The 55,692-nt window shown below is 62.9% G+C and carries 54 protein-coding genes and 2 pseudogenes (1 of these 56 only partly in view); 35 read left to right on the plus strand and 21 right to left on the minus strand.

Annotated features, from left to right (window positions below; genetic code table 11):
* Nucleotides 1-136: 136 nt before the first annotated feature.
* The gene (gene serA / locus WBK23_RS19420) at nt 137-1,366 is read right to left on the minus strand and encodes a phosphoglycerate dehydrogenase (protein WP_424485571.1); all 1,230 of its coding nucleotides are present in this window, start codon (nt 1,364-1,366) and stop codon (nt 137-139) included.
* Between the two features lie 185 nt (nt 1,367-1,551).
* Here serA and WBK23_RS19425 point away from each other — a divergent pair, with 185 nt between their 5' ends.
* The 5 genes from WBK23_RS19425 (at nt 1,552) to WBK23_RS19445 (ending at nt 6,212) form a co-directional block, all read left to right on the plus strand.
* Nucleotides 1,552-2,946, plus strand: a complete 1,395-nt coding sequence (locus tag WBK23_RS19425) for an FAD-binding oxidoreductase (protein ID WP_424485572.1) — start codon at nt 1,552-1,554, stop codon at nt 2,944-2,946.
* Nucleotides 2,947-3,090: 144 nt separating this feature from the next.
* Nucleotides 3,091-3,756, plus strand: a complete 666-nt coding sequence (locus WBK23_RS19430) for a fumarylacetoacetate hydrolase family protein (protein WP_424485573.1) — start codon at nt 3,091-3,093, stop codon at nt 3,754-3,756.
* Nucleotides 3,757-3,850: 94 nt separating this feature from the next.
* Nucleotides 3,851-4,774, plus strand: coding sequence for an SdiA-regulated domain-containing protein (locus WBK23_RS19435; RefSeq protein WP_424485574.1), 924 nt, complete (start codon nt 3,851-3,853; stop codon nt 4,772-4,774).
* Nucleotides 4,775-4,858: 84 nt separating this feature from the next.
* A complete protein-coding gene (locus WBK23_RS19440) occupies nt 4,859-5,206 on the plus strand; it encodes a NirD/YgiW/YdeI family stress tolerance protein (RefSeq protein WP_424485575.1) in 348 nt (115 codons plus the stop codon).
* Between the two features lie 85 nt (nt 5,207-5,291).
* Complete coding sequence (locus WBK23_RS19445; RefSeq protein WP_424485576.1) at nt 5,292-6,212, plus strand: SdiA-regulated domain-containing protein; 921 nt, start codon at nt 5,292-5,294, stop codon at nt 6,210-6,212.
* Nucleotides 6,213-6,221: 9 nt separating this feature from the next.
* Here the strand turns inward: WBK23_RS19445 and WBK23_RS19450 are convergent, their stop codons facing one another.
* Complete coding sequence (locus tag WBK23_RS19450; RefSeq protein ID WP_424485577.1) at nt 6,222-7,607, minus strand: NorM family multidrug efflux MATE transporter; 1,386 nt, start codon at nt 7,605-7,607, stop codon at nt 6,222-6,224.
* Nucleotides 7,608-7,744: 137 nt separating this feature from the next.
* Here WBK23_RS19450 and WBK23_RS19455 point away from each other — a divergent pair, with 137 nt between their 5' ends.
* The gene (locus WBK23_RS19455; RefSeq protein WP_424485578.1) at nt 7,745-8,677 is read left to right on the plus strand and encodes a LysR substrate-binding domain-containing protein; all 933 of its coding nucleotides are present in this window, start codon (nt 7,745-7,747) and stop codon (nt 8,675-8,677) included.
* A gap of 351 nt (nt 8,678-9,028) precedes the next feature.
* Nucleotides 9,029-9,817, plus strand: coding sequence for a gamma-glutamyl-gamma-aminobutyrate hydrolase family protein (locus WBK23_RS19460; RefSeq protein ID WP_424485579.1), 789 nt, complete (start codon nt 9,029-9,031; stop codon nt 9,815-9,817).
* Between the two features lie 49 nt (nt 9,818-9,866).
* On the opposite strand, the gene WBK23_RS19465 is transcribed toward WBK23_RS19460, so the two are convergent.
* Together WBK23_RS19465 and WBK23_RS19470 are read right to left on the minus strand one after the other, a co-directional pair.
* Nucleotides 9,867-11,366 carry a YifB family Mg chelatase-like AAA ATPase gene (locus WBK23_RS19465; RefSeq protein WP_424485580.1) on the minus strand — a complete coding sequence of 500 codons (1,500 nt, stop codon included), beginning with the start codon at nt 11,364-11,366 and terminating at the stop codon, nt 9,867-9,869.
* Between the two features lie 32 nt (nt 11,367-11,398).
* Entirely contained in the window at nt 11,399-11,674 is a 276-nt protein-coding gene (locus WBK23_RS19470) for an accessory factor UbiK family protein (protein WP_424485581.1), read from the minus strand.
* Nucleotides 11,675-12,100: 426 nt separating this feature from the next.
* On the opposite strand from WBK23_RS19470, the gene glnK reads away from it, so the two are divergent.
* The 4 genes from glnK (at nt 12,101) to sutA (ending at nt 15,808) form a co-directional block, all read left to right on the plus strand.
* Nucleotides 12,101-12,439, plus strand: a complete 339-nt coding sequence (gene glnK / locus WBK23_RS19475; protein ID WP_021700071.1) for a P-II family nitrogen regulator — start codon at nt 12,101-12,103, stop codon at nt 12,437-12,439.
* 36 nt (nt 12,440-12,475) lie between these two features.
* On the plus strand, nt 12,476-13,792 hold the full coding sequence (locus WBK23_RS19480) for an ammonium transporter (RefSeq protein ID WP_424485582.1): 1,317 nt from the start codon (nt 12,476-12,478) through the stop codon (nt 13,790-13,792).
* Nucleotides 13,793-14,033: 241 nt separating this feature from the next.
* Entirely contained in the window at nt 14,034-15,284 is a 1,251-nt protein-coding gene (locus WBK23_RS19485) for an ammonium transporter (protein WP_424485583.1), read from the plus strand.
* 191 nt (nt 15,285-15,475) lie between these two features.
* Complete coding sequence (gene sutA, locus WBK23_RS19490) at nt 15,476-15,808, plus strand: transcriptional regulator SutA (protein WP_424485584.1); 333 nt, start codon at nt 15,476-15,478, stop codon at nt 15,806-15,808.
* Between the two features lie 109 nt (nt 15,809-15,917).
* Here sutA and WBK23_RS19495 read toward each other — a convergent pair whose 3' ends face one another.
* The 6 genes from WBK23_RS19495 to lptM are packed head-to-tail and all read right to left on the minus strand — an operon-like array spanning nt 15,918 to nt 20,513.
* Nucleotides 15,918-16,613, minus strand: a complete 696-nt coding sequence (locus WBK23_RS19495) for an HAD family hydrolase (protein WP_424485585.1) — start codon at nt 16,611-16,613, stop codon at nt 15,918-15,920.
* Nucleotides 16,610-17,506: a tyrosine recombinase XerC gene (xerC, locus tag WBK23_RS19500; RefSeq protein WP_424485586.1), complete on the minus strand. Its 897-nt coding sequence runs from the start codon at nt 17,504-17,506 to the stop codon at nt 16,610-16,612. Before xerC ends, WBK23_RS19495 begins: the two co-directional genes overlap by 4 nt.
* Before the next feature lie 41 nt (nt 17,507-17,547).
* Nucleotides 17,548-18,246, minus strand: a complete 699-nt coding sequence (locus WBK23_RS19505) for a DUF484 family protein (RefSeq protein ID WP_424485587.1) — start codon at nt 18,244-18,246, stop codon at nt 17,548-17,550.
* A complete protein-coding gene (gene dapF / locus WBK23_RS19510) occupies nt 18,243-19,073 on the minus strand; it encodes a diaminopimelate epimerase (RefSeq protein WP_424485588.1) in 831 nt (276 codons plus the stop codon). The genes WBK23_RS19505 and dapF overlap by 4 nt, the downstream gene beginning before the upstream one ends.
* Nucleotides 19,074-19,085: 12 nt before the next feature.
* Nucleotides 19,086-20,339 carry a diaminopimelate decarboxylase gene (lysA, locus tag WBK23_RS19515; protein ID WP_424485589.1) on the minus strand — a complete coding sequence of 418 codons (1,254 nt, stop codon included), beginning with the start codon at nt 20,337-20,339 and terminating at the stop codon, nt 19,086-19,088.
* Nucleotides 20,340-20,348: 9 nt separating this feature from the next.
* Nucleotides 20,349-20,513 carry an LPS translocon maturation chaperone LptM gene (gene lptM / locus WBK23_RS19520; RefSeq protein WP_424485590.1) on the minus strand — a complete coding sequence of 55 codons (165 nt, stop codon included), beginning with the start codon at nt 20,511-20,513 and terminating at the stop codon, nt 20,349-20,351.
* 147 nt (nt 20,514-20,660) lie between these two features.
* On the opposite strand from lptM, the gene WBK23_RS19525 reads away from it, so the two are divergent.
* From WBK23_RS19525 to WBK23_RS19545, 5 genes are all read left to right on the plus strand, one after another.
* A complete protein-coding gene (locus WBK23_RS19525) occupies nt 20,661-21,701 on the plus strand; it encodes an AraC family transcriptional regulator (RefSeq protein ID WP_424485591.1) in 1,041 nt (346 codons plus the stop codon).
* A gap of 52 nt (nt 21,702-21,753) precedes the next feature.
* A complete protein-coding gene (cyaY, locus tag WBK23_RS19530) occupies nt 21,754-22,086 on the plus strand; it encodes an iron donor protein CyaY (protein WP_339525249.1) in 333 nt (110 codons plus the stop codon).
* On the plus strand, nt 22,067-22,273 hold the full coding sequence (locus WBK23_RS19535; protein ID WP_424485592.1) for a DUF1289 domain-containing protein: 207 nt from the start codon (nt 22,067-22,069) through the stop codon (nt 22,271-22,273). Before cyaY ends, WBK23_RS19535 begins: the two co-directional genes overlap by 20 nt.
* A 114-nt stretch (nt 22,274-22,387) precedes the next feature.
* Nucleotides 22,388-22,798 (plus strand): nucleoside diphosphate kinase regulator, encoded by a 411-nt coding sequence (gene rnk / locus WBK23_RS19540; RefSeq protein WP_424485593.1) that lies wholly within the window; start codon nt 22,388-22,390, stop codon nt 22,796-22,798.
* A gap of 68 nt (nt 22,799-22,866) precedes the next feature.
* Nucleotides 22,867-23,667, plus strand: coding sequence for a lipase family protein (locus WBK23_RS19545; RefSeq protein WP_424485594.1), 801 nt, complete (start codon nt 22,867-22,869; stop codon nt 23,665-23,667).
* Here the strand turns inward: WBK23_RS19545 and WBK23_RS19550 are convergent, their stop codons facing one another.
* The 5 genes from WBK23_RS19550 to argH all read right to left on the minus strand — a co-directional run bounded on the left by WBK23_RS19550 (nt 23,668) and on the right by argH (nt 29,305).
* Complete coding sequence (locus WBK23_RS19550; protein WP_424485595.1) at nt 23,668-26,523, minus strand: class I adenylate cyclase; 2,856 nt, start codon at nt 26,521-26,523, stop codon at nt 23,668-23,670. It lies immediately after the preceding gene.
* A gap of 142 nt (nt 26,524-26,665) precedes the next feature.
* Complete coding sequence (locus tag WBK23_RS19555) at nt 26,666-26,911, minus strand: TIGR02647 family protein (protein WP_424485596.1); 246 nt, start codon at nt 26,909-26,911, stop codon at nt 26,666-26,668.
* 180 nt (nt 26,912-27,091) lie between these two features.
* Nucleotides 27,092-27,358, minus strand: coding sequence for a hypothetical protein (locus tag WBK23_RS19560; protein WP_424485597.1), 267 nt, complete (start codon nt 27,356-27,358; stop codon nt 27,092-27,094).
* 23 nt (nt 27,359-27,381) lie between these two features.
* The gene (locus WBK23_RS19565; RefSeq protein ID WP_424485598.1) at nt 27,382-27,861 is read right to left on the minus strand and encodes an N-acetyltransferase family protein; all 480 of its coding nucleotides are present in this window, start codon (nt 27,859-27,861) and stop codon (nt 27,382-27,384) included.
* 49 nt (nt 27,862-27,910) lie between these two features.
* Nucleotides 27,911-29,305 (minus strand): argininosuccinate lyase, encoded by a 1,395-nt coding sequence (argH, locus tag WBK23_RS19570; RefSeq protein WP_424485599.1) that lies wholly within the window; start codon nt 29,303-29,305, stop codon nt 27,911-27,913.
* Nucleotides 29,306-29,558: 253 nt separating this feature from the next.
* Here argH and WBK23_RS19575 point away from each other — a divergent pair, with 253 nt between their 5' ends.
* The 7 genes from WBK23_RS19575 to rsd all read left to right on the plus strand — a co-directional run bounded on the left by WBK23_RS19575 (nt 29,559) and on the right by rsd (nt 36,327).
* Nucleotides 29,559-30,641: a sensor histidine kinase gene (locus WBK23_RS19575; protein ID WP_424485600.1), complete on the plus strand. Its 1,083-nt coding sequence runs from the start codon at nt 29,559-29,561 to the stop codon at nt 30,639-30,641.
* Nucleotides 30,638-31,384 (plus strand): LytR/AlgR family response regulator transcription factor, encoded by a 747-nt coding sequence (locus WBK23_RS19580; protein WP_424485601.1) that lies wholly within the window; start codon nt 30,638-30,640, stop codon nt 31,382-31,384. The genes WBK23_RS19575 and WBK23_RS19580 overlap by 4 nt, the downstream gene beginning before the upstream one ends.
* 93 nt (nt 31,385-31,477) lie before the next feature.
* Nucleotides 31,478-32,416 carry a hydroxymethylbilane synthase gene (hemC, locus tag WBK23_RS19585; protein WP_424485602.1) on the plus strand — a complete coding sequence of 313 codons (939 nt, stop codon included), beginning with the start codon at nt 31,478-31,480 and terminating at the stop codon, nt 32,414-32,416.
* Nucleotides 32,413-33,186, plus strand: coding sequence for a uroporphyrinogen-III synthase (locus tag WBK23_RS19590; protein WP_424485603.1), 774 nt, complete (start codon nt 32,413-32,415; stop codon nt 33,184-33,186). Before hemC ends, WBK23_RS19590 begins: the two co-directional genes overlap by 4 nt.
* A 16-nt stretch (nt 33,187-33,202) precedes the next feature.
* Nucleotides 33,203-34,351, plus strand: coding sequence for a uroporphyrinogen-III C-methyltransferase (locus WBK23_RS19595; RefSeq protein WP_424485604.1), 1,149 nt, complete (start codon nt 33,203-33,205; stop codon nt 34,349-34,351).
* Nucleotides 34,348-35,628 (plus strand): heme biosynthesis HemY N-terminal domain-containing protein, encoded by a 1,281-nt coding sequence (locus WBK23_RS19600; protein WP_424485605.1) that lies wholly within the window; start codon nt 34,348-34,350, stop codon nt 35,626-35,628. Before WBK23_RS19595 ends, WBK23_RS19600 begins: the two co-directional genes overlap by 4 nt.
* A 225-nt stretch (nt 35,629-35,853) precedes the next feature.
* Complete coding sequence (gene rsd, locus WBK23_RS19605) at nt 35,854-36,327, plus strand: sigma D regulator (RefSeq protein ID WP_424485606.1); 474 nt, start codon at nt 35,854-35,856, stop codon at nt 36,325-36,327.
* A gap of 10 nt (nt 36,328-36,337) precedes the next feature.
* On the opposite strand, the gene WBK23_RS19610 is transcribed toward rsd, so the two are convergent.
* Nucleotides 36,338-36,982, minus strand: a complete 645-nt coding sequence (locus WBK23_RS19610; protein WP_424485607.1) for an FKBP-type peptidyl-prolyl cis-trans isomerase — start codon at nt 36,980-36,982, stop codon at nt 36,338-36,340.
* A gap of 126 nt (nt 36,983-37,108) precedes the next feature.
* Here WBK23_RS19610 and WBK23_RS19615 point away from each other — a divergent pair.
* Nucleotides 37,109-37,756 (plus strand): annotated as a pseudogene (locus WBK23_RS19615) (AlgP family protein); the annotation flags it as partial.
* A gap of 11 nt (nt 37,757-37,767) precedes the next feature.
* Here WBK23_RS19615 and WBK23_RS19620 read toward each other — a convergent pair.
* Nucleotides 37,768-38,235, minus strand: coding sequence for a TIGR02444 family protein (locus tag WBK23_RS19620; protein WP_424485608.1), 468 nt, complete (start codon nt 38,233-38,235; stop codon nt 37,768-37,770).
* A 50-nt stretch (nt 38,236-38,285) separates the two neighbouring features.
* Between WBK23_RS19620 and WBK23_RS19625 the strand changes: the two genes are divergently transcribed.
* From WBK23_RS19625 to WBK23_RS19650, 6 genes and pseudogenes are all read left to right on the plus strand, one after another.
* Nucleotides 38,286-40,196, plus strand: coding sequence for an ATP-binding cassette domain-containing protein (locus WBK23_RS19625; protein ID WP_424485609.1), 1,911 nt, complete (start codon nt 38,286-38,288; stop codon nt 40,194-40,196).
* 20 nt (nt 40,197-40,216) lie between these two features.
* Nucleotides 40,217-40,427, plus strand: a pseudogene (locus tag WBK23_RS19630) (hypothetical protein); the annotation flags it as partial.
* Complete coding sequence (locus WBK23_RS19635) at nt 40,385-41,152, plus strand: TerC family protein (protein WP_424485610.1); 768 nt, start codon at nt 40,385-40,387, stop codon at nt 41,150-41,152. The pseudogene WBK23_RS19630 and the gene WBK23_RS19635, both read left to right, overlap by 43 nt.
* 87 nt (nt 41,153-41,239) lie before the next feature.
* Nucleotides 41,240-41,866: a homoserine/homoserine lactone efflux protein gene (gene rhtB / locus WBK23_RS19640; RefSeq protein ID WP_424485611.1), complete on the plus strand. Its 627-nt coding sequence runs from the start codon at nt 41,240-41,242 to the stop codon at nt 41,864-41,866.
* A gap of 128 nt (nt 41,867-41,994) precedes the next feature.
* On the plus strand, nt 41,995-43,887 hold the full coding sequence (locus WBK23_RS19645) for an FTR1 family protein (protein ID WP_424485612.1): 1,893 nt from the start codon (nt 41,995-41,997) through the stop codon (nt 43,885-43,887).
* Between the two features lie 63 nt (nt 43,888-43,950).
* A complete protein-coding gene (locus WBK23_RS19650; RefSeq protein ID WP_424485613.1) occupies nt 43,951-44,412 on the plus strand; it encodes a YaiI/YqxD family protein in 462 nt (153 codons plus the stop codon).
* Here the strand turns inward: WBK23_RS19650 and WBK23_RS19655 are convergent.
* From WBK23_RS19655 to elbB, 3 genes are all read right to left on the minus strand, one after another.
* A complete protein-coding gene (locus WBK23_RS19655; protein ID WP_424485614.1) occupies nt 44,397-46,520 on the minus strand; it encodes a putative bifunctional diguanylate cyclase/phosphodiesterase in 2,124 nt (707 codons plus the stop codon). The two genes, WBK23_RS19650 and WBK23_RS19655, sit on opposite strands and share 16 nt — an antisense overlap.
* A gap of 126 nt (nt 46,521-46,646) precedes the next feature.
* Nucleotides 46,647-47,117: a thioesterase family protein gene (locus tag WBK23_RS19660; protein ID WP_424485615.1), complete on the minus strand. Its 471-nt coding sequence runs from the start codon at nt 47,115-47,117 to the stop codon at nt 46,647-46,649.
* A 270-nt stretch (nt 47,118-47,387) separates the two neighbouring features.
* Nucleotides 47,388-48,050 (minus strand): isoprenoid biosynthesis glyoxalase ElbB, encoded by a 663-nt coding sequence (gene elbB / locus WBK23_RS19665; protein WP_424485616.1) that lies wholly within the window; start codon nt 48,048-48,050, stop codon nt 47,388-47,390.
* 176 nt (nt 48,051-48,226) lie between these two features.
* On the opposite strand from elbB, the gene WBK23_RS19670 reads away from it, so the two are divergent.
* From WBK23_RS19670 to ppk1, 3 genes are all read left to right on the plus strand, one after another.
* The gene (locus WBK23_RS19670) at nt 48,227-49,462 is read left to right on the plus strand and encodes a sterol desaturase family protein (protein WP_424485617.1); all 1,236 of its coding nucleotides are present in this window, start codon (nt 48,227-48,229) and stop codon (nt 49,460-49,462) included.
* Between the two features lie 255 nt (nt 49,463-49,717).
* Entirely contained in the window at nt 49,718-50,731 is a 1,014-nt protein-coding gene (gene hemB / locus WBK23_RS19675; RefSeq protein WP_424485618.1) for a porphobilinogen synthase, read from the plus strand.
* A gap of 18 nt (nt 50,732-50,749) precedes the next feature.
* Nucleotides 50,750-52,966: a polyphosphate kinase 1 gene (gene ppk1 / locus WBK23_RS19680; RefSeq protein WP_424485619.1), complete on the plus strand. Its 2,217-nt coding sequence runs from the start codon at nt 50,750-50,752 to the stop codon at nt 52,964-52,966.
* Here ppk1 and ppx read toward each other — a convergent pair.
* Nucleotides 52,953-54,455: an exopolyphosphatase gene (ppx, locus tag WBK23_RS19685; protein ID WP_424485620.1), complete on the minus strand. Its 1,503-nt coding sequence runs from the start codon at nt 54,453-54,455 to the stop codon at nt 52,953-52,955. The genes ppk1 and ppx overlap by 14 nt on opposite strands.
* A gap of 233 nt (nt 54,456-54,688) precedes the next feature.
* On the opposite strand from ppx, the gene trxA reads away from it, so the two are divergent.
* Entirely contained in the window at nt 54,689-55,015 is a 327-nt protein-coding gene (trxA, locus tag WBK23_RS19690) for a thioredoxin TrxA (RefSeq protein ID WP_424485621.1), read from the plus strand.
* A 249-nt stretch (nt 55,016-55,264) separates the two neighbouring features.
* Nucleotides 55,265-55,692, plus strand: partial view of a transcription termination factor Rho gene (rho, locus tag WBK23_RS19695; RefSeq protein WP_424485622.1) — the 5' end (the start) only. It continues 832 nt past the right edge of the window; only the first 428 of its 1,260 coding nucleotides appear in the window; its start codon is at nt 55,265-55,267; its stop codon lies off the right edge, out of view.

Here is a 55,692-nt window from a genome sequence, read left to right on the forward strand (position 1 = left end):
CTGTTTCGGATCTCGCGAGCTAGAGCGAGACAAGGCAGAAATGGCCGAGGGCGCGGAGTTTACTGGCTGTAAATGAGCAGCCCGAGGCCATTTCTAACGCCGTATCGCCGACGCGCAGCAGATCCGATACAGGTTCTTAGAACAGGACGCGGCTACGGATAGTCCCACGCACGTGCTGCAGCTTCTCCAGCGCCAGGTCGGAGTAGTCGGCGTCGACGTCGATCACCACGTAGCCAACCTTGTCGTTGGTCTGCAGGAACTGGCCGGAGATGTTGATGCCGTTCTCCGCGAACACCTTGTTGATCTCGCTCATCACGCCCGGGATGTTGGCGTGGATGTGCAGCAGGCGGTGCTTGCCAGGGTGCGCCGGCAGGGCCACTTCGGGGAAGTTGACCGAGGACACCGAGGTGCCGTTGTCGCTGTACTTGACCAGCTTCTCGGCCACTTCCAGGCCGATGTTGGCCTGAGCTTCGGCAGTCGAACCGCCGATATGCGGGGTGAGGATCACGCGATCCAGGCCGCGCAGCGGGCTTTCGAACTCTTCGTCGTTGGACTTCGGTTCGACCGGGAACACGTCGATAGCCGCGCCGATCAGGTGCTCGTCCTTGATCGCAGCGGCCAGATGCTCCAGCTCGACCACGGTGCCGCGTGCGGCGTTGATCAGAATGCCGCCCTTCTTCATCGCGCGGATTTCCTTCTCGCCGATCATCCACTGGGTGGATGGCAGCTCAGGCACGTGCAGCGACACGATGTCACACATGCCCAGCAGGTCGTGCAGCTTGGCGATCTGGGTGGCGTTGCCCAGCGGCAGCTTGGTCACGGTGTCGTAGAAGAACACCTGCATGCCCATGGCTTCGGCGAGTACCGAAAGCTGGGTGCCGATCGAGCCGTAACCGACGATACCCAGCTTTTTGCCGCGGATTTCGAAGGAGTTGGCCGCCGATTTGATCCAGCCGCCACGGTGGCAGGAGGCGTTCTTCTCGGGGATGCCGCGCAGCAGCAGGATGGCCTGGGCCAGCACCAGTTCGGCCACCGAGCGGGTGTTCGAATAGGGTGCGTTGAACACGGCGATACCGCGCTCGCGGGCGGCGTCGAGGTCGACCTGGTTGGTGCCGATGCAGAAGCAACCCACGGCCACCAGGCGCTTGGCGCAGTCGAAGACCTCGGCGGTCAGCTGGGTGCGCGAGCGGATGCCGATAAAGTGCGCGTCGGCGATCTTTTCTTTCAGCTCGTCGTCGGAGAGTGCGCCCTTGAGGTACTCGATGTTGGTGTAACCAGCGGCCTTCAGGGTGTCCACTGCATTCTGGTGGACGCCTTCAAGAAGAAGGAACTTGATCTTGCTCTTGTCGAGAGAGGTCTTGCTCATCGGAGTACCTGTTGTCCCACAAATAGTGTCAGGGAAGAGGCCGAGCGCCGCCGGCCGCAGCCCGCAGATCGGCGCGGGGGCACGATTCACGGGGGGCGTATGCTAGCATACGAGCCCCGCGAAGCACCTACCCTGGCAGATGAAGCGTGCTCAGGGTGACCATGAATCGTATGAGAGTTCCGTAGATGACCAACCCTGCGCTGATCGAAGAGCTGAAGACCCTGGTGGAGCCCGGCAAGCTGCTCACCGATGCCGATTCCCTCAATGCCTATGGCAAAGACTGGACCAAGCATTTCGCCCCGGCCCCCCTGGCGATCGTCTTCCCCAAGAGCATCGAGCAGGTGCAGGCCATCGTCCGCTGGGCGAATCAGCACAAGGTCGCCCTGGTGCCGTCCGGTGGCCGTACCGGTCTCTCCGCCGGTGCCGTGGCCGCCAATGGCGAAGTGGTCGTCGCCTTCGACTATATGAATCAGATTCTCGACTTCAACGAATTCGATCGCACCGCCGTGTGTCAGCCGGGCGTGGTGACCAAGCAGCTGCAGATGTTCGCCGAGGACAAAGGCCTGTACTACCCGGTGGATTTCGCTTCGGCCGGTTCCAGCCAGATTGGCGGCAATATCGGCACCAATGCCGGCGGGATCAAGGTGATTCGCTATGGTATGACCCGCAACTGGGTGGCTGGGCTGAAGGTTGTAACTGGCACCGGCGAGCTGTTGGAGCTGAACAAGGACCTGATCAAGAACGCCACCGGCTACGACATGCGCCAGCTGTTTATCGGCGCCGAAGGCACCCTGGGCTTCGTCGTCGAGGCCACCATGCGCCTGGACCGTGCGCCGAAGAACCTCACCGCAATGGTCCTTGGCACCCCGGACTTCGATTCGATCATGCCGGTGCTGCACGCCTTCCAGAACAAGCTGGATCTGACCGCCTTCGAGTTCTTCTCCGACAAGGCCCTTGCCAAAATCATGGCCCGTGGCGACGTGCCGGCGGCCTTTGAAACCGATTGCCCGTTCTACGCCCTGCTGGAATTCGAAGCCACCACCGAGGAAGTCGCCGAAGCGGCCCTGGCCACCTTCGAGCATTGCGTCGAGCAGGGCTGGGTGCTGGATGGCGTGATGAGCCAGAGCGAGCAGCAACTGCAGAACCTGTGGAAGCTGCGTGAGTACATCTCGGAAACCATCAGCCACTGGACGCCGTACAAGAACGACATCTCGGTCACCGTGTCGAAAGTGCCGGCGTTTTTGCACGATATCGACGCTATCGTCGGCGAACACTACCCGGATTTTGAAATCGTCTGGTTCGGCCATATCGGCGACGGCAACCTGCATCTGAATATCTTGAAGCCGGAGAACCTGTCCAAGGACGAGTTCTTCGCCAAGTGCGCCACGGTCAACAAGTGGGTGTTCGAGACCGTGCAGAAGTACAACGGCTCGATCAGCGCCGAGCACGGCGTGGGCATGACCAAGCGCGATTACCTGACCTACAGCCGTTCCGAGGCCGAGATTGGCTATATGAAGGCGATCAAGGCGGTGTTCGATCCCAACGGCATTATGAACCCAGGCAAAATCTTCGCCGTCTGAAGCTACTGCGCTCGGCCATGCTGCGTTGGCGCAGCCGGGAAAAATGCTCATTGGCACTAGCCAACTGCGCTTTTCCCCGACTCCGCCGCCTTGCCTGACCTTCGCTCGTGACGCTTCATAAGCATTTGATTCGGAGAAAAGCGGATGAGCTACCAGCATCAGTATATCGATGGCACCCATATCCACTTTCCCATGGGCAAGGTGGTGTGCATCGGGCGTAATTACGCCGAGCATGCCAAGGAGCTGAACAACCCGGTGCCCAGCGAGCCGCTGCTGTTTATCAAGCCGGGCAGCTGCGTGGTGCCGCTGGATCAAGGCTTTACCCTGGTCGAAGGCCGTGGTGACGTGCATTTCGAGGCGGAAATCGCCGTGCTGATCGGCAAGCCGCTGTCGCGCACACCGAATGCCGAGGAAGTGCTCGACGCCATTTCCGGCTTCGCCCCGGCGCTGGATCTGACCCTGCGTGATCTGCAGGCCAAGCTCAAGGAAAAGGGCTATCCCTGGGAAACCGCCAAGAGCTTCGACGGTGCCTGTGTACTGGCTCCTTTCGTCCCCGGCGATGCCGTGGAAGACCTGAGCGATATCGGCATCCGCCTGGCGATCAACGGTGAAGTGCGCCAGGATGGCAACAGCCGCGATATGCTCAACCCGATTTTGCCGATGATCCAGCATATCTGCGGGCATTTCAGCCTGCAGCCGGGCGATGTCATCCTCACCGGCACCCCCGCCGGCGTCGGCCCGCTGCACAAGGGCGACGAGCTGGTGCTGGAATTGCTTGGACACAGCCGTTTCGTCAGTCGCGCGCTCTGATTTTCAGGCACATGGAAGTGCCTGTTGAGCGGGTAATCGAACCTTAAGCGTTGCGCTCTAGTCTGATAGCCATCGTTCTTCTGAGTAGTGTGCGATGTCTGGTTGGCTTTCCCGTTTGTTGCGTCCGCGCCTGGCGCTGTTGCTTGTGTTGATAGCGGTGATGCTGGTGGCGAATTATCGTCATTGGGATGATCGCCTGTCGTTCTGGTTCAAGGAGCAGCAGGTCAGCACCGCTGAGCAGCAGCAGAGCGTCTGGCTGCCTGGTTATCGAGCCGTGCTGCAGGGCAAGCCGTTGCAGGGCTTAGGCGATGAGGAGGTGTCTGGGCTGACTTATAGCCATGAAAGCGACACCCTGTTCACTGTGACCGGTAAGGACCCTCAGCTGATCGAGCTGACCCTGGATGGCCAGGTGATGCGCCGTATCGATTTGCACGGGTTTGCCAATCCGGAAGGTGTGGAAATGCTCTCAGGCGGTCGCCTGGCGATTGTCGATGAGCGTAAGCGCACCCTTACCACGTTCAAGCTACATGCCCTAACCCGCAGCCTGGAGTTTGCCGACTATCCCTCCTTCGATCTGGGCTTCGCCGGCGCAGGCAACAAGGGTTTCGAGGGCATTGCCTGGGATTCGCGCAATGAGCGCGTGCTGCTCGGCAAGGAACGTGGCCCCTTGGGGCTGTTCAGCCTGCCGTTCCCTGGTGAAGACGGGGCGACGGGGGCCTTGCAGCCGCTGTCGTCCGGGCATCTGTTTCTGCGCGATATTTCGTCCCTGACCTACGACGCCCGCACTGGGCACTCCCTGGTGCTTTCGGATGAGTCGGGCCTGCTGCTGGAGGTGGATGCCCAGGGCGAACCGGTCAGCTTTATCAGCTTGAGCGGTGGCATGAATGGTTTGCGCGGCGGCATTAAGCAGGCCGAGGGGGTGACCATGGATGGCCAGGGCAATATCTATATCGTCAGTGAGCCCAATCTGTTCTATGTGTTGCGCAAAGAGCCGGCCAGCCAGCCCGACAGTGATTAAGTTTGGCTTAAGCGGCGATTAAGCCTGGCTTCAGCTACGCCCTCTAATCTGGCCCCATCACTTAACTGATTAGAGGTTCACCCCATGAAACGTTTCGCCCTTGCCCTGTTGCTGGCTCCCCTGTTTTCCACTGCGGCCCTGGCCGCCGGTTACACCGGCCCCGGCGCGACAACCCAGGTCACTACGGTGGCGGCCGCGCTGGATGCCGCCGATGACACCCCGGTGGTGTTGCAGGGGCAGATCGTCAAGCGCCTGCAGGATGAGCTCTACGAGTTCAAGGATGCCAGCGGCACCATCCACGTTGAGATCGACGATGAGCATTGGCCCGCCCAGGCCATCTCCGATACAGCGACCGTCAAGTTGAGCGGTGAAGTCGACCGCGACCTGATGAGCCGTGAGATCGATGTCGAGTACCTCGAATTGGTCAACTGATTGACTTAACCTGTTTCCCACGCCCGCCCGCAGCTTGTCTGTCGGGCGGGCGCTGCTATGCCGTCCTGTAGTCGCCGAGAGTGATATGCGCATTCATTTGACCCTGAAACACCTGCTGTTGAGCATTGTGCTGCTCGCGTTGCTGCTGCTTGGGCTGGTTGCCCAGGAGTACCGTCTGTTTGAGCGCGCCTGGTTCAACGTGCAGCAGTGGCAGCAGACGGGCCAGTGGCAGGAAGACTCCATGTCGCTTACGGATTACCAGGTGGAGATCGAGGCTAAGCCGATTGCCGGGTTGGATGATGATGTATCGGCGCTGACCTACGACCCGGATCGCAACAGCCTGTTTACCGTGACCAATCAGAAGTCGCAGCTGATCGAGCTGTCGCTGGATGGCGAGATTCTGCGACGTATCGACCTGGACGGCTTTGGCGATGCGGAGGCGGTCGAGTACATCAGCATGGGCTTGTATGTGATCACCGATGAGCGCCAGCAGCGTCTGATCAAGGTGCGTGTGGATGACAGCACCACCACTCTGCACGCCGATCAGGCCCAGCAGCTGTCGCTGGCGCTCGGGCGCAACGGTAACAAGGGCTTTGAGGGGCTGGCGTACGACTCGGTGGGCCAGCGCCTGTTTGTCGCCAAGGAACGCGACCCGATGCGCATCTACGAGATTCACGGTTTTCCGCAGCGCGACCCGCAGCAGCCGTTCGCCGTGCATGTGCTGGATGACCAGCAGCGTGATGCCGGGTTGTTCGTGCGCGATCTGTCCAGCCTGCAGTTCGATGAGCGCAGCGGGCACCTGCTGGCGCTGTCCGACGAATCGCGGCTGGTGCTGGAGCTGAATGTCGACGGCCAGCCGATCAGCAGTCTGTCGCTGCTGGGCGGGCGCAATGGCCTCAAGCGCAGCGTGCCCCAGGGTGAGGGTATCGCCATGGATAACCAGGGCACGCTGTATCTGGTCAGCGAACCAAACCTGTTCTACCGCTTCAAGAAACCGCTGGACTGAGGCGCTGACTCAGGACAGGCAGGCCGGGCTGCTGGCCGCCTGCGGTTGCAGCAGTCGCGCGGTTTTCCATTCGAAACCCAGGGTCAGGCCGACCGCCGCGCAGGCCAGACCGCTGGCCAGGCCCCACCACACGCCCTCGGCACCCCAGCCCATTGGGAAGGCCAGCAGCCAGGCCAGGGGTGCGCCAATCGCCCAGTAGCAGCCGAGGCCGACGAAGAAGGTGGTCTTGGCGTCCTTGAGGCCGCGAATCGCACCCATGGCGATGGTCTGGATGCCATCGAAGAACTCGAACCAGGCGGCAATCGCCAGCAGGCTGACGGCCAGCGCCACCACTTCACGGTAAGCCGGGTCGGCGCGGTCGAGGAACAAGCCCACTACCCAGTGCGGGGCGAGCCAGAACAGGCAGGCAAAACCCAGCATGCACAGCGCGCCCAGGCCGATGCCCAGGCGTCCGGCGCGGCGCGCTTCGAGCAGGCGACCCGCGCCGAAGTGCTGGCCGATGCGGAATGTCACCGCGTAGGAAATCCCCACCGGCACCATAAATGCCACGTACACCGACATGATCGCCAATTGGTGCGCCGCCAGTTGCTGGCTGCCCAGCGCCCCCATGCACAGGGCGGCAAAGGCAAACAGGCCGGACTCCACCGCATAGGTGCCGCCAATCGGCATGCCCAGGCGCAGCAATTCCTTCAGCTCGGCCCAGGCCGGCCGCAGCAGCCCGCGCCACAGCGGGTAAGGGCGGTAGGCGCTATGGCGCATCACATGCCAGGCCAGCAGCAGCGCCATAACATTCATCACTACGGCGGTGACCAAGCCGATGCCGGCCAGGCCCAGGGCCGGCAGGCCGAACCAGCCCTTGATCAACGCATAGTTGAGGATGAAGTTGGCCAGCGCGCCGCCGATGCTGATGGCCATCACCGGGCCGGGGCGACCGATGGCGCTGGTAAAACCGCGCAGCGCCATAAAAGTCATATAGCCGGGCAGGGCAAACACCAGGGTCGAGAGAAACTGCATGGCCCCGCTGACGTTGTCCGCGCGCTGACCGAAATACAGCAGTGCAGGCCCCAGGTTCCACAGCGCCAGGCCGGCGCTCAGCGCCAGGCCCCAGCCGAGCCACAGGCCGTTCTGGGTGAGTCGTGTAACGCCGGCGGGGTCATTGGCGCCGTGCCGAATCGCTACCAGGTTGCCGACTGCGGCGATCACCCCGACGCAGAAAATCGACACAAAGGAATAGCTGGCCGCGCCGAGGCCGCCGGCCGCCAGGGTTTCCGGGCCGAGCAGGCCCATCATCACGGTGTCGGTAAACACCATCAGCACGTGCGCCAGTTGCGCGGCGATCAGCGGGCCGGCCAGCTGCAGAATGGCGCGTAACTCGCTGCGAAGGGATTGCGGCATGATGAGTTCTACTCAGTCAGAAGCTTGCCCGGGTGATCCGCGCAGGCAGAGAATGCGCCTATTCTCATGAGCTATTGATAACGACACAAAGGGAAAAAAACGATGTCATTCATGACTAATACTCATGGTTTGCATAGATGAGTCGGCGTCTTCCGGCGTTGTACGCCCTGCGCGCATTCGAGGCCGCCGCGCGGCACAGCTCCTTCACCCGGGCGGCCGAGGAGCTGGCGATCACCCAGAGCGCGGTCAGCCGCCATGTGCGCACCCTGGAAGAGCACTTCGCCTGCCGCCTGTTCGAGCGCCGCGGGCGCAGCCTGCAACTCACGGAAACCGCACGCATGCTGCTGCCCGGGCTGCGCGATGGGTTCGATGCGCTGGAGCGGGCCTGCAACACCCTGCGCGTCGACGACACGGTACTGCGCTTGAAAGCCCCGTCGACCCTGACCATGCGCTGGCTGCTGGCACGGCTGTCGCGCTATCGCCTGAATAACAGCGACAGCGAGGTGCAGCTGACCAGCGCCTGGATGGATGTCGACAAGGTGGATTTCCTCCATGAACCCTTCGATTGTGCGGTGCTGTTGAGCCAGGGCGGTTTCTCCGATGAGTGGGAGAGCGCCGAGCTGTTTGCCGAATGGCTGATCCCGGTCTGCGCGCCGCAGGCGCTGAGCGAGCAGCCCTGGGACCTGGCGCGCTTGCAGGCCGCCGAACTGCTGCATCCAACCCCGGACCGTCGCGATTGGCGGCAATGGTTGCAGGCCATGGGCCTGGCTGAGCAGGTGCCGCTCAAGGGCGGCCAGGTGTTCGACACCCTGGAACTCGGCATGGTCGCCGCCGCACGCGGTTATGGCGTGTCGATCGGTGATCTGGTGATGGTCGCCGAAGACGTTGCCCAAGGCCGTCTGGGTTTGCCCTGGCCGTGCGCGGTGCCCAGCGGTTGCAGCTATTACCTGGTGTGGCCAAAAGCACGGCGCGGCCAGGAGCGCTTTCGGCGTTTGCGTGACTTCCTGCTCACGGAAGTGGCGGCCATGCAGTTGCCGGCGGTGCAGTCGGTCGCGCCAGGTGCGCGTTAAGCGGCGTGTAGGGCTGGCGTAAAAAATATTGGACTGCCTGTGTCGTGGATTTCAAATTAAGTTAAGTTAAAACAATGGCTTGCTTGTGTGTTTAGAGGCTATGGCCGTTACTTGCGTCCTGATTTATTAACATTTCGCACGTATTTGTTTGACATATTTTACGGCTTTGGCAGACTGGCCTCAGGGTTTCGGCTGTCAGGTGGGCGTTCTAAGCAGATTTGTCGCCCGTTTGGCCAGGTGCTTGCGCCGGCGCTGACAGACGCAACCAGCGGTAAAAACAGGAGGTCGTGCGGCAGTCGTCGCCTCTCCTGCACAGCAACGGCAGACGCCCTGTCTGCCCCAAGGTGATGTATGTCCAACAACAATACGAAACAGCGCCTAGGCGCGCGTAAACCGGTTGTCCTGATGTCCATGGGCGCTCAAGAGCGCAAAGGGCATGCCTATCAAGTCATGACCCACAAATACATAACCCCCCTGGTCGAACTGTCTGGCTGTGTGCCGCTGCTGGCACCGACCTGCATTGGTGTCGACGATCTTGAGCAGTACCTGTCGATGGTCGATGGCGTTTACCTGACTGGAGCCGGCAGCAATATCGATCCGGCGCTCTACGGCCAGGAAAACCTGACGCCGACCAAGGGCCAGGATCGCGACCGCGACCTCTTCGATATTCCGCTGATCCGCGCTGCCATCGCCCGCGGCCTGCCGCTGTTCGGTATCTGCCGCGGCATGCAGGAAATCAACGTGGCGCTGGGTGGTGATATCCATCAGAAGGCCTATGAAGTCGAGGGTATAGATGACCACCGTGAGGATTCCGACGATCCGGTGGATGTGCAGTACGGCGAAACCCACAAGGTTCGTCCGGTGCCAGACAGCTGGTTCGCCGAGCTGATGGGCCAGGCAGAATTCCCAGTCAACTCCCTGCATGGTCAGGCGCTGGATAAGCTGGGTGAAGGCGTCGAAGCACTGGCCTATGCCGAAGACGGTCTGGTCGAAGCGATTCACCTGCCGGCGGTCGAGCAGTTCACCCTGGCGGTGCAATGGCACCCCGAGTGGCAGGCTGCGCAGAACCCGCATTCGGTGAAGATCTTCCAGGCCTTCGGTGATGCCTGCCGCGAGCGTGCGGCGCAGCGCCAGCAGTAATATTTAGAGCTGGTACAAAAGCCCCGCCATGCGGGGCTTTTTCTTGTCTTCAGCTTTCACTGATGCTGGGGCGGTACTGCAAGGCCTCGCCCAGATGACTGCGATTGATGCTCACGGCACTGTCCAGATCGGCCAGGGTACGCGCCACTTTCAGCACCCGATGCGCCGCGCGCAGGCTCAGGCCTAAGCGTTCGCAGGCATTTTCCAGCCAGTGCCGATCCTCGCCGCTAAGTGCGCAATGCTGTTGCACCCCAGGCAGATCCAGATGGGCGTTGGCGCAGCCCTGCCGCGTGAGTTGGCGTTGCCGCGCATGGGTGACCTGCACAGCCAGTTCGGCGCTGTTCGGCCCTGGGTCGTTGCGGGTTTCCAGGCGGGTGGTTTCGCGCGGCACATTGAGGTGCAGGTCGATGCGGTCGAGCAGCGGTCCTGAGAGTTTGCCGCGGTAGCGCTGTATCTGCTCACCCGAGCAGCGGCAGCGCCCGGAAGGATCGCCCAGGTGCCCGCACGGGCAGGGATTCATCGCCGCGACCAATTGGAACCGCGCCGGAAAACGCACCTTGTCGCGGGCGCGGGCAATCACGATCTGTCCACTTTCCAGGGGCTCACGCAAAACTTCCAAGACCTTGCGATCGAACTCGGGAAGCTCGTCGAGGAACAAAATGCCGTGATGGGCCAGGGTGATTTCACCAGGTTGCGGGCGTCCACCACCGCCGACCAGCGCGGCGGCCGAGGCGCTGTGGTGTGGCGTTCTAAAGGGTCTCTGCGGCCAGGCAGTTAGCGGGGTGTGGCTGGCTACCGAGTGAATGGCGGCCACTTCCAGGGCTTCGCGCTCATCCAGCGGCGGCAGCAAGCCTGGCAAGCGGCTGGCCAGCAGGGTCTTGCCGGTGCCGGGCGGCCCCGTAAAAAGCAGATTATGTGACCCCGCAGCGGCCACCAGCAGCGCGCGTTTGGCGGCAATCTGCCCCTGCACTTCGGCCAGATCCGGGTAGGGTTGCAACTGTCGCAGCAGGCCCTGGGCCTGATAAGGCGCAATCGGCGTCTGGCCGTTGAGGTGAGCAGCCAGTTGCAGCAGATGCTCGACCGCAATCACCGTCAGCCCGGACGCCAGGCTGGCTTCCTCGGCGTTTTCCCGCGGCACCACTAAGGTGCGTCCGGCTTCACGAGCGGCCAGCGCCGCCGGCAGCACGCCCTGCACTGGGCGTACTGCGCCAGACAAGGCCAGTTCACCGAGGCATTCGAGCTGTTCCAGGGCCGCTGCCGGTATCTGGCCGCTGGCGGCGAGAATGCCTAAGGCAATCGCCAAGTCGAAGCGTCCACCGTCTTTTGGCAAGTCGGCGGGGGCCAGATTCAGGGTGATTCTTCGCGGGGGAAAGTCGAAAGCGCAATTGAGGATCGCGCTGCGTACCCGGTCCTTGCTTTCCTTGACCGCCGTCTCGGGTAAACCGACCAGGGCCAGCGAGGGCAGGCCGTTGGCCAGATGGGCTTCGACCGTTACGGCCGGTGCTTCGACACCTACCTGGGCGCGGCTGTGGACTATGGCCAGGGACATCGATCACTCCTTGATCGTGCTGCTGCAGCGGATTACTCGCTAAGCGGCGTGGCTTCTGCTGGGGTGCTGCGGGCTTCCATCTCGGCCACTTTGGCCTCCAGGGCTTCCAGGCGTGCGCGGGTGCGGGCGAGGACCACCATCTGGCTGTCGAACTCATCCCGGCTGACCAGGTCGAGCTTGCTGAAGGCGCTTTGCAGCAACACTTTGAACTGCGCTTCGAATTCACCGCGCGGTAATGGCGCATCGCCGTTGAATAGGCGCGAGGCGTGGGTGCTGAGGGCGTCTAGCAGGGCTTTAGGTGGCAGCATGGTGAGGTTCCAGTGACAGGTGGCGGCAGTGTAGCACGCAGCCTGGCGCGGCTTGCCGGGCACGCAGCGGGCGCATTGGCGGGCAACTGCACGGTTTTCGCGCGCCGGCCAGGGGGTGGCTGCACTGTTGTTGTGCGGTGATGGCCAGCTGATATTCCGCAAAACCCCGTGGTTACGGGCTAACTGCATGAAATAAATAGTTTTTAGACGTTCTGGCAAGCTTTCTGCTTTGTCACTGGCGACGCATGCACCGATGCAGTTCCGGTGCGTCAGGCGAAGCGGGGGAGTGTTTCGTCTGGTGTGGTTGGTTGATATCGGAGTAGCCGAGCTAGCGCGGTCGTAGCATTTCAAAAGCCAGACACTGCGCATAGACTTGGGCCGGGTTTGTTTTCCTGGGGCAAGTCCATCAATACGGGAGAAGAGTTAATGAAGCTAGTCACTGCCATCATCAAGCCGTTCAAGTTGGACGACGTCCGCGAGTCGCTGTCCGAGATCGGCGTGCAGGGCATCACGGTCACTGAAGTCAAAGGCTTCGGTCGCCAGAAGGGCCATACCGAGTTGTACCGCGGCGCTGAATATGTGGTCGATTTTTTGCCAAAGGTGAAGATCGACGTGGCGATTGCCGACGACCAGCTGGATCGGGTCATCGAGGCGATTACCAAGGCGGCCAACACCGGCAAGATCGGTGACGGCAAGATTTTCGTCGTCAATCTGGAACAGGCCATCCGCATCCGTACCGGCGAAACCGGCACCGACGCAGTTTAAGCCTCCAAACCCCCACACGCCCCAGGAGAAAAAAATATGACTCTGCGTAAGATCGCAGGGCTAGGAGCCCTTTTGTCCCTCGTAACCCCTGGCTTGGCCATGGCTGACGAGGTTGTCCTCAACTCAGGCGACACCGCCTGGATGCTGACCGCCACCGTGCTGGTGCTGTTCATGACCATCCCGGGCCTGGCGCTGTTCTACGGCGGCATGGTTCGTTCCAAGAACATTCTCTCGGTGATGATGCAGTGTTTCGCCATCACCGGTCTGATCAGCGTGCTGTGGGTCATTTACGGCTATAGCATCGCGTTCGACACCACCGGCATGGAGCAGAACGTTGTCAACGTCAACTCCTTCGTCGGCGGCCTATCCAAGGCGTTCCTCAGCGGCTTGACCCCAAGCAGCCTGGTCGGCGCGTTCCCTGAAAGCGTGTTCATCGTGTTTCAGATGACCTTCGCCATCATCACTCCGGCCCTGATCGTCGGCGCTTTCGCTGAGCGCATGAAGTTCTCCGCCATGCTGATCTTTATGGGCGTGTGGTTCACTCTGGTTTATGCACCGATCGCACACATGGTCTGGTCCGGCAACGGCGGCCTGATGTGGGACTGGGGCGTACTGGACTTCGCTGGCGGCACCGTGGTGCACATCAACGCCGGTATCGCTGGCCTGGTGGCCTGCCTGGTGCTGGGCAAGCGTAAAGGCTTCCCGACCACTGCCATGGCGCCGCACAACCTCGGCTACACCCTGATGGGCGCTGCCATGCTGTGGATCGGCTGGTTCGGCTTCAACGCCGGTTCCGCCATCGCCGCCAACGGCACTGCCGGTATGGCCATGCTGGTGACCCAGATCGCAACCGCCGCCGCTGCACTGGGCTGGATGGCTGCCGAGTGGATCTCCCACGGCAAGCCAAGCGCCCTGGGCATCGCCTCCGGTGTGGTTGCCGGCCTGGTTGCCATCACTCCGGCTGCCGGCACTGCGGGCCCGATGGGTGCCCTGGTGATCGGTCTGTCTGCTGGCGTGATCTGCTTCTTCTGCGCCACCAGCCTGAAGCGCAAGCTGGGCTACGACGACTCACTGGACGCGTTCGGCGTGCACGGCATCGGCGGCATCGTCGGCGCACTGCTGACCGGTGTGTTCGCAGCCCCAGCGCTCGGCGGCTTCGGGACTGTGACCGATATCGGCGATCAACTGCTCAAGCAGGCGATGGGCGTCGGTTTCACCGTGGTCTACACCGCTGTAGTGACCTACATCATCCTCAAAGTACTGGATCTGGTGATGGGTCTACGCGTAACCGAAGAAGCTGAGACCGTCGGTCTCGACCTCTCCGAGCACAACGAGCGCGGCTACAACCTGTAAGCCCAACTGCTGTGCAAAACGCCCGGTCCGCCGGGCGTTTTTTATGGCATGCCATCCATGGCCGCCACCCTGAGGGCCGTCGCTGCGCGACGTCAAAAATCGCTCCTGGCTATTTTTTATGGCGTGCTATCCCTGGCGGCCACCCTGCGGGCCGTCGCTACGCGACGTTAAAAATGACTCCTGATCATTTTCTATATCCGCGCCAACGGTGGCGCAGGTCCTACGGTACAACGGAGTACTTATGGAAAATACCGCACTGATTCCCTTGCAGTACGCGCTCGACACCTTCTATCTGCTGGTCTGTGGTGCCCTGGTGATGTGGATGGCGGCGGGTTTTGCCATGCTCGAATCCGGCCTGGTACGGGCCAAGAACACCACTGAAATTCTGACCAAGAACATCGTGCTCTACGCCCTGGCGTGCGTGATGTACCTGCTGCTGGGTTATGCGTTGATGTACGGCGGCGATGCCGGTGGCGTGCTGCCCAACCTGGGCTTTTTGATTGGCGAGGAGCATGTGCCGGCGGTGGTCGCCGCCGGCGGTGATGGCGCGCCTTACTATTCCAAGCGTGCGGACTTCTTCTTCCAGGTGGTGTTTGCCGCAACCTGCATGTCGATCGTCTCCGGCGCAGTGGCCGAACGCATGAAGCTGTGGGCTTTTCTCGCCTTCGCCGTGGTCATGTGCGGCGTGATCTACCCGGTGGAAGGCTACTGGACCTGGGGTGGTGGCTTCCTCAAGGCGGCCGGTTTCAAGGACTTCGCTGGTTCCGGCATCGTGCATATGGCCGGTGCCACGGCGGCCTTGGCCGGGGTCATCCTGCTTGGCGCACGCAAGGGCAAGTACGGGCCCAAGGGGCAGATCAACGCCTTCCCGGGGGCCAACCTGCCGCTGGCGACGCTGGGTACGCTGATCCTCTGGTTCGGCTGGTTTGGCTTCAACGGTGGCTCGCAGCTCAAGCTGAGCAGCATCGAAGACGCCAACGCCGTGGCCAATGTGTTCGTTAACACCAACATGGCGGCTGCCGGTGGCCTGATCGCCGCGCTGATCGTGGCGCGCATCCTGTTTGGCAAGGCCGACCTGACCATGGCGCTTAATGGCGCGTTGGCAGGCCTGGTGTCGATTACTGCTGAACCGCTGACACCGACTGCCGTGCAGGCGGCGCTGATCGGTGGCGTCGGTGGTGTGCTGGTAGTGTTCTCCATTCTCAGCCTGGACAAGCTGAAGATTGATGACCCGGTCGGGGCTATTTCGGTACACGGTACCGGCGGCATCTGGGGCCTGCTGGCGGTCTGCCTGACCAACAGCGATTCGAACCTGGGTGCGCAGCTGCTCGGCATCGGCGTGATCTTCACCTGGGTCATGCTCGCCAGCCTGCTGGTCTGGGCGCTGATCAAACTGGCGATCGGCTTGCGGGTGACCGAGGAAGAAGAATACGAAGGCGTGGACATCGCCGAGTGCGGGATGGAGGCCTATCCGGAGTTCACCAAGAACTGATTTTTCGGAGTTTCGACAAGGGCACCTAATGGTGCCCTTTGTTTTTTCTGCAAGCGCGCTAGAATGCGCGCCGTTGAGCGCAGATCGCCGATGCGCAGTGCTCAGCCACAGGAATTTTTTTCAGCGACGTTAGAAAGCTGACGCAGCTGGGCTATAACTACTCTGCTTTTCGCAAGTCATGAGGTTGGAACATGAGCGACGAAGATCTGGAACACGACGAATTAGAAGGCGCTGACGAAGACGAAGGCGAAGAGCTGGCCGCCGCCGACGATGGCGACAGCAGCGATGATGATGGCGATGGTGACGACGAAGTCGTACCGGCCAGCAAAAGCAAAAAGGTCAAGGCCGCAGTCGACGTAGAAGAACTGCCGAGCATCGAAGCCAAGCAGAAAGAGCGGGACGCCCTGGCACGCGCCATGGAAGAGTTCCTCTCGCGCGGCGGCAAGGTGCAGGAAGTCGAGCCTAATGTCGTCTCCGACCCGCCCAAGAAGCCAGACAGCAAATACGGCAGCCGCCCTATTTAAGCTGTAGCGCTCAAGCAAAAAGCCCGCATGGCAAACGCCGTGCGGGCTTTTTTATTGCTGTTATGGATAAGCAGCGCGCCGCATTTCCTTGGTTGATACGTAACTGACTCTACGCCCAGCTATGCAGCAAGGTGGGCAGCTCGGCCAGGCTGCGGATCTCGGCATCCGGCGCGGTTGTACCAGTCCAGGGCTTGGCCTGCGGATTGAACCAGATGGCACGCAGCCCGGCGGCCTTGGCTCCGGCGATATCGTCGCTGGGGTGGTCGCCGATATGCACGGCATGCTCGGCGGCTATCCCGGCGCGTTTCAGCGCCTCCTCGAAGGGCTTCGGGTCGGGCTTGCCGACGCCCAACTCTTCGGCGCACAGGGCGAACTGGAAGTAATCGGCCAGGCCCAGGCGGCGCACATCGGCATTGCCGTTGGTGATTACCCCGAGGGTGAAACGGCTGGCCAGGGCCTCCAGGGTCGGGTGCACCTCGGCGAATAGCTCGAGCTGATGGCGCGCGGCGAGAAACACCTGAAAACCACCCTCGGCCAGCGCCTGCGCATCGTTGTAGGCGTAGCCGGCGTTTTCCAGGGCGTGAAACAGGATGCGTCGGCGCAGCTCGCTCAGGCGATGTTGCAGCGCAGGCTCTGTGCGCAGCAGGGTGGCGCGAATCCCCCACAGGTGCTCGACCGACACCGCGTCCAGGCGCGGCGCATGCATGGCCAGCCAGTTGCGCAGCGCCGCCTCGGCGTCCTGCATCACCGGAGTGACGTCCCACAGGGTGTCATCGAGGTCGAAGGTAATCAGCTGAATGCTCATTCTGTGCTGCCTTTGCGTTTGGCCCGTGGGTGAGCCTTGTCATAGACCGTGGCCAGGTGCTGGAAATCCAGGTGGGTGTAGACCTGGGTGGTGGCGATGTCGGCGTGGCCGAGCAGTTCCTGCACCGCGCGCAGATCCTGGGAAGATTCGAGCATATGGCTGGCGAAGCTGTGGCGCAGCATATGCGGGTGCAGGTGCTGGCCTAGCTCGCGCACTCCGGCCTGACGCACGCGTAGTTGCACGGCGCGCGGGCCGATACGCCGGCCTTGCTGGCTGATAAACACCGCGCCATCGGCCGGATTGGCCAGCGCACGCAACGGCAGCCATTGCTCCATGGCCGCGCGCGCCATACGCCCGAGGGGTAGTTCGCGGGTCTTGTTGCCCTTGCCGATAACCCGTACCAGCCCGGCGGGCAGGTCGAGGCCATCCAGGTTGAGGCCCACCAGCTCCGACAGGCGCAGGCCGGATGAATAGAACAGCTCAAGCATGGCCTGGTCGCGGCGGGCGATAAAGTCGTCTTCCAGCGCACCATCGAGCAATTGCGCGGTGCGGTCGGCGTCCAGGGTTTTTGGCAGACGACGTTCGCCCTTGGGCGGCATCAGGCCGCTGGCCGGATCACTCTGGCAATGGCCTTCACGAATCAGGTAACGGTACAGCCCGCGGGTGGCCGAGAGCAGGCGCGCCAGGCTGCGGCTGGATTGGCCCTGCATATTCAGGCGGCCGACCATACGGCGCAGGCGTGCGGTATCGAGCGCGGCCCAGCTGTCGATCTGCTCCTGGGTGCAGAACGCCAACAGCGTGCTCAGGTCGTGGCCGTAGCCGCTCAGGGTATGGGGGGAAAGCTGGCGCTCGCTGCGCAGGTGTTCGAGGTAGGCGTCCAAGAGGTCTTGCATGGAAGCTCCCTGCGGTGCGGTCGGGGCGATGTTTAGCGCGATTAACGCACCGAGCGCAGCGGTGTGGCAAAGCCCGGTACGACGCGCGCCAGCACTTCGGCGATATAGCCGAGGAACAGCGTGCCCAGCGAGCTTTTGTAATGCTGCGGGTCGGCGCTGCCAATCGCCAGCACGCCATGCAGGCCTTGATAGGAGATGCTCACCACTGCCGCCGAGCCGACTTGCGCGCCGTCTTCGGCACCGAACAGGAAGTTCAGCTCATGCTCACGCAGCACGCCGCAGATGGTTTTGCCGCCAGCCAATAGGCCGCCGATGGCTTGATGGGCTTCGGCGCTGCTGACCGAGCGGCCGACGGGCAGCGGTGCTTCGCTGAACAGAATCAGGCTGACGAAGGGCACCTGAAACTCGCGGCGCAGGCTGTCTTCGACGCAGCTGACCACTTCTTCCAGGCTATTGGCATCGAGCAGGTCGAGCACCAGGCGGCGGGTCTTGTCGAACAGCCGGTCGTTGTCGCGGGCCACGTCCATCAATTGCGAGAGGCGGTGACGCATCTCAATATTGCGCTCGCGCAGCAGTTTCACCTGGCGCTCGACCAGCGACACGGTATCGCCGCGCTGGTGCGGAATACGCAGCTCGGGGATCAACTCGTCGTGGTCGATAAAGAATTCCGGATGCAGGCGCAGGTACGCGGCAACCGTTTCCGAATCCAGTGGCTTGGGTGAATCCTGCTTGTCGGTCATAGGCGAACCTGTCCTTCGTACACACGTACTGCGGGTCCGGTCATCATAACGGGCTGACCTGCGCCTGCCCACTCGATGGACAGCTTGCCGCCGGGTAGTTCGATCTGCACCGGTGAATCCATCCAGCCCTGGCTGATTGCCGCCACTGCGGCGGCGCAAGCACCGGTACCGCAGGCCTGGGTTTCCCCGGCACCGCGTTCCCAGACGCGCAGCTTGGCGCGTTGGCGGTCGACCACTTGCAGGAAGCCGACATTGACCCGCTGTGGGAAGCGCGAATGGTGTTCGAGTTTTGGCCCCAGGCTGTGCACTGGCGCGTTATCGACGCTGTCGACGCGCAGCACGGCATGCGGGTTGCCCATGGATATGGCGGCCAGTTCAACGGTCTGGCCGTCGACTGCGACGCTGTAACTCAGCGCCTGCTGTTCGGCCTGGAACGGGATGTTGGCCGGCACCAGGCGCGGCGCGCCCATGTTGACGCTGATCTGCCCGTCGTTGCGCACATCCAGCTCGATGATGCCGCCCTTGGTTTCCACGCGCATCTGCCGCTTCACGGTCAGGCGCTTGTCCAGCACGAAGCGGGCGAAGCAGCGCGCGCCGTTGCCGCACTGCTCCACTTCCGAACCGTCGGCATTGAAGATGCGGTAGCGGAAATCCACGTCCGGGTTGCTCGGCGGCTCGACCAGCAGCAGCTGGTCGAAGCCCACGCCGGTGTGGCGGTCGCCCCACTGCTTGGCGTTCTTCGGCTGGATATGCGCGTGCTGGCTGACCAGGTCGAGGACCATAAAGTCGTTGCCGAGGCCGTGCATCTTGGTAAAGCGCAATAACATCGCCTGGTCCTTTTAACTCGCGGGCGGCAGGCAGCTTTCGCCCGCAAAGAGTTCGCTGAGCGTCTCACGACGACGCACTTCGAAGGCGTGTTCACCATCCACCATCACCTCGGCGGCGCGGCCGCGGGTATTGTAGTTGGAGCTCATGACAAATCCGTAAGCACCGGCTGAACGCACGGCCAGCAGATCGCCTTCGGCCAGGGCCAGCTGACGATCCTTGGCGAGGAAGTCGCCGGTCTCGCAGATCGGCCCGACGATGTCGTAGTTGCGCGTTGCGCTGTCGCGCGGCTGCACGGCCACTACATCCATCCAGGCCTGGTACAGGGCTGGGCGGATCAGGTCGTTCATCGCCGCATCGACGATGGCGAAGTCCTTGTGCTCGGTGTGCTTGAGGTACTCGACCTGGGTCAGCAGCACGCCAGCGTTGGCGACAATCGAGCGGCCCGGCTCGAATACCAGGGCCAGGTCGCGGCCGGCAATGCGCTCACGCACGGCCTTGATGTAATCGCCGGCCAGTGGTGGCTGTTCATCGCGGTACTGCACGCCGAGACCGCCACCCAGATCCAGGTGCTTGATGCGGATGCCGGCAGCGGCGAGCTGATCGATCAGCGCGAGCAAACGGTCGAGGGCATCGAGAAACGGCGGCAACGTGGTCAGCTGCGAGCCGATATGGCAATCGACGCCGACCACCTGCAGGTTTGGCAGCGCGGCGGCGCGGGCATAAACAGCCGGGGCCTGCTCGATATCGATGCCGAATTTGTTTTCTTTCAGACCCGTGGAGATATACGGGTGGGTGCCGGCGTCGACGTCCGGGTTGACCCGCAACGAGATCGCCGCAGTCTTGCCCAGCTCGGCGGCAACCAGTTGCAGGCGTTCCAGCTCGTCGGTGGATTCGACGTTAAAGCAGTGCACGCCGACTTCCAGGGCACGGCGCATGTCGTCACGACTCTTGCCGACACCGGAAAAGACGATCTTGCTTGGCTCGCCGCCTGCGCTGAGTACGCGCTCCAGTTCGCCGCGGGAGACGATATCGAAACCGGCACCGAGGCGCGCCAGCACATTCAACACGCCGATATTGGAGTTGGCTTTAACCGCAAAACACACCAGATGCGGCATGCCCTGCAGGGCATCGGCATAGGCGCGGTACTGCGCCTCGATGTGCGCACGCGAGTAGACGTAGGTCGGCGTACCGAAGCGTTGGGCGATGGCGGACAACGCCACGCCTTCCGCGAACAGCGCACCGTCGCGGTAGTTGAAGGCGTTCATGAGCCGTCCTTATTCGGTCTGTGCAGGTTCAGCTGCTGGTTCAGCCGCAGGCTCGGCCTGTACGGGCACGGGTGCGCTTTCTTCTGGCAGGAACAGCGGGCCTTTCTGGCCACAGCCAGCCAGCAGCGTACTGACGGCAAGCATCGCGATAAGGGCAGTAAACAGCCGCTTCATGGTGGAATCCTTGTAATAAAGCATGATTGCGCCGGAGTATACCGACCCCCCGACGCCTTGCCTATGCGCCAGGATTCCCGTCGGGCGGGGCTTTGCCTGTATCTTTGCGGCTAGCTTTGCGCCCATCGCCAGCGTTCAGGAGACTGGATGGACAACCCCGTACCTACGAGCAGCTCGGTTTCAGTTGCTTACCTGCAAGGTTTGCTCGATTACCTGGCGCGCCGGGGCGTCGACAGCGCGCAACTGCTGGAGCGGGTGCAGCTCGGTCCGCAGATTCTTGCTCAGCGCGACCAGCGCGTCGCGGCCAGTGCCTACCTGGAATTGCTCGGCCACGGCGTGCGCCTGACCGGGGATGCGCAGTTGGGCTTGCACCTGGGTGAAGCAGTGCGGCCGGGGTATTACGGCGTGCTCGGTTATCTGATCATGAGTTGTGCGACCCTCGCCGATGCCTTGCATCGCCAGGCGCGCTACGCCGCGCTGGTCGGTAATCTGGGCCAGGTCGACTTGGCGGATGAGCCGCCGCGCGCTGGGCTGGAACCGCAGGTGGCGCACAGCTGGCAGCCTTTGTTGCCACAACAGCAGCGTCAGCTCAGTGAGGAAACCCTGGCCGGCTGGGTCACCTTCGGCCACTGGATCAGTGGCCTGGATATCCCGCCGACCGAGGTGCGTTTCCAACATTCGGCCCCGACGGATGTCTCCGAGTACCAGCGGATTTTTCGCTGTCCGGTGCTGTTCGATCAGGCCGATAATGCCCTGATATTTCCCAAGCGCCTGCTCGCCACGCCGCTGGGCCAGGCCGATGCGCAGGTGCGGTTGATGCTCGACGCCTATGCTGATCGCCTGCTCGGCGAAATTCAGCAGGGTCATAGCGTGCTCGACCGCGCGCGCCTGGAATTATCGCGGCAACTGCCGGAAGTGGGCGCGGATTTGCAGCAAATCGCCGCGCGTTTGGCGCTCAGTCCGCGTACCCTGCAGCGGCGTTTGCGCGAAGCCGGGTTATCCTTTAATCAGTTGGTGGATGAAACGCGCCAGCAGCTGGTGTTGCATTACCTGCGCGACCCGGCGCTGGAGCTGGCGGAAATCGCCTTTCTGGTCGGCTTCAGCGAACCCGGTTCACTGGCCCGCGCGTTTCGCCGCTGGACCGGGCAGAGCCCAGGCGAATATCGCCGTTGCTTGAAAGAACATTAACCACTGCAGCCCAAGACTTTTGCAGGCGCTGAATTTTTTGAGGTAAGTCGTAATGAGTTTGACCGAAGCCCGCTTTCACGATCTGGTCGATGCCACCCAGCAGGCGGTGGAAGATATTTTCGATGACAGCGACCTGGACCTCGACCTGGAAAACTCCGCCGGGGTGCTGACCGTACGTTTCGAGAACGGCACCCAGTTGATCTTCAGCCGCCAGGAGCCGCTGCGTCAGCTGTGGCTGGCGGCCCGTTCGGGCGGCTTCCATTTCGATTACGACCAGGCCAGCGAGCGTTGGATCTGTGACAGCAGCGACGAGCTGCTGGGCGAAATGCTGGCGCGCATCACCCTGGAACAATCCGGTGCCGACCTTGAGTTCGAAGAGCTCTGAGGGCGCGGGCCAGGAGGTCGCCTCGCCCTGCCGCCGCCAGTGTTGTCTGGATGATCAGGATATCTGCCTGGGCTGTGGCCGCACGTTGCAGGACATTCTCGACTGGGGCAACGCCGACAGGGCGCGCAAGCGTGCCATCTGCGTGGCTGCCGAGGCGCGCCTGCAGCAGCGCAACGCCGCGCCATGACCGGGCAGTCTTGTTTATTTGAGTGGCTGTGATACGGTCGGCCTAACCCTTGCAAACCCCATCTCCAATGATGGGGTTTTGCTTTTTTGCCGTTAAAGGAGATGTACCCGCACCATGACCAGCGCACCTTCGATCACTATCACCCGCCTTGATTTGCAGCGTTTGGAGCATCTGCTCGACAGCCTGGATGATTTCGGCCCGGGTGCCATCGCGTTGCAGGCCGAGCTGGACCGTGCCGACGTGGTTGGCCATGACGAAGTGCCGGCCGGGGTGGTGACCATGAATTCGCGGGTGCATTGCCGCGAGGAGAGCAGTGGCAAGGATTACCACCTGACCCTGGTCTACCCGCAGGACGCCGGCGCAGAAGGCACGGTCTCGATTCTCGCGCCGGTTGGCAGCGCCCTGCTGGGCCTGTCGGTGGGCCAGCATATCGACTGGACCGCACCCGGCGGCAAGGTGCTCAAGCTGACGCTGCTGGCGGTGGAGTATCAGCCTGAAGCTGCGGGTGAATACAACCGCGAGTAAGGCGCACGCTGTGCGCTGAGCGCGGCGGTATAAATCTGCGTATCACGCATTCCGGCAAGGAGGCCCGTATGTCCAGTCTGCCCCTGTATTTCCCCTCAGGCTTTGCTCTCCCTCAGGCGCTGCTGTGCGCCCAGTTGGTTGACGCGGCCTATGCGCAGTACGGCCAGTGGCAAGCCCAGCAGCGCCCGCGCCGCCCCCAGGATTTCACCTGGCAGCCGCCGTCGCTGGCGGACTGGCAGTTCTCCGCGCCGATCTGGAGCGTGCTCAGCGAACTGCACTTTCTCAATGAGTCGGAACCCTTTGGCTTTGCTGCGCGTGGTCCGCAGGGCGAGGTCTACCTGGTGTTTCGCGGTACCGACACGGTGCAGGACTGGCTGGATGACCTGGATGCCGATCAGCGCGCCTACCCCTGGCAAGCTGGCCTGGGCAATGTGCATGACGGCTTTCTCAAACTCTACACTTCGCTGCGGGATCAGGCCTTGCAGGCCATCGACAGCCTGCGGCCGAACGGTCCGCTGTGGCTGTGCGCGCACAGCCTGGGTGGTGCGATATCCAGTTTGGCGGTGCTCGATCTGCGCGAACGCTGGCCCGACCTGCCGTTGCAGCATTACAGCTTCGCCAGCCCGCGGGTGGCCGCCCCGGACTTTGCCGCGCACTACAACGGGCTGCAGGTGCCGACTTTCCGCGTAGTGAATGACAGTGATCTGGTGCCGCAGGTGCCGCCGGGAGTGACCGGCAAGTGGCTGTATCAACACCTGGGGCTGGCAGTAACCTTCAGCGCCAGCTACGCCTCGGTAGGCGACAATCACAGCCTGGCCGGCTGTTACCTGTACGCCTTGCAGAACCCACAGGCACCGATGCGCGACTGATCAGGCTTTCTGCAGCGCCTGATTAAGCGCCGCTTCCAGGCGGCCCTTGTAGCGCAGGTAATGCACGCTCTGCATATGCCCCTCGCCGAGCACCGCTGACAGGTCGAGGTCGGTGATATAGCAGGGGTAGCGCGCGCCATCACGGCGCTGCGCGAGGATGTGCTGGGCGACCGCAGCGAACAGGTCGCCGGCGTACTCCAGTTCGGAAAACTCGCGGTGGTTGCAGTACAGGGTGACGTGGGAGCGTTTATGGTCCGCCGGCTCGACGATGGCCTGCACGTCATAGAACGGGTGGCTGATCGGCGACAGCGGCGGCGGTCGCCGTTCCAGGCGCTGGGCGCGCAGCGGCGCATCCGGCAGCACCTGGTAATACAGCACCTCCAGCGGCTGGTGTGCCGGCAGGTTGTCCAGCGGCAGCAGGGCATTGCGCCGGTACAGCACCGACTGCAGAAAGCGTTGCAATGGGGTCAGCAGACTCTGTTCATCACGGTAGGGCATGTTCTGTCGCCACAGCGCATTGTGCTCGTCGAGCACGCTCAGCTCGGCCGTGGCGCTGGCCTCATTCAAGCGGTAGAACACCTGAATGCACTGCGGCCGCCCCACAGGCAGGATCAGCGCCAGGTCTTCGCCCTCTAACGCACTGCGATCCAGGTGCAGCTCGCTGTAGCCGGGCAATTCCTCACCCAGGTGCTCGACCAGCGCCGGCAGGTCTTTCAGGCTGGTATGGCTGACCTGGCCGGGTTTCAGTTCCAGCACGTGGTACTGCTGTTTGATCTGCAGCAGAAAGCGGTTGGCCTGTTCGCTGCTGAAGCTGGCGAGGGTTTCACGGAACAGCTCTTCGACCCGTTCGGCAATCGCCGTGGCACGGTTGCGGCAGAAGCAGCGTACGCGCAGGTTGGGCTTCTTGCCTTCGTTGGGCAGGCTGTTGAGGAAGTCGCGCAGGCAATCGAGCAGGGCGTGTGGGCCGTCATAGCGGGTCACCAGCAGCTCGTTCCAGCTGTTCAGGGTGACCTGGTCGATGGTCAAGATCAGGTTTTCACGCACCCCGGAGTAGCCCAGCGCATCGGTGCGCTCGGTGGTCATGTGCATGTTCATCTGGCTGAACTGCTTGAGCGGGTCGACGCCAACATTGACCAGCAGCAGCACCTCGCTGGGCACGCTGGCGCGCAGCAGTGCGCTTTCATCGACCGCCGGCAAGGGCAGCGGCACCACTTGCTGCAGGCTCGCCTGCAGGTTGGCCAGTTCGAACTCGGTCAGGTCGCTATGGCCCGGATGCAGCGACAGGCGCGTGCTGCTGTCGATCACGCCGTTGCGCTGGCACCAGGCGAGCAGCTCGATCAGCTCGCGCGAGCGCTTGAGCGGTGAGAAATCCTCCAGCTCCTGGGCATTCACGCTGCCGCTGTACAGCGCCCACATGGTTTCATTGGGCGCATCCGGGCTGGGGCTCTGGGCCAGGGTCAGGGTGTCTTCGGCGAGGTCCGGGGCAATCCCCGGGTTGATAAATTCGATCTTGCCGGCCTTGCGCTCGAAGGCGGCGTACAGCCGGCGGCCGAGAATGCCCAGGTCGCGGCTGTTGAGTGAGCTGCCGGCCTGTTCGCTGCGGGCGAACTCGGAGAGAAAGCGGTAGCTGTAGGTCAGTTCGTTGACCAGCATGCGCCGTTCGGCGCTGACCTGGCGCACCTTCCACTGGCTGCGGCTGTCGAGCATCGCCAGCTGGCGGCTGTCCCAGTTCCAGTCGCGGGTCAGGCGCTCGAGCAGCAGGCGCTGCCAGCTCTTGCGGTTGTTGCGCGGCGGGCGGCTGAGCTTCTTGTCGACCTTGAGGTACAGGCAGCGGCGGATCAGCTCCAGGCGTTCATGCTCGCCGCGGCCGACCAGGTATTCCTCCAGGCGGCGGTACACCACGATATAGGGGTCGAGTTCATCGACATCCAGGCGATTGGCGAACACCGCCTGTTTGAACCGCAGCGACAGGCACTCGACCTTGGGATGTTCACTGGCGTAAACCTCGGTGAGCAGCAACTTGAGCACCGATTTGTACGGCGACTCGATGCCCTTGAACAGCTGCCACATGCCCGCGCCGATAAACTCCTCCGGCGGTATGCGCGCCAGGTGGCCGAGATCGAGTACGTCCTCGGCGCGGATAAAGCGTTTGGAGAGCAGCTCGTTGGTGTAGTGCTGGTAGCGCTGCTCCTCATACACCGGCACCAGCCACCACAGCGGCGTGCGCCCGCCGAGCCAGATCGCGGTGCGGTAGAACTCATCGAGCAGCAGGTAATGCTGGGTGGTCCCGCAGTCATCCGAGGTCAGCTGGGCCTCGCGCTCGCCCTGGGTAAAGCGCGCCGGGTCGATCAGGAAGAAATGCGCCTCGGCACCCAGGGTCGCCGCCCAGCTTTCCAGCAGCTCGCATTTCTTGCTCAGCTCGCGCAACTGCTCCGGGTTGAGGTCGCTGGCGTGGCACACCCACAGGTCCATATCGCTCTGCTCGGCCTGAGCCACGGTGCCCAGGCTGCCCATCAGAAACAGCCCGTGAATCGGTAAAGCCTGCTTGCCGCGATAGGGTTTGTAGGCGAACGAGCGGGTCAGCCGCTGCACTTCGGCGAGCAGTTCGTCATCCGGCTCGAAACCGCTGAGGCCGGCCGGGGTCAGCCCGGACACATAGCCGGGCAAAAGGGGGTGATTGACGTGAAACAGCAGCGGCAACAGCTTGAGGACCAGCTGCTGGCGCGTCGACAGGGCCTGCATGGCGCGTTGCAGGCGACCCTGATTGAGTTTGAGGAAACGGGCGCGCAGCTGCGTCAGCACCTTGCGATCGATACCGTCTTCGATATCCGGGCGAATTTCTTCGGTGCGACTCATGCTCAGGCTCTGCAGGGCGGTACGACATCGTGCCTTGCCAGGGGGCTGGCAAACGGCTGCGGGTACCGGGTTATCGCCTGCGTCGCCGGCAGCTTGAGGGTGCTGGTGCAACGCAGGCTACGGTGGTGAGAGGGGTAGGTTCTCAGGCCGCTTCGGTCACATTGAGAATGGTCAGGAGAACTTGCGCGTGCTCGGCGGCATCCAGGCCGAGGCTGGTCAGGTAGCCACCATCGGGCTGGTCGATAAGGCCTTTGTCATGCAAGCGTTTGGCTGCGGCGATGGCAGACGGGGCGGCGGTGTGGTGAACCTTGATTCCTTCCTGGGTCGTGCCCAGGTTGAACAGCGCAAGGATTTCCAGTTCGGCAATCAGTTCGGGGGTAAAGGCCATAGGTACTCCAGCTTCTTGTTTTAGTGAGCTGCGGCCTGGGGCCGGCAGCACCCGCTGCGGTAAATCGGCTGAAACATGGGCAGCCTGCCAGGGCAGTGTAGTGAAGTGCCGGGCAGTCTGCCGTGACCTGATGCTGCCAGAAGTCGGCGGCGGGTGGGTTAAATATCTGTGCGCCGTCCGCTACTTCTGTTCGGGCAGTTCCGGCAGGGCGCGCAGGCCTTGCTCATAGCGGGCCAGATCAAAACCGCGGTCGGCGAGCAGCATGGCATCGATTTCGTCGGCCAGCACCAGGGCCATCAGCTCGATGATCTCCTCGCGCTCGTAGCCGACCAGGCTCAGTTTGTTCAGCACCGCCTGGACAAAGGCCGGCTCGCCGGCTTCCAGCTGGTTCTCGATGGCCTGGGTCAGGGTGTCCTGGGCAAAATCTTCGTCGTCTTGCTCGCTCATGGGGTACTCCGGAAGGTGGCGGCTTAGCCCTGGGCAAAATCCAGCAAGGCCTGGCCGGTTAGGCGGTAGGGGGTCGATTCGTCCTGCGGCTGTGCGCCGAATGATTGGTAGAACTCAATGGCGGGCTGGTTCCAGTCCAGCACGATCCACTCGAAACGGCCACAGCCTTTGGCCACGGCCAGTTGCGCCAGGTGTCGCAGCAGGGTCTTGCCCGCGCCCAGGCCACGTTTTTCCGGGCTGACATAGAGGTCTTCAAGGTACAGCCCGTGTTTGCCCAGCCAGGTCGAGTAGTTGAAGAAGTACACCGCATAGCCGATGGGCTGGCCTTCGTGCTCGCAGATCAGCGCATGGGCGCTGCTGTCCGGGGCGAACAGACTCGCTTCGATACCGGCCACATCGGTTTGCACCTCATGCTCGGCGTTGTCGTAGATCGCCAGGTCGGTGATAAAGCGCAGGATCAGCGCGGCGTCTTCGGCAGTAGCGGTGCGGATATGCAGAGACATCGTTTTCGTCCTTGAAGGGCCGGGTGCGTGGCACCCGGCGGCTGCAGCCTCAGCGGCTGGCGAGCAACTCCTTGCCGCGTACCACAGCTGCGCGCACCTGATTCGGTGCGGTGCCGCCGATATGGTCGCGGGCGTTGACCGAGCCTTCCAGGGTCAGCACGGCAAACACGTCGTCGCCGATCTGGTTGCTGAACTGGCGCAGTTCGTCGAGGCTCATTTCGGCTAGATCCTTGCCGCTCTGCACGCCGTACTTCACTGCGTGGCCGACGATTTCATGACAATCGCGGAAGGGCAGGCCCTTGCGTACCAGATAGTCGGCCAAGTCGGTGGCGGTGGAGAAGCCGCGCAGCGCCGCTTCACGCATGATCGCGTGCTTGGGCTTGATCGCCGGGATCATGTCGGCAAAGGCACGCAGCGAGTCGCGCAGGGTGTCGGCGGCGTCGAACAGCGGCTCTTTGTCTTCCTGGTTGTCCTTGTTGTAGGCCAGCGGCTGGCCCTTCATCAGGGTCAGCAGGCCCATCAGTGCGCCGAATACCCGGCCAGTTTTGCCGCGTACCAGCTCAGGTACGTCCGGGTTTTTCTTCTGCGGCATGATCGAGGAGCCAGTGCAGAAGCGATCCGGCAGGTCGATAAATTGGAATTGCGCGCTGGTCCAGAGCACCAGCTCCTCGGAGAAGCGCGACAGGTGCATCATGGCAATCGAGGCGGCAGCGCAGAACTCGATGGCGAAGTCGCGATCCGATACGCCGTCCAGCGAGTTGCCGCCAACGGCGTCGAAACCGAGCAGTTCTGCGGTGATCTCGCGGGCAATCGGGTAGGTGGTGCCGGCCAACGCGGCCGAGCCCAGCGGCATACGGTTGGTGCGCTTGCGGCAGTCGACCAGGCGCTCGTAGTCACGGCTGAGCATTTCGAACCAGGCCAGCAGGTGATGGCCGAAGGTCACGGGCTGCGCGGTCTGCAGGTGGGTAAAGCCAGGCATGATGGTTGCCGCTTCGCGCTCGGCCTGCTCCAGCAGGCCCTGCTGCAGGCGGGTGATCTCGGCCAGGATCAGGTCGATCTCGTCACGCAGCCACAGGCGGATGTCGGTGGCGACCTGGTCGTTACGGCTACGGCCGGTGTGCAGCTTCTTGCCGGTGACACCGATGCGGTCGGTCAGACGCGCTTCGATGTTCATGTGCACGTCTTCCAGGTCGACGCGCCAGTCGAACTGGCCGGCTTCGATCTCGCCCTGAATCTGCGTCAGGCCGGCGATGATGGCGTCGCGCTCGGCGTCAGTCAGCACGCCAACCTTGGCCAGCATGGTGGCGTGGGCGATTGAACCCATGATGTCGTGGCGATACAGGCGCTTGTCGAATTCGACCGAGGCGGTAAAGCGGGCGACGAAGGCATCGACAGGCTCGCTGAAGCGGCCGCCCCAGGATTGGTTGGTTTTTTCAGTGCTCATGGGCTTCGCTCGGCTAGTGCGCTAAAACGGGCTGGCCGCGCGTGGCGGCCGGCAAGACGGAAAAGTGCGCCGATAATAACAGGCTGGCAGGCAAATTCGCCGCGTCGCTTTGTCAGGGGCGGCAGCTAGGCTTATGCCGGGCAATGTTGCGCCGGTCACAGTTTTATCGGCCCGGGCGCATTTCGGCGCTTTATTTTGCCCGGCCGGAGCTGTCTACCTTGCCGCTGGAGCGGCCCACGCGGAAACTGCCGTGATGAAAATAAAAAACGTTTTACCCGAAAAACAACTACCACCGGTCGACGACTTCTTCGTTCCCGAACTGTGCCAGCCGGATGCCTTGCTGAGCATGGTGCTACTGGCCGAGCTGCTGGTGCTGGTATTGGTGCTGTCCGAGCCGATGCAGCCGGGCTTCGACTGGGTGCGCCTGGCCCTGACTTCGCTCTTCGTGCAGTGGATCGTGCTGCTGTCGGCCGCGGTGTTGTGCCGCCTGCGGCCGTTTATGGCGCGCATGCCAGCGGCCACGGCGGGGGCATTGTGCTGTGCGATTGTGGTCGGGTTGAGCCTGGGCTGTACCGCGGTTGCCGACTATTACGAACTGGGGGGGCCGCTGCCGCGGGCGGGCGAGGTCAACCTGTACCTGCGCCATGCCTTGATCAGCCTGATCATGTCGGCGCTGCTGCTGCGTTATTTCTACCTGCTAAGCCAGTGGCGTCGCCAGGAGCAGGCAGAGTTGCGCGCGCGCATCGAGTCGTTGCAGGCGCGGATTCGTCCGCACTTTCTCTTCAATAGCCTGAACAGCATTGCCAGCCTGGTGGTGGTCGACCCGTACAAGGCCGAGCAGGCCGTGCTGGACCTCTCCGATCTGTTCCGCGCCAGCTTGGCCAAGCCTGGCAGCCTGGTGCCCTGGCGCGAGGAGCTGGAGCTGGCGCAACGATATTTGTCGATTGAGCGCTATCGGCTTGGCGAGCGACTACAGTTGCAGTGGGAGGTTGCCGATGTGCCGGACGATCTGCCGATTCCACAACTGACCTTGCAGCCGTTACTGGAGAACGCCCTGATCTACGGCATTCAGCCGCGTATCGAGGGCGGCCTGGTGCGGGTCGAGGCGAGTTATCACGAGGGGGTATTCCAGCTGTGCGTGAGCAATCCATACGAACAACTCGGCGAGGAGCCGCCTTCACGTGGTACCCATCAGGCGCTGAACAATATCGATGCGCGATTGGTGGCACTTTTCGGGCCGCGTGCCAGTCTCAGCGTAGAGCGCCGTGACGGTCGCCACTTCACTTGTCTACGCTATCCTTGTGCCAGACCCATGCAGGAAGCCCGTGCATTATGAATGTCCTGATTGTCGATGACGAACCCCTGGCCCGTGAGCGCCTAAGCCGTATGGTGGGCGAGCTCGATGGCTATCGTGTGCTCGAACCCGCAGCCAGCAATGGCGAGGAGGCGCTGAGCCTGATCGACAGCCTGAAGCCGGATGTGGTGTTGCTGGATATCCGTATGCCCGGCCTGGATGGTTTGCAGGTGGCGGCGCGGCTGTGCGAACGCGAGGCACCGCCGGCGGTGATCTTCTGCACCGCCCATGATGAATTCGCCCTGGAAGCCTTTCAGGTCAGCGCCGTGGGTTATCTGGTCAAACCGGTGCGTTCGGAAAGCCTCAGTGAAGCCTTGAAAAAAGCCGAGCGGCCGAACCGCGTGCAGCTTGCCGCACTGACCCGTCCGGCGCTGGACAGCGGCGGCGGGCCGCGCAGCCATATCAGTGCGCGCACCCGCAAAGGTATCGAGCTGATCCCGCTGGATCAGGTGATCTATTTTATCGCCGACCACAAGTACGTGACCCTGCGCCACGCCGGTGGCGAAGTGCTGCTGGATGAGCCGCTGAAGGCACTTGAGGACGAGTTTGGTGATCGCTTTGTGCGTATCCACCGCAATGCCCTGGTGGCCCGCGAGCGTATCGAGCGCTTGCAGCGCACCCCGCTTGGGCATTTTCAACTGTTCCTCAAGGGCATGAACGAGGAAGCGCTGATCGTCAGCCGCCGGCATGTGGCCGGGGTGCGCAAGCTGATGCATCACCTCTAGCCGCCGTCTGCTGGCCCGGATCGACTCTGGGTGGCAGGCTTGCGGCGGGCCAGCCTGTTATTATCCCCGGCAGTCCGTTTTCTGGAATTGCCCATGTCTCGCGAAATCCGCATTGCCACCCGTAAAAGTGCCTTGGCCCTGTGGCAGGCCGAACACGTCAAAGCCCGCCTGGAGCAGGCGCACCCTGGTCTGAAAGTCAGTTTGGTGCCGATGGTCAGTCGCGGCGACAAGCTGCTCGATGCGCCGCTGGCGAAGATCGGCGGCAAAGGTCTGTTTGTCAAAGAGCTGGAAACCGCTCTGCTGGAAAACCAGGCCGACATCGCCGTGCACTCGATGAAAGACGTGCCGATGGACTTCCCCGAGGGCCTCGGTCTGTATTGCATCTGCGAACGCGAAGATCCGCGCGACGCCTTCGTTTCCAATACCTACGCCAACCTCGATGCGCTGCCGGCGGGTAGCGTGGTCGGCACCTCCAGCCTGCGTCGTCAGGCGCAATTGCTGGCGCGCCGCCCGGATCTGAAAATCCAGTTCCTGCGTGGCAACGTCAACACCCGCCTGGCCAAGCTGGATGCCGGCGAGTATGACGCGATTATTCTCGCCGCCGCCGGGCTGATCCGCCTGGGCTTCGAGAGCCGTATCCGCGCCTCGATCACGGTCGAAGACAGCCTGCCGGCGGGTGGTCAGGGCGCGGTAGGGATCGAATGCCGCACCGGCGATGCAGAAATTCACGCACTGCTTGCCCCATTGCATCACCGCGATACCGCCGTGCGGGTCACCGCCGAGCGCGCGCTGAACAAACACCTGAATGGCGGCTGCCAGGTGCCGATTGCCTGTTATGCGGTGCTCGAAGGTGAGCAGCTGTGGCTGCGCGGCCTGGTCGGCCAGCCGGATGGCACGCAACTGCTGCGTGCCGAACAACGCGCACCGGTTGCGCTTGCCGAGCAGCTGGGCGTGCAGGTGGCTGAGGCGTTGCTGGCGCAGGGCGCGGCGGCCATTCTGCAGGCGGTGTATGGCGAGGCCGCTGCCGAGTGAGTGGATGGCGCCTGTTGCTGACTCGGCCGGCGCAGGAGTCTGCCGCTTTAGCGGCGACCCTTGCGCAGCAGGGCATCTACAGCAGCAGCATGCCGCTGCTGGCCATCGAGGCCCTGGCGGAAAGTGCCGAGCAGCGCGCCACCCTTGCGCAGCTGCAGTCGTACTGCGCGGTGATCGTCGTCAGCAAGCCCGCCGCGCGTTTTGGCCTGCAGCTGCTTGAGCGCTACCGGCCGCAGCCCGCGGCCGGGCAGGCCTGGTTTACCGTCGGTGCCGCCACGGCGGAAATTCTCGCTGCTTACGGTCTGGACGTGTCATACCCGGCGCAGGGTGATGACAGTGAAGCCTTGCTCGATCTGTCGCGCCTGCAGCAGGTGCTGGCGGCCACGGTCAATGCGCGGGTATTGATCATGCGCGGTGATACTGGCCGAGAGTTACTCGGCGAGCGTTTGCGCGGCCAAGGTGTGCAGGTGGACTATCTGCCACTCTATCGCCGATTGTTGACGTACTACCCGCCTGAAGCCTTGCTTGAACGAGTGCGTGGCGAACGCCTGAATGGCCTAGTGGTCAGCAGTGGGCAGGGCTTTGTACATTTGTGCGAGCTGGCCGGCGCGGATTGGCCGGCTTTGGCACGGCTACCCTTGTTTGTACCCAGCCCGCGGGTGGCCGAAATGGCCCGTGCGGCGGGTGCGCAATCTGTTGTGGATTGTCGTGGCGCGAGTGCTGCGGCGTTGCTGGCAGCGTTGCAGGCGCAACCTGCCCCCGACCTCTGACGCAAAGGATGGATACGTGAGCGAAGCGACTACCCCGAAAGAGCAGCAACAACCCGAGCCGGACGTGCTGGCAGCACAGCAGCCCGCCGCCACGCCGCCCGCGCGGGGTAATGGGCTGGCGCTGCTGGCCTTGTTGGTTGGCGCGGCAGGTGTGGCCGCCGGTGGCTGGGGGCTCTGGCAAATGCAGGCGCTGGATGCCCGCGGGCAACAGCAGGCGGGGCAGCTGCAGACCGTCAGCGCGGAGGCGCAGCGTCTGGCGCAAGGCAGCCAGAAGCTCAGCACACAGTTGGCCCAGTTGCCCACTGCCGAAGAGTTGGACAGCCGCCGCCGCCTGCTCGCGCAGCTGCAAGGCGATCAGCAGTTGCTCAACCAGCGTCTGGAAACCGTATTGGGGGCTAGTCGCCAGGATTGGCGATTGGCCGAGGCCGAGCACCTGCTGCGCCTGGCCAGCCTGCGCCTGTCTGCGCTGCAGGACATCAACAGCGCCACCGCGCTGGTTCAGGCTGCCGATGAGATTCTGCAGGAGCAGGACGACCCGGCGGCGTTCTCGGCGCGCGAGCAATTGGCCAAGAGCCTGGAGGCACTGCGCAGCACGCCCAATCCCGATCGCACCGGACTGTTCCTGCAACTGGGCGCACTGCGCGAGCAGGTTGCCCAGCTGAATGCCCAGGCCCCGACCTTCGATGGCGCGGGCGGGGTGCTCAATGAGCTGGCCAGCGAGGGCGTCGAGCAGCAGTGGTGGCAGCGCTGGTTGCAGACGCTGGCGGAATACTTCCGCCTCGATTTCAACGCCGACAACAACATTCGCCCCTTGCTGTCCGGCCAGGCCCTGACCCAGGTGCGCCTGGCGCTCAGCCTGGCTCTGGAACAGGCGCAGTGGGCGGCCCTGCACGGTCAGACGGCTGTCTATAAACAGGCCTTGCAGCAGGCTCGCGAAGTGCTCGATGGGCATTTCGATGTGGAAAACCCCAACAGCCGCGCCTTGCGTGCGCGTATCGACGAGTTGGCAACACGCCCTGTGGCCATCACCCCTCCCGATCTCGGCCCGGCCCTGAATGCGGTGCAGGCGTATCTGCATGCCAAGCGGTCGGCGCGTTCGGAACAGAAGGTCGAGGTGGGTTCTGACGCGGATGCCGAGGCGCAACTGCAGGAGGCGCTGCAATGAAGCGCCTCTATGTGGTGCTGATCGTGCTGGCGGTGGTGGCCGCCGGTGCCAGCCTGGTGCTGTTCGGCTTGCCGCTGGCCGAGCACAAGGGCTATGTGCTGATTGCCTTCCAGGGCTTTCGTTATGAGTCCAGTCTGTGGGCCTTTCTGGCGCTGCTGCTGGTGCTCTGGCTGACGATCTACCTGGTGCGTCTGACGCTGCGCATGCTGGCCACCTCGGGCGGCCTGCTCAATCCCTGGTCGCGCCTGCACAGCCGCCGGCGCGTACGCCTGGCCTCCGAACAGGGCTTTCTCGACCTGGCCGAAGGCCGCTGGGCTCGCGCCTTGCGCCATCTGCAGCGGGCCGCCGCCGGAGAGGCGCAACCGCTGAGCTATTACTTGGGTGCCGCTCGCGCTGCGAACCAGTTGGGGCGCTATGAAGACAGCGATGCGCTGCTGGAGAAAGCCCTCGATCGTCAGCCCCAGGCGGAGCTGGCGATTGCCTTGCAACATGCCGAACTGCAATTGGCGCGCGGCCAGGCGGCGGCGGCGCAGGACACCTTGCAGGTCATGCGTGAGCGCTACCCGCACCATCATCTGGTGCTGCGGCAGTTGCAGCGCCTCTACCTGCAATCGGGCAACTGGTCGGCCTTGCTCGGGTTGCTGGCGGATTTGCGCAAGGAAAAAGCCTTGGGCAACGCCGAGTTGAGCGAACTTGAGCGCCAGGCCTGGCGCGGGCGTTTGTTGCAGGCTGGGCGTGCGCTCGAGGGCGACGAACAGGCGGGGCTGGCAGCGCTGCAGCAGGCCTGGCAGAGCATGAGCGCTGCGCTGCGCCAGGAGCCTGACCTGCTGGCGGTATATGCCGAGCAATTGCGTGGGCTGGGTGCCGAGGACGATGCCGAAGAGTTGCTGCGCCATGCCCTGAAGCAGCATTACGACAGCGGCTTGGTGCGCCTCTACGGGCTGCTGCGCGGGCTTGATCTGGAGCGCCAGTTGCAGGCCGCCGAAGGCTGGTTGCAGCAGCATGCGAGCGACGCTGGTTTGCTGCTGACGCTGGGACGTCTGTGCCTGCACAACCAGCTGTGGGGCAAGGCGCGTGATTATCTGGAGAGCAGCCTGGCCTTGCAGCGGCACCCGGAAACCTGTGTCGAGCTGGCTCGCCTGCTGGCGCAACTGGGTGAGCTGGAACGCAGCAACAGCCTGTATCAGGAAGGCTTGAGCCTGCTCGATCAGCGCCTGGGCGAGCCGGCACCGGTTGTCGTTGGCGGAGCGACTGTTGCGCTGGGAGCGCCGATCTAACCACTGGAGCGATCGGCAGGGTTGCGTGAGGACAAGTTAAACGCTTGTATGAAATTTTCTCCCGGGCTGCCTTGAAGGCTTAGGCGTGCGGGAATAATCTGGCTCGCATGTACCGCCGGAAAGTTGCCGTTTCACGGTTGTCTTCCCATCCCCTGCGTCGACTGACAAAAAAATGTCTCGGGGCAGGCGAACAACACTAATAGCAATAGGGAAGTAGAGGTCATCATGCTCGAGAGTTGTCAGAACGCTCAGGAACGTTGGGGTGGGGTTCACCTGCTGATCGACCGCTGGCTGCAAGAGCGCAAGGAGTTGGTAGATGCCTACGCGGCCATCAACAGCTCGCCGCAAGCGCCGAGCGCGAATGCCGAAACGCTGCAGCACTTCTGCGAAATTCTCGTCGACTACGTGTCAGCCGGACACTTCGAGGTCTATGAACAACTGACCAGCGAAGCCAAGGCCTTTGGTGATCAGCGCGGCCTCGAGTTGGCCAAGCAGATCTATCCACGTATCGAGGCCATCACCGAGGTGGCGCTGGCGTTCAACGACCGTTGCGACAATGGCGATTGCCATGATTCGGTATCGCTGATCGATGAGCTGAAACGCCTGGGTCAGTTGCTCCACGAGCGCTTTGAGCTGGAGGACTGCCTGATCGAAGTCCTGCATAACGCTCACCAGGAGCAAGCCGCTCCCGCGTTGTAATGGTGACTCGTTAGTCCTGGGTGTCGAGCAGCTCCAGCTCGAACACCAGGGGCGAGTAAGGCGCAATCAAGTCGCCGGCACCCTCTTCGCCATAGGCTTCGGCGGAAGGAATCACCAAACGCCACTGCGCCCCAACGGGCATTTCCAGCAAGGCGCTACGCCACCCGGCGATCACGCTGTCCAGGCGAAACCATTGTGGCGACTGGCTTTCGTCGAACTGGCTGCCATCTGCCAATTGCCCCACATAGCGCACCTGGATACGGCTTTTCGGCCCCGGCTTGGGGCCTTTACCGGCGCGCAGTTCCTGCATCAGTACGCCATTCTTCAGCACCCGCACACCGGCCTTGGCTTTCTCCTGGGCGAGGAAGCGCTTTTCGGCAGCGATGGCTTTTTCGATGCGTTGCGGTGCCTTGGCAAGCTGGGCTTCGTGTTCGGCCAGCAGGCTTTCGATGCGTTGTTCATCCAGGGCCAGAGGCTCATCGCGATACGCCTGACGCAGGCCGTCGAGCAGGGCTTGCAGCTCCAGGTCAGGGACCTCGTCGCGCAGTCGCTCGCCCAGCTTTACGCCCAGGCTGTAGGCCAGGTCGTGCGAGTGATTGTCGGCTTGCGCCAACGGGGCGAGCAGGCAGAGCAGTAGCAAGGTGAAACGTGGCATGGGTGTTCTCCGGCCTAAGTTGCGCCGATTATGCCAGCAGCGCCCACAAGCTCAATGCGCAAGGTGGCAAGGCAGGCGAAAGGCGGTCTAGTATGACCGTCATCTTCATCCGCTAGGAGGCGCGTCATGTCGGCTACAAAGAGTGCAAAGAAGAAGTCAGTGAGTACGCCGCTGCACCTGTTGCAGCAACTTTCCCACAGCCTGCTCGAACATCTTGAAGATGCCTGCACGCGGGCGTTGGTCGATGCCGAGAAACTGCTCGCCAAGCTGGAGAAGCAGCGCGGCAAGGCCCAGGAAAAACTGCACAAGGCCCGCAGCAAACTGCAGGACGCCGCTGTAGCCGGTAAGGTCAAGGCGCAGAGCAAAGCCAAGGAAGCCGTAGCCGAATTGGAAGACCTGCTCGATACCTTGAAGGATCGGCAGGGCGAGACGCGCACCTACATCGCTGGGCTCAAGCGTGATGCCCAGGAGAGCCTGAAACTGGCGCAAGGCGTCGGCAAGGTCAAGGAAGCGGTAAGCAAGGCACTGGACATCCGTACGGCCAAGGCCACGCAGGTCAAGCCTGCTGCCAGCAAGCCGGTAGCCAAGCCTGCGGCTAAGCCCGTTGCAGCTAAGGCTCCGGCCAGCAAACCCGCCAGCAAGCCAGCGGCTAAACCTGCCGCCAAGCCTGCTGCGAAAAAGCCAGCCGCTAAGCCCGCAGCCGCCAAGCCAGTGATGGCCAAAGCGCCTGCCAGTGCGCCAACCGTTGCGGCAAGCAGCAATGGCAGCACCCCGCCAAACGCTGGTTAATTAGTTGCAAGCTGTGTCGCCGCGCTGCGCAAAATGTGCAGCGCGGCGCGTTCGGCCGCGACCGGAGCGAGCCGCTCGAGCCAGTCCACGGGTTCGGCCGCTGCCGCATTTGGCCAGTCTCGGCTGAGTTCGGCTAGGCGCTCCAGTTGCTCCCGTTCGGCGAGCAGTTCCAGCTGTTTAAGCCGCTCGCGCAGCAGCGCCAAGGCCGAGTCACTCTGCGCCAAGGCGCGCCAGGCCTGCCGGGTGTGCCTGAGCGGCTGCACCACGTCACATTGCCAGGGTCGCGCCAGATCGGCCAGGGCGGCAGTACGAACGTCGTCACAGGCCACCTGCCGCACCTCCAGCCAGACCGCGCAAATCAGCAGGCAAACGTCCGCGCCCTGCGCTTGTAACTGCAAGCACACAGGCTCCACTTCGGGACGTTGGTAAAAAGCTTCGGCGAATCGCCACAGGTCAGCGGGCATGGTGCTTTCCGGATTTCTCAAGGGGGACTCTGGTAGACTCCGCCGCCATTATGATCCGACTCCAGAACCTGACTTTACAGCGTGGCCCTCAGCGTCTGCTAGAAGACGCCGAGATGACCCTGCATCCCGGCCATAAAGCCGGCCTGATCGGTGCCAACGGTGCCGGCAAATCCAGCCTGTTTGCTTTGCTGCGGGGCGAGCTGAGCGCGGACGCGGGCGACTGCCTGATTCCCGCCGACTGGCGCGTCGCGCACATGCGCCAGGAGATCGATGCGGTCGAGCGCCAGGCGGTCGACTATGTACTCGATGGCGACCTGCAACTGCGTAAGGTGCAAGCCGATCTGGCACTTGCCGAAGCCGCCCATGACGGTGCGGCGATCGCCCGCCTGCACACCGAGCTCGATACCCTCGACGGCTACAGCGCCGATGCCCGCGCGCGCAAGCTGCTGGCCGGTTTGGGTTTCGACAGCGCGCAGATGGATCGTCGCGTCGGCGACTTCTCCGGGGGCTGGCGCATGCGCCTGAACCTGGCGCAGGCGCTGATGTGCCCGTCCGATCTGCTGCTGCTCGATGAGCCGACCAACCACCTGGATCTGGATGCGATCCTCTGGCTGGAAAGCTGGCTGAAAGGTTATCCCGGTACCCTGTTGCTGATCTCTCATGACCGCGACTTCCTGGATGCCGTAGTGGACCACGTTGCTCACCTCGATCAGCAGAAGCTGACCCTGTATCGCGGCGGCTATTCGGCTTTCGAGCGCACCCGCGCCGAGCGCCTGGCGCAGCAGCAGCAGGCCTACGAGAAGCAGCAGGCGCAGCGCGCGCACATGGAAAAGTACATCGCCCGCTTCAAGGCCCAGGCGACCAAGGCGCGCCAGGCGCAGAGCCGGATCAAGGCGCTGGAGCGGATGGAAGAGTTGTCCGCGGCGCATGTCGATTCGCCCTTCGACTTCAGCTTCCGTGAGGCCGACAAGATTTCCAGCCCGCTGCTGGACCTCAGCGAAGGTCGCCTCGGTTATGGCGACAAGGTGGTACTGGAGAAGGTCAAACTGAACCTGTCGCCTGGCGCACGCCTAGGTCTGCTTGGGCCGAACGGTGCGGGCAAGTCGACTCTGATCAAGAACCTGTCGAACGATTTGCAGCCCATCAGCGGGCGTTTGCAGCGCGGCGAGAACCTGGTGGTCGGCTATTTTGCCCAGCATCAGCTCGATGCCCTGGATGACAAGGCCAGCCCGCTGCTGCACTTCCAGCGCCTGGCCCCGACCGAGCGCGAGCAAACCCTGCGCGACTTCCTCGGTGGCTTCGATTTCCGCGGCCCGCGTTGCGACGAGCCCGTGCTGAATTTCTCCGGCGGTGAAAAGGCCCGCCTGGCCCTGGCGTTGATCGCCTGGGGCAAGCCCAACCTGCTGCTGCTCGATGAGCCGACCAACCACCTCGACCTGGAGATGCGCCTGGCGCTGACCATGGCGCTGCAGGAATTCAGCGGCGCAGTGGTGGTGGTGTCCCACGATAGGCACCTGCTGAAGAGCACCACCGATGAGTTCCTGCTGGTCGCCGATGGCCAGGTGCAGCCGTTCGACGGTGATCTGGAAGACTACGCACGCTGGCTGGTGGATTACCGCGCGCGGCAGGCCCCGGCAAGCACCGGCGAGAGCAATCCGGACAAATCCGATAAGCGCGTGCAGCGTCAGGCTGCGGCGGCCCTGCGTCAGCAGCTGGCCCCACACAAGCGCGAAGCCGACAAGCTGGAAAAGGAGCTGGGCCAGCTGCACGAGAAGCTCGCTGCCGTTGAAGCCCGCCTGGGCGACAGTGATATCTATGAAGCCGCGCGCAAGGATGAGCTGCGCGATGCCTTGGCCGAGCAGGCCAAGCTGAAAAGCCGTGAAGCCGACCTGGAAGAGCGCTGGATGTCGGCGCTGGAAACCCTGGAAGCCTTGCAGGCCGAACTGGAGGCCGCCAGTTGACGCTTGAGTTGCTCCGTGCCGGCCGGATGTTGTCGGTCAATCTGTTTTACACCACCCTCGAGGATCTCCGCGATGAGGGTGTGGGTGCCTGGATGCAGGTAGCCAATAGCCTGTTTTTTTCAAAAAGCTGTACGCCGTTGGCGCAACGGCGAACTCCCCACACGCGTAAACAAGAGGTTTAAACACTTATGGAATGGCTGGCCAGCCCTGAACTCTGGGTCGCTTTCTTGACCCTGACTGCCCTGGAAATCGTTCTGGGCATCGACAACATCATCTTTATCTCGATTCTGGTCAGCCGCCTGCCCAAGCATCAGCAACCCAAGGCGCGTTTCTTCGGCCTGGCCCTGGCCATGGGTACGCGGATTCTGCTGCTGCTGTCGATCAGCTGGGTGATGCGCCTGACGGCCGACCTGTTCCATGTGTTCGATCAAGGCTTCTCCGGGCGTGACCTGATCCTGTTCTTCGGTGGTCTGTTCCTGTTGTGGAAGAGTACTGCCGAGATCTTCCACAGTCTGGAAGGCGAAGAAGAGTCCCAAACCGTTGGTGGCAAGACTTACGGCTTTATGGGCATCATCGTACAGATCGCGATTATCGACATCGTCTTCTCCCTCGACTCGGTAATCACTGCGGTCGGCCTGGTCGACAACGTGCCGGTCATGGTTGCGGCCATCGTCATCTCGGTGATCGTGATGATGCTGTCGGCAGGCACCATCAGCGATTTCATCGACAAGCACCCGAGCCTGAAAATCCTCGCCCTGTCGTTCCTGATCGTGGTGGGTACCGTGCTGGTCGCCGAAGCGTTCGGCGTGCATGTGCCGAAGGGTTATGTGTACTTCGCCATGGCCTTCTCGCTGGCCGTGGAAGCCGTCAACATCCGCATGCGCACGGCCCGTGCCCGCGCACGCAAGGAAGCAGAGCCGGAAGCGGTGCAACTGCGTAAAGACCTGCCGGACTGATCGCCAGGCTGGGCGCGGTAACTGACAAGGGGTAGGCTACGTGGCCTACCCCTTTTTTATTGCACTGCTGGTTAATGGAGAAATGCCATGGCACTCGAAACCTGGCTTGCGTTCCTGGTGGCCTGTTGGATCATCAGCCTGTCGCCGGGCGCGGGGGCGATTGCCTCGATGTCCGCAGGTTTGCAATACGGCTTCTGGCGCGGTTACTGGAACGCCCTGGGCCTGCAGCTGGGCCTGGCGCTGCAGATCGCGATTGTCGCGGCGGGTGTTGGCGCGATTCTGGCCGCTTCGGAACTGGCCTTCAGCCTGATCAAGTGGTTCGGCGTGGTCTACCTGGTCTACCTCGGCTATCGCCAGTGGCAGGCGTTGCCCAGCGACATGACGGCGCAGACCGAACGCCCCAGTGGCCGCCCGCTGACCTTGGTATTGCGGGGCTTTCTGGTCAACTTCAGCAACCCCAAGGCGATTGTCTTTATGCTCGCGGTGCTGCCGCAGTTCATCAATCCGCAGGCACCGTTGCTGACTCAGTACCTGGTGATGGGCGTGACCATGATCTGCGTCGACCTGATCGTCATGGCCGGCTACACCGGCCTGGCCGCGCGAGTGCTGGGCGCGTTGCGTTCGCCGCGCCAGCAGAAACTGATGAACCGCACCTTCGGCGCGTTGTTTGTCGGCGCGGCGGCGCTGCTGGCCAGTGTGCGCCGCGCCGCCTGACTCATTGCTGGCGGGCTGCTAGGTATTGCGACAATCGGTCACGGCCCTTGAGCGATCAAGGGTTGAGTGAAGTCGTTAGGGAGGCAACAATATAATCTCATTCATTCGTATTTGGGATTTACTCCTATATGACCTCCGTATTGCGTTTCTTCAGTTGGTTGCTGCTGCCTGTTTTGGCAGTGTGCAGCCTGACTGTTATGGCCGAGCCCATCGATGGCGCGGCGCAAGCCCTACACCTGCTCGGTTACCTGGGCGCTGACTACCCCGCCACCGTGGCCAATGGGCAAATCATCGACTCCGGCGAATACCGCGAGCAGCTGGAGTTTCTCACCGTGCTGCAAGGCCTGATCGTTGCGCTGCCAGCGCGTAGCGAGCAGGCCGAGTTGCAACAGGGTGTGGCCAGCCTGCGCCAGGGCATCGAGCAGCGCGTGGACGGCGAGCAGGTCGCCGTGCAGGCGCGTCAGTTGGCCGCCACCCTGGCCAGCGCTTATGGCGTCAGTCAGACCCCGGCCATTACTCCAGACCCCAGCCGTGGCGCGCCGCTGTTCGCCCAGCACTGCAGCGTCTGCCATGGCGACAGCGGTGCCGGCGACGGCCCGGCGGGCATCGGCTTGGAGCCGCCGCCGGCCAATCTGCGCGATTTGTCGCGGATGGATAGGCTGAGCCTCTACGACCTGTTCAACACCATCGGCCTGGGCATCGACGACACCGATATGGCGGCTTTTGCCGACCAGTTGGATGAGCGCCAGCGCTGGGACCTGGCCAGCTATATCGCCGGCTTTAGCGCCGATGCCACGCTCAAGGGCGAGCCATTCGCCCTGTCTGCGCTGGCCGGTATGACGCCGGCCGAGGTCGCTGCCGCGCAGGGTGAAACTGCCGTTGCCGCGTTCCGCGCCCAGCGTGCGCAGCCGCCGGTGCAGCAACGCGGCCCGCAGCAGCTGATCGAACACACCCGCGCGACCCTGGAGCAGAGCCTGGCGGCTTACCGCGCCGGTGATCACGAGCAGGCCTATGACCTCTCCGTCGGTGCCTACCTGGAAGGCTTCGAGCTGGTCGAAAGCGCCCTGGATAACCTCGACTCGGTGCAGCGCAAAACCACCGAGCGCGCGCTGATGGCTTACCGCCAGGCGCTGCAGGACGGCCTGTCGGTGCCGCAGGCGGCGCAGCGTCTGGAGCAGGCCAAGGCCGAGCTGGCGACCTCCGCTGCCTTGCTCGACAGCGATGGCCTGTCGGATTCGCTGAGTTTCTTCTCCAGCCTGTTGATTCTGCTGCGTGAAGGGCTGGAAGCGATTCTGGTGCTGGCGGCAATCCTCGCCTTTCTGCGCAACACCGGCCAACAGCAGGCGGTGCGCAGTGTGCATATCGGCTGGGGCCTGGCGCTGCTGGCCGGCGCTGGCACCTGGGCGCTGGCGGCCTATTTGATCGATGTCAGTGGCGCGCAACGTGAACTGCTCGAAGGCGTGACCGCACTGTTTGCCAGCGTGATGGTGCTCTGGCTTGGGGTGTGGATGCATGATCGCCGGCATGCTGCGGCCTGGCAGGATTACATAAAGAGCAGTTTGGTTGGCGGTGGTGGCCGTTTCGGTTTTGCCGTGCTGGCGTTCTTCTCGGTGTACCGCGAGCTGTTCGAAGTCATCCTGTTCTACGAAACCCTCTGGCTGCAGGCCGGCCCGCAAGGCCATGGCATGGTGCTGGCCGGTGCGGCGGCGGCGTTGGTTCTGCTGCTGGGCTTGGCCTGGGTGATTCTGCGTGGTTCGCGCAAACTGCCGCTGGCGACCTTCTTCGGCGTCAACGCCGTGCTGCTGTGCGTGCTCTCGGTGGTCTTCGCTGGCCACGGCGTAGCCGCGTTGCAGGAAGCTGGGGTGCTCGGCACACAACCGGTGGCATTCTTCGAGTTCGACTGGCTGGGTATTCACGATGATGCCTACAGCCTCACGGCCCAGGCTGCAGCGCTGGTGGCCATTGCGCTGCTTTACGGGCGCAGCTGGCTGGGCGAGCGTCGCCGTCTGTCTCAGGCTTGAAGCGCAGCGGCTGCCGGCATGGCTTAACATGCCGGCTTTGCTGCCTCTGGAGAATGCTCGGTGATGCGAGTCTGGATTGATGCGGATGCCTGCCCCAAGGCGGCCAAGGATCAAGTGGTGAAGTTCGCCTTGAAGCGCGGCTTCGAGGTGCTGCTGGTGGCCGGTCAGGCGCAGATCAAGCCGGCCTACAGCTGCGTGCGGCTGATCGTGGTACCCAGCGGCCCGGATGCGGCCGATGATTACCTGGTGGAGCATGCGCTGCCGGGTGAGCTGGTGATCTGCAGCGACGTGCCGCTGGCCGACCGCCTGGTGAAGAAGGGCGTTGCCGCCCTCGACCCGCGTGGCCGTGAGTTCGACGAGCGCAATATGGGTGACAAGCTGGCGGTGCGTAACCTGTTTACCGAGCTGCGCGAGCTGGGTCAGGTTGGCGGCGGTCAGCCGCCTTATGGCGAGCGCGACAAGCAGGCGTTTGCTAACTCACTGGATCGCATCCTGACCCGTTTGCAGCGTCAAACCGGGGCGTAACGCTGGCGATAATGTCCGCCATTCAGCCAGGTATGCAGCTTATCTAGCGGCAATGGTTTGCTGAACAGGTAGCCCTGCAGCAGGTCGCACTGCTGCTCCTGCAGAAACACCATCTGTTCGATGTTCTCCACGCCTTCGGCGACCACCCGCAGTTTGAGTTTGTGCGCCATGGCGATGATCGCGGCGGTGATCGCCATGCCGCTGCTGGAACCTGGAATCTCGCGGATAAAACTGCGGTCAACCTTCAGGCTGTCCACTGGCAGGCGACTGAGGTATTGCAGGGACGAGTAGCCGGTGCCGAAGTCATCGATGCTGATGGTCATGCCCAGGGCGCGAATCTTGTCGAGTTGCATCTGCGCGGCCCCGAGGTCGTGCATCAGGGCGTTTTCCGTGACTTCCAGGGTTAGCGAGCTGAGCGGCAGATCGGCGCGTTGCAGCTCGATCTCCATGGCCTTGACCAGGTGCGGTTGCAGCAGGCTCAGGGCTGAACAGTTGACCCCCAGGTGCAAGTGGCGATGACCATTTTGGTGCAGCCACTTGAGGTCGCGGCAGGCGCGCTTGAGCACCCAGATATCCAGCTCGTGGATAAAGCCGTGCTGCTCGGCGATGCGCACGAAACGCTCCGGGCTGATCACCCCCAGCTCGCTGTGCTGCCAGCGCACCAGCGCTTCCAGGGCAACCACCTGGTCGGCGCGGCCCGACAGAATGGGTTGGTAATACACCTCGAGGGCATCGCTGTGCAGCGCCAGGCGCAGCTCTTGCTCCAGGCTCAGCTCCTCCTGCGCGTCGTGCTCCAGCTGGGTGCTGAATGCCAGGTAGTTGTTGCGCCCCTGGCGCTTGCAGTGACCGAGGGCGATGCCCGCCTGTTTCAGCAGTTGGCTGGCGTCGCTGGTGTCCTGCGGGTAGCGGCTGATGCCGATACTGGCCGTCAGGCTCAGTCGGCCACTCTCCAGACTGAAGGGCTGACGCAGCTGGGTGAGAATCAGCTCGGCCAGCTGCAGGCTGTGTTGCAGCGGCGCGTGAAGGGCAAAGGCGCAGAATTCATCGCCGGAAAAGCGCGCCAGCAGGTCTTCACGGCCGAGCGCGCTGCGGATGCGCTGGGCGACCTGCTGCAGCAGCTCGTCGCCACGGCCGTGGCCGAGGCTGGCGTTGATCCGCTTGAAGTTGTCCAGGTCGATAAACAGCAGCGTCGCCCCGTGTGGCGGCGCGGTGGCCAGGGTGGTGTTGAGCATCTGGCTGAAGGCCTGGCCGTTGAGCAGGCCGGTCAGCGCATCGTAGTGGGTCAGGGTGTCGAGTTGCTGGGTGAGCCGCCGCAGCTGCCCACGTTCCTGGCGCAGGCGCTGATCGGCCCAGCCGGCCAGCGCCCCGATCAGGATGATCAGCAGGGCGATCAGGCTGATCGATGCGCCGAGCAGCAGGTGGCCTTCCTGGCTGGCGGCCGGCTGCAGGGGATGGCCGACGGGCACGCTGAGAGTCAGGGCGGCCATGCCGGTGAAGTGCATGGAGGCGATAGCCCCGCCCATGATCAGGCTGGCCAGCAGGCGCAACCAGTTGGCGCGACGGCCGCTTTGCCCGCGGAAATAACCGGCCAGCAACAGGGCGGCGAGCGAGGCGGCGATGGCGATCAGAATCGACAGCATGAACAGGTTGGGATCGTAGTGCTGGCTGGCCGCCGAGCGGATCGCCGCCATGCCGGTGTAGTGCATGCTGGCGATGCCGCAGCCGGCGACGATGGCGGCTGCCACGGTTTGCCAGAAGCGCAGCCGCTCATGGCCAATCACCCGCATCACCACATAGGACACGCCGATGGCGATCAGCAGCGAGAGCAGGGTGATGCTGAGGTCGTAACTGAATGCCAGCGGCGCGGCAAACGCCAGCATGGCGACAAAGTGCATCGACCAGATGCCGCCGCCCAAGGCCCAGGCACCGACCCAGCGCCATAACTCGCGGCCCTGCTCGCGACTGACCCGTTCGGCCATGTTCAGGGCAGTAAAGGCGGCAGCGCTGGCGATCAGGTAGGACAGCAAGACCAGCAGCGGGTCATGGCTGCAGTCGAGCAGTGCCATCTGTCCGGCGGCAGGTGGGCTGAATAGGGGCAGTGAAAACATGCATGGCTCCAACCACAGGCAATTCGGGTAGCCACTGGTGTGTCTGACGCGGTTAGCCGCAGTGTAAGCGCGCCCGCGGCAAAGCCCAAGCGTTTGCCGGTGCTTGTTAGCCCCTTGGTAGCGCGGTTAGCCGCACAGATAGGTGCCGGTGCCGACGGCCACCAGGGTGCCGTCATCGCTGTGCAGCTCACTGCGCACCACCGCCACCTTGTTGCCGCTGCGCAGCAGCACGGCGCTGGCGGTAAAGCGCTGGCCTCGACCGGGGCGCAGGTAGTCGATGCGCAGGTCGATGGTGCCCAGTTTGGACAGTCGCGCCATGCGCTCGGCGCTGGACAGGTGCTGGTGTTTGTCGAATGCGCCGATCAGCGCCATGGCCCCGCCGGCGACGTCGAGCAGCGAGGAAATCACCCCGCCATGCAGGATGCCGTGGACGAAGTTGCCGATCAGTTCGGGTTTCATCGGCAGGTGCATGGTCACGCGTTGGGTGCTCAGTTCATCCAGCTCGATGCCAAGCATCTGGTTGAAGGGGATGCGTTGGAAGAAGCTGCCGACCGCCTGTTGCAGTTCGGCGTTGAGTTCGAAGGGTTGGCTGCTCATAAGTAGTAGGCCTGGGCGAGTGAGTGAGCAAACTGCCGCAGTGGCGCGCGCCTGACCAGAGGCGCGGCCGGAGTACCGCGCGCATTGGCACGATTGGCTTGATCCAGCCGATTAATAGGCTTCAGTCTCAGAATCTGTTTCGGATCTCGCGAGCTAGAGCGAGACAAGGCAAAAGTGGCCGAGGAAGCGGAGTTTACGAGTTGTAAATGAGCATTCCGAGGCCACTTTTAACGCAGTATCGCTGACGCGCAGCAGATCCGAGATAGGTTCTCAGACCGGGTGGCTGAGTTCGAGCACCCGATCCACCAGCTTGTTGATGCCGGCGGCGGCTTCGCTGATCGACTGGGCGAGCATATAGGCCGGGGTGGTGATCAGTTTGCGCTCGACGTCTTCGACAATTTCGCTGACTTCGCACTCGTGGTGCTCTGCGCCCATCTGGGTCAGTGCGGCGGCGGTGTCATGGTCGTTGCCGATGGTGCAGATCACGCCTGGGCCGAAGATTTTCGCCGCCAGCGCCGGGGCGATGCAGATCAGGCCGACCGGTTTGCCCGCCTTGACGAAGGCCTGGGCGGCCGTCAGCACGTCAGGCTGCACCGTGCAGTTGGCCCCGCTGATGGCGAAGTCGGAGAGGTTCTTCGCCGCGCCGAAGCCGCCGGGCAGGATCAGCGCATCGAAGTCGCCGACATGCAGCTCCTTGACGTCCTTGATCTGGCCACGGGCGATGCGCGCCGACTCGACCAGCACGTTGCGCGTTTCATCCGTCTCGTCGCCGCTGTAGTGGTCGACCACATGCAGCTGCGGCACATTGGGGGCGAAGCACTGGACCAAGGCACCACGCTGATCGAGGCGCAGCAGGGTGATCACGCTTTCATGGATTTCCGCGCCGTCATAGACGCCACAGCCGGAAAGAATCACCGCGACTTTCTTGTTCATCAACTTCTCCTGAATTGCGAGTCGTACCGGATTGAGTCGTGACCTTAGCTGTCGCCATATGCCACCCAGGTTGGCATGGTGCGCCGCGAGGGTGGTGCGCTGCTGGGCTAGGATTCATTAAGCAATCCTAGCCGTTAGCCTCGTGCAGCGATATGGCCTATGCAACTGGTGAAACCATGAATTACATCCTCTACGCCGTACCGTTCTTCTTTGCGCTGATTGCCCTGGAACTGTTGCTCGACCGCTGGCGTGGGGTCAGCACCTACCGCTTTTCCGATGCCATCAACAGCCTCAGCGCCGGGGTGCTGTCTACCACCGTGGGCCTGCTGACCAAAGCCGTCGGCCTGCTCACCTATACCCTGGCCTGGCAACAGCTGGCGCTGTTCGAACTGTCGGCCAGCAGCCTGTGGGTCTGGCTGTTCGCCTTCGTCTTCTACGACTTTTGCTACTACTGGAACCACCGCCTGGGCCATGAGCGCAATGTGCTGTGGGCCGCGCATTCGGTGCATCACCAGAGCGAGGACTACAATCTCTCCACGGCGCTGCGGCAGACCAGCACCGGATTTATCTTCGGCTGGATCTTCTACCTGCCGATGGCCCTGGCCGGCGTGCCGCCGCTGGTGTTCCTGACGGTTGGGGCGCTGAACCTGCTGTATCAGTTCTGGGTGCACACCCGGCATATCGCCAAGCTGGGCTGGTTCGAGTGGGTGTTTATCACACCGTCCAACCACCGCGTGCACCATGCGCAGAATCAGGTCTATATGGATCGCAATTACGGCGGCGTGTTCATTCTCTGGGATCGTCTGTTCGGCACCTTCCAGGAAGAGCTGGATGAAGAGCCGGTGGTGTTCGGCGTGACCACGCCGCTGGCCAGCTGGAACCCGTTGTGGGCGAATGCGCAGTTCTATGTGGCGCTGTGGCGTGACGCCGTGCGCGCCGAGTCGTGGTGGGACAAGCTGCGCATCTGGTTTATGCGCACCGGCTGGCGTCCGGCCGATGTCGCGGCCAAGTACCCGCAGAGCAAGCCAGACCTTAGCCAGTTCGTTAAATTCGATGTGCCGCTGAGCCTGGCGCAAAAGCTCTATGCCGGCGTGCAGTTCAGCCTGTATGTGGTGGCCGGCACCTTGCTGTTGGGCATGGGCGAGCAGCTGAACCTGGCGCAGACGCTGCTGGGTATCGCCTGGATGGCGACGGGGCTGACGATCATTGGCCTCTGGCTGGAAAACCGCCCCAGCGCCAAGCGCCTGGAAGTGCTGCGGTTGCTGCTGAACCTGCCAGTGGCCTGGCTGGCGCTGCACCTGGGCCTGCAGGTCGACCAGCCATTGCTCTGGACGCTGCTGCTGGGCTACAGCCTGCTTAGCCTGGGGGCGCTGTTCTGGACGCCGCGCGGGCAGGCTGCGCTACCCGCCTAGGCCGGGATCGCTGCAGCCTTATTGCTAGGCTCAACAGCGGTGGACAGGTGCAGGCCTCTCCACCGTTGTTGTTTTCGGGCTCCTGAACGCGGGCTGCCTTCTGCTGCTTCGGCATATCCTCGCGCCGGCCCTGGCGCTATTCTGGCTGCGCTTGCGGCACGCGGTCGCAGCGCTGTCGTGGACCGTCATACTTTGGTCATAATGGCCGCTTATAACTGTCACACTCGCCCGTCGCTACGGGCTACGGAGTCTGCCGTGAGCTTTACCCCCGCCAATCGCCTGTTTCCCGCCACTCGCCTGCGCCGTAACCGCCGTGATGATTTTTCCCGCCGCCTGGTGCGCGAGCATCGCCTGAGTGTCGATGACCTGATTCTGCCGGTGTTCGTCCTCGACGGCGAAAACCGCCGCGAGGCGATTGCCTCGATGCCGGGCGTCGAACGCCTGTCCATCGACCTGCTGCTCAAGGAAGCCGAGCACTGGGTGGCCCTGGGTATCCCGGCGCTGGCGCTGTTTCCGGTGACGCCGCTGGAGAAGAAATCGCTCCTGGCCGAAGAGGCCTGGAACCCGGAGGGTATTGCCCAGCGCGCGATCCGTGCCCTGCGCGCGAAATTCCCTGAGCTGGGGGTGATCAGCGATGTGGCCCTCGACCCCTTTACCACCCATGGCCAGGACGGCATTCTCGATGCCGACGGCTATGTGCAGAACGACGTCACCGTCGATGCGCTGGTCAAGCAGGCGCTGTCGCATGCCGACGCCGGAGCCCAGGTGGTCGCGCCGTCGGACATGATGGACGGCCGTGTGCAGGCGATCCGCGAGGCGCTGGAGCTGGCCGATCACACTAACGTGCGCATCATGGCCTACTCGGCCAAGTACGCCAGCGCCTACTACGGGCCGTTCCGCGATGCGGTGGGTTCGGCGGCGAATCTGGGCAAGGCCAACAAGGCCAGCTACCAGATGGACCCGGCCAACGGCGACGAAGCGCTGCACGAAGTGGCCGCCGACCTGGCCGAAGGCGCGGATATGGTCATGGTCAAACCGGGCATGCCCTATCTGGACATCCTTTGGCGGGTCAAAACGGAATTCAAGGTGCCGACCTTTGTCTATCAGGTCAGCGGTGAGTACGCCATGCATATGGCGGCCATCCAGAATGGCTGGTTGGGCGAGGCGGTGATTCTTGAGTCACTGACCGCCTTCAAACGTGCGGGTGCCGATGGCATCCTGACTTATTTCGCCGTGCGCGCGGCAGAACTGTTGAAGCAGGGGCGCTAGCCCCTCCAGGACTTGGCAATGAACACCGAAGGACTCAGTAACACTGAATTGCAGGATGCCGAGGCGCTCGTCGAGCCGCCTCTGGTCGCGGATATTGCCGAGGCAGTGCCCGTGGAGGTCGTGCCAGTGGTCGCAGTCGCGGCCCCGGTGGTGGTCACCAACCTGGACGACAGCAGCCTGTATATCCACCGCGAGCTGTCGCAGCTGCAATTCAATATCCGCGTGCTGGAACAGGCGCTGGACGAGTCCTATCCGCTGCTCGAACGGCTGAAGTTCCTGCTGATCTTCTCCAGCAACCTCGACGAATTCTTCGAGATTCGCGTCGCGGGGCTGAAGAAGCAGATCAACTTCGCCCGTGAGCAGGCCGGTGCCGATGGCCTGCAGCCGCACCAGGCGCTGGCGCGGATCGCCGAGCTGGTGCACGAGCAGGTGGATCGTCAGTACGCGATTCTCAACGACAACCTGTTCCCGGCGCTGGCCAAGCACCGCATCAACTTTATCCGCCGGCGCTTCTGGACGGCCAAGCACAAGGCCTGGGTGCGCCGCTATTTCCGCGACGAGATCGCGCCGATCATCACCCCGATCGGCCTCGACCCGACGCACCCGTTCCCGTTGCTGGTGAACAAGAGTCTGAACTTTATCGTCGAGCTGGAGGGCGTCGACGCCTTCGGTCGCGACTCCGGCCTGGCGATCATCCCAGCCCCACGCTTGCTGCCGCGCATTATCAAGGTGCCGGAGGATGTTGGCGGCCCGGGCGACAACTACGTGTTCCTCTCGTCGATGATCCACGCTCACGCCGACGACCTGTTCCAGGGCATGAAGGTCAAGGGCTGCTATCAGTTCCGCCTGACCCGTAACGCCGACCTGTCGGTGGACACCGAGGACGTCGAAGACCTGGCCCGCGCCCTGCGCGGCGAGCTGTTCAGTCGCCGTTATGGCGATGCGGTGCGCCTGGAAGTGGTCGATACCTGCCCACGGCCGCTGCTCGACTACCTGCTCAAGCAGTTCAACCTGACCGAGGCCGAGCTGTACCGCGTCAACGGCCCGGTCAACCTGACTCGGCTGTTCAGCATCACCGGTCTGGAAAGCCATCCGGAACTGCAGTACAAGCCGTTCACTCCGGTGATCCCCAAACTGTTGCAGAACGCCGAGAACATCTTCAGCGTGGTCAGCAAGCAGGACATCCTCCTGCTGCACCCGTTCGAGTCGTTCACCCCGGTGGTCGACCTGCTGCGCCAGGCGGCGAAAGACCCGCACGTGTTGGCGATCAAGCAGACCCTGTACCGTTCCGGGGCCAACTCGGAAATCGTCGATGCGCTGGTAGAGGCGGCGCGCAACGGCAAGGAAGTCACCGCCGTTATTGAGCTGCGCGCGCGCTTCGATGAAGAGTCCAACCTGCAGCTGGCCAGCCGTCTGCAAGCGGCCGGTGCGGTGGTGATCTACGGCGTGGTGGGCTTCAAGACCCACGCCAAGATGATGCTGATCCTGCGTCGCGAGAGTGGCGATATCGTCCGTTACGCGCACCTGGGTACCGGCAACTACCACGCCGGCAACGCCAAGCTGTACACCGACTACAGCCTGCTGACCGCCGACGTGGCGCTGTGCGAGGACGTCTCCAAACTGTTCAGCCAGCTGATCGGCATGGGCAAGACCCTACGCATGAAGAAGCTGCTGCACGCGCCGTTCACCCTGAAGAAAACCCTGCTCGACATGATCGCTCGCGAGACCACGCTGGCTGCCGAAGGCAAGCCGGCGCACATCATGGCCAAGTTCAACTCGCTGACCGATCCGAAGATCATCCGTGCGCTGTACAAGGCCAGCCAGACCGGGGTGAAGATCGACCTGGTGGTGCGTGGCATGTGCTGCCTGCGTCCGGGCATCATCGGCGTATCGCACAACATCCAGGTGCGCTCGATCATCGGTCGCTTCCTCGAGCACACCCGGGTGTTCTACTTCCTCAATGGCGGCGACGAGCAGATCTACCTGTCCAGCGCCGACTGGATGGAGCGCAACCTCGACAAGCGCGTCGAGACCTGCTTCCCGGTGGAAGGCAAGAAGCTGATTCTGCGGGTCAAGAAGGAGCTGGAAAGCTACCTCACCGACAACACCCAGGCCTGGGTGCTGCAGCCGGACGGGCGCTACCTGCGTTGCAGCCCGAGTGGCAACCAGAACCCGCGCAACGCGCAGGCCGGTCTGCTGGAGAAATTGACCGCGCCGCTGATCAGCACACGCTGAGTTCGATACCGACGCGCTTGAGCCAGTCCGCTTCCAGAGTGAAATCGGCCTGGGTCAGCGGGTTGGCAGTCAGCCAGCCTTCGGGGAACTGAATTTCCAGGCGCTGCTCGGCGGCCTTGAGCTGCACCTTGGGCATTTCCTGGGTGCCACGGATGTGGTGGATCAGGATGGCGAAGCGCAGCAGCACGCACAGGCGGATCAGCTTGCGACCCTCTTCGCCGAAATCAGCGAACTTGTCCTTGGGAATATTGCGCCGATGGCCGCGCACCAGCAGCGCGAGCATCTGCTGGTCCTGGCGGGAGAAGCCGGCCAGGTCCGAGTGCTCGATCAGATAGGCACCGTGCTTGTGGTACTGGTAGTGGGCGATATCCAGGCCAATCTCGTGCACCTTGGCCGCCCAGCTGAGCAGCTCGCGGTGCCAGTCGTCCTGTAAGCGCCAGTCCTTGGCGACCTTATCCAGTGCCGACAGCGCCTTGCTCTCGACCCGCGCGGCCTGCTCCAGGTCGACGTGGTAACGCTCCATTAGCGAGCTCAGGGTGCGTTCGCGCACGTCTTCATGCTGATGGCGGCCGAGCAGGTCGTAGAGCACGCCTTCACGTAGCGCGCCTTCGGAATGGCTCATGCGCTGGATATCGCAGGCATCGAAGATGGCTTCGAGAATCGCCAATCCGGCGGGGAAAATCGCCCGACGGTCGGGTTTGATGCCGTCGAGGTCGAGCTTTTCCGCCTCGCCGATCTTGAACAGCTTACGTTTCAACCAGGCGATCCCGGCGGCGTTGACCTCGCCCGAGCCGAGGCCGGCCGCTTGGATGGTCAGGCCGATGGCCTTGATCGTGCCCGACGCGCCCACCGCATCTTCCCAGCCGAGGCGGCGCAGGGCGTGCTCGATGCCCATGATTTCCAAGCGGGCGGCGGTATAGGCCTGGGCGTAGCGCGCCGGGGTGATCTTGCCGTCCCTGAAGAAACGCTGGGTAAAGCTTACGCAACCCATCTGCAGGCTTTCGCGCAGCAGCGGCTCGAAACGCTGGCCGATGACGAATTCGGTGCTGCCGCCGCCGATATCGGTGACCAGGCGCTTGCCCGGGGTGTCGGCGATGCTGTGCGACACGCCGAGGTAGATCAGTCGTGCCTCTTCACGCCCGGAAATGACTTCCACCGGATGGCCGAGAATCGCCTCGGCACGGCGGATAAACTCGATGCGATTGCGCGCCTCGCGCAGGGCGTTGGTGCCGACCACGCGCACCGCGCCTTCCGGCAGGCTAGCGGTCAGCTGGGCGAAGCGGCGCAGGCAGTCGAGCCCGCGCTGCATGGCCTCTTCGCTGAGCAGGCGCTGTTCATCGATGCCCGCCGCCAGCTGCACTTTGTCACCGAGCCGCTCGAGAATACGGATCTCGCCGTGGTCGGCTTTGGCCAGCACCATATGGAAGCTGTTGGAGCCCAGGTCGATAGCTGCAATCAAAGGAAAAGACTCGGCAGGGGTATACGGCATGACAGCATCATCTCGTTGGGAACCCTGTCATCGTGCCACGATAGGCCGATCCAGCCAACGCATACCGCCTGTGTAGGGTGCTGAGGCAACCGTGGCCCAGGCATTCTAGCTGGGGTTGATTAGCTTGCGTCGCGAATGCCCATAGATAAGCTCAATTGCACTTGCCTTCCTGTGTGGTTAAAGCCGGGCTATGATGTCGGCCATCTTTATGCTTCCGAACACGGAGATTTTCCATGAGCGACTTCATCACCAACGTCAGCGATGCCAGCTTCGACCAGGATGTTCTCCAGGCCGAGGGTCCGGTGCTGGTCGATTACTGGGCTGAGTGGTGCGGTCCGTGCAAGATGATTGCACCGGTTCTCGATGAGATCGCCCAGACCTACGCGGGCAAACTGAAAGTCTGCAAGCTGAACATCGACGAAAACCAGGACACCCCGCCGAAGTTCGGCGTACGTGGTATCCCGACCCTGATGCTGTTCAAGAACGGCAACGTCGAAGCGACCAAAGTGGGCGCACTGTCCAAGTCGCAACTGGCCGCCTTCCTCGACAGCAACATCTAAGTCGCGTCGAGTGCCAGAAGCCCCGCAAATCGCGGGGCTTTTTTCTGTCTGAACGCTAGACGTATCAATAAAGCCGGTGTTACATTCGGCCTCGCTGCATTTCCTATGCAGCCCCCTGCAAGCCGTCGCCGACGCATTCCTAATTCGAAACTTTCGAAATACAAGCCGGCGTCAAGCCGTCTTCTCAGCGGCACGGCCTCCCAAGCTAAATAGCTTACTTTCCCTCCTAAATGATTACGTCATTCCTATATGAATCTGACCGAACTCAAGCAAAAGCCGATTACCGAACTGCTGGAACTCGCTGAACAACAGGGCCTGGAAAACATGGCCCGTTCGCGCAAGCAGGACGTGATTTTCTCCCTGTTGAAAAAACACGCTAAAAGCGGCGAGGAAATCTCCGGTGATGGCGTGCTGGAGATCCTCCAGGACGGTTTCGGCTTCCTGCGCTCCGCGGATGCTTCGTACCTGGCTGGCCCCGACGACATCTATGTCTCGCCGAGCCAGATCCGCCGCTTCAACCTGCGTACCGGCGACACCATCGTCGGCAAGATCCGCCCGCCGAAAGAAGGCGAGCGTTACTTCGCGCTGCTCAAGGTCGACACGATCAACTACGATCGTCCCGAGAACGCGAAGAGCAAGATTCTGTTCGAAAACCTGACGCCGCTGTTCCCCACCAA

The organism is Pseudomonas sp., from assembly GCF_049653025.1.
In the GTDB taxonomy this organism is placed as follows: Bacteria; Pseudomonadota; Gammaproteobacteria; order Pseudomonadales; family Pseudomonadaceae; genus Aquipseudomonas.

Bases quoted from the DNA above. Each gene is read 5' to 3' on its own strand.
- serA (WP_424485571.1), bottom strand. From the start codon at position 1,366: ATGAGCAAGACCTCTCTCGACAAGAGCAAGATCAAGTTCCTTCTTCTT.
- WBK23_RS19425 (WP_424485572.1), top strand. From the start codon at position 1,552: ATGACCAACCCTGCGCTGATCGAAGAGCTGAAGACCCTGGTGGAGCCC.
- WBK23_RS19430 (WP_424485573.1), top strand. From the start codon at position 3,091: ATGAGCTACCAGCATCAGTATATCGATGGCACCCATATCCACTTTCCC.
- WBK23_RS19435 (WP_424485574.1), top strand. From the start codon at position 3,851: ATGTCTGGTTGGCTTTCCCGTTTGTTGCGTCCGCGCCTGGCGCTGTTG.
- WBK23_RS19440 (WP_424485575.1), top strand. From the start codon at position 4,859: ATGAAACGTTTCGCCCTTGCCCTGTTGCTGGCTCCCCTGTTTTCCACT.
- WBK23_RS19445 (WP_424485576.1), top strand. From the start codon at position 5,292: ATGCGCATTCATTTGACCCTGAAACACCTGCTGTTGAGCATTGTGCTG.
- WBK23_RS19450 (WP_424485577.1), bottom strand. From the start codon at position 7,607: ATGCCGCAATCCCTTCGCAGCGAGTTACGCGCCATTCTGCAGCTGGCC.
- WBK23_RS19455 (WP_424485578.1), top strand. From the start codon at position 7,745: ATGAGTCGGCGTCTTCCGGCGTTGTACGCCCTGCGCGCATTCGAGGCC.
- WBK23_RS19460 (WP_424485579.1), top strand. From the start codon at position 9,029: ATGTCCAACAACAATACGAAACAGCGCCTAGGCGCGCGTAAACCGGTT.
- WBK23_RS19465 (WP_424485580.1), bottom strand. From the start codon at position 11,366: ATGTCCCTGGCCATAGTCCACAGCCGCGCCCAGGTAGGTGTCGAAGCA.
- WBK23_RS19470 (WP_424485581.1), bottom strand. From the start codon at position 11,674: ATGCTGCCACCTAAAGCCCTGCTAGACGCCCTCAGCACCCACGCCTCG.
- glnK (WP_021700071.1), top strand. From the start codon at position 12,101: ATGAAGCTAGTCACTGCCATCATCAAGCCGTTCAAGTTGGACGACGTC.
- WBK23_RS19480 (WP_424485582.1), top strand. From the start codon at position 12,476: ATGACTCTGCGTAAGATCGCAGGGCTAGGAGCCCTTTTGTCCCTCGTA.
- WBK23_RS19485 (WP_424485583.1), top strand. From the start codon at position 14,034: ATGGAAAATACCGCACTGATTCCCTTGCAGTACGCGCTCGACACCTTC.
- sutA (WP_424485584.1), top strand. From the start codon at position 15,476: ATGAGCGACGAAGATCTGGAACACGACGAATTAGAAGGCGCTGACGAA.
- WBK23_RS19495 (WP_424485585.1), bottom strand. From the start codon at position 16,613: ATGAGCATTCAGCTGATTACCTTCGACCTCGATGACACCCTGTGGGAC.
- xerC (WP_424485586.1), bottom strand. From the start codon at position 17,506: ATGCAAGACCTCTTGGACGCCTACCTCGAACACCTGCGCAGCGAGCGC.
- WBK23_RS19505 (WP_424485587.1), bottom strand. From the start codon at position 18,246: ATGACCGACAAGCAGGATTCACCCAAGCCACTGGATTCGGAAACGGTT.
- dapF (WP_424485588.1), bottom strand. From the start codon at position 19,073: ATGTTATTGCGCTTTACCAAGATGCACGGCCTCGGCAACGACTTTATG.
- lysA (WP_424485589.1), bottom strand. From the start codon at position 20,339: ATGAACGCCTTCAACTACCGCGACGGTGCGCTGTTCGCGGAAGGCGTG.
- lptM (WP_424485590.1), bottom strand. From the start codon at position 20,513: ATGAAGCGGCTGTTTACTGCCCTTATCGCGATGCTTGCCGTCAGTACG.
- WBK23_RS19525 (WP_424485591.1), top strand. From the start codon at position 20,661: ATGGACAACCCCGTACCTACGAGCAGCTCGGTTTCAGTTGCTTACCTG.
- cyaY (WP_339525249.1), top strand. From the start codon at position 21,754: ATGAGTTTGACCGAAGCCCGCTTTCACGATCTGGTCGATGCCACCCAG.
- rnk (WP_424485593.1), top strand. From the start codon at position 22,388: ATGACCAGCGCACCTTCGATCACTATCACCCGCCTTGATTTGCAGCGT.
- WBK23_RS19545 (WP_424485594.1), top strand. From the start codon at position 22,867: ATGTCCAGTCTGCCCCTGTATTTCCCCTCAGGCTTTGCTCTCCCTCAG.
- WBK23_RS19550 (WP_424485595.1), bottom strand. From the start codon at position 26,523: ATGAGTCGCACCGAAGAAATTCGCCCGGATATCGAAGACGGTATCGAT.
- WBK23_RS19555 (WP_424485596.1), bottom strand. From the start codon at position 26,911: ATGGCCTTTACCCCCGAACTGATTGCCGAACTGGAAATCCTTGCGCTG.
- WBK23_RS19560 (WP_424485597.1), bottom strand. From the start codon at position 27,358: ATGAGCGAGCAAGACGACGAAGATTTTGCCCAGGACACCCTGACCCAG.
- WBK23_RS19565 (WP_424485598.1), bottom strand. From the start codon at position 27,861: ATGTCTCTGCATATCCGCACCGCTACTGCCGAAGACGCCGCGCTGATC.
- argH (WP_424485599.1), bottom strand. From the start codon at position 29,305: ATGAGCACTGAAAAAACCAACCAATCCTGGGGCGGCCGCTTCAGCGAG.
- WBK23_RS19575 (WP_424485600.1), top strand. From the start codon at position 29,559: ATGAAAATAAAAAACGTTTTACCCGAAAAACAACTACCACCGGTCGAC.
- WBK23_RS19580 (WP_424485601.1), top strand. From the start codon at position 30,638: ATGAATGTCCTGATTGTCGATGACGAACCCCTGGCCCGTGAGCGCCTA.
- hemC (WP_424485602.1), top strand. From the start codon at position 31,478: ATGTCTCGCGAAATCCGCATTGCCACCCGTAAAAGTGCCTTGGCCCTG.
- WBK23_RS19600 (WP_424485605.1), top strand. From the start codon at position 34,348: ATGAAGCGCCTCTATGTGGTGCTGATCGTGCTGGCGGTGGTGGCCGCC.
- rsd (WP_424485606.1), top strand. From the start codon at position 35,854: ATGCTCGAGAGTTGTCAGAACGCTCAGGAACGTTGGGGTGGGGTTCAC.
- WBK23_RS19610 (WP_424485607.1), bottom strand. From the start codon at position 36,982: ATGCCACGTTTCACCTTGCTACTGCTCTGCCTGCTCGCCCCGTTGGCG.
- WBK23_RS19620 (WP_424485608.1), bottom strand. From the start codon at position 38,235: ATGCCCGCTGACCTGTGGCGATTCGCCGAAGCTTTTTACCAACGTCCC.
- WBK23_RS19625 (WP_424485609.1), top strand. From the start codon at position 38,286: ATGATCCGACTCCAGAACCTGACTTTACAGCGTGGCCCTCAGCGTCTG.
- WBK23_RS19635 (WP_424485610.1), top strand. From the start codon at position 40,385: ATGGAATGGCTGGCCAGCCCTGAACTCTGGGTCGCTTTCTTGACCCTG.
- rhtB (WP_424485611.1), top strand. From the start codon at position 41,240: ATGGCACTCGAAACCTGGCTTGCGTTCCTGGTGGCCTGTTGGATCATC.
- WBK23_RS19645 (WP_424485612.1), top strand. From the start codon at position 41,995: ATGACCTCCGTATTGCGTTTCTTCAGTTGGTTGCTGCTGCCTGTTTTG.
- WBK23_RS19650 (WP_424485613.1), top strand. From the start codon at position 43,951: ATGCGAGTCTGGATTGATGCGGATGCCTGCCCCAAGGCGGCCAAGGAT.
- WBK23_RS19655 (WP_424485614.1), bottom strand. From the start codon at position 46,520: ATGTTTTCACTGCCCCTATTCAGCCCACCTGCCGCCGGACAGATGGCA.
- WBK23_RS19660 (WP_424485615.1), bottom strand. From the start codon at position 47,117: ATGAGCAGCCAACCCTTCGAACTCAACGCCGAACTGCAACAGGCGGTC.
- elbB (WP_424485616.1), bottom strand. From the start codon at position 48,050: ATGAACAAGAAAGTCGCGGTGATTCTTTCCGGCTGTGGCGTCTATGAC.
- WBK23_RS19670 (WP_424485617.1), top strand. From the start codon at position 48,227: ATGAATTACATCCTCTACGCCGTACCGTTCTTCTTTGCGCTGATTGCC.
- ppk1 (WP_424485619.1), top strand. From the start codon at position 50,750: ATGAACACCGAAGGACTCAGTAACACTGAATTGCAGGATGCCGAGGCG.
- ppx (WP_424485620.1), bottom strand. From the start codon at position 54,455: ATGCCGTATACCCCTGCCGAGTCTTTTCCTTTGATTGCAGCTATCGAC.
- trxA (WP_424485621.1), top strand. From the start codon at position 54,689: ATGAGCGACTTCATCACCAACGTCAGCGATGCCAGCTTCGACCAGGAT.